Origin of the sequence: Pseudomonas sp. NGC7, assembly GCF_047159675.1 — a bacterium.
In the GTDB taxonomy this organism is placed as follows: Bacteria; Pseudomonadota; Gammaproteobacteria; order Pseudomonadales; family Pseudomonadaceae; genus Aquipseudomonas; species Aquipseudomonas kermanshahensis.
The window spans coordinates 623,783-679,488 of sequence record NZ_BAAFZY010000001.1; the positions used below are offsets into that span (position 1 = coordinate 623,783).

Consider the following 55,706-nt stretch of genomic DNA (forward strand, 5'->3'; position numbering starts at 1 on the left):
CTCAGTGCTGTAAACGCGATATTCGCCGAACTGCGGAATGCATTTAATGGTGAGTTCGATACTGTTACTCCGCATGTTCTTCGCCACACTTGGAATGACCGCTTCTCGGTCCTAATGGACAGAGCGAAGGTATCCGAAGCCGAAGAAGAGCGCATGCGTTCGTTTCTGATGGGGTGGGCACCGACCTCGAAGACCTCGGTAAATTACACCCGTCGGCACGTCCGACTGAAAGCTCAGCAGGTGTCCTTGGCGATGCAAGCTACGCAAGTAGAAGGTATCTCAAGTGATGACTGAAAACCGAGTGATTACATGTAAATCGTCAAGTTATTTGGGCCTGCCAGCCACAGTGAGGACGCTCAGCGGAGCAGTTTTCGACCCAAGTGCCAACCGTTGGACGTTCCATGATGGCCTCCAACCAATCAGTGTGAACTTCGGAAGGTTGAGTGGGTGTGCTACAGATGAGTTAATCGCAGCAGCGAAATTTCCTTTGATTTGGTATGCCGAAAATGCGCAGGCGGTAACAATTGTCAATCTGTTTGATAATTTGAGGCGTTTACTGGAATCGGTATCGGCTGCACAGGGCCAGCCCGTCGGTGTTATCGATGCACCGCTGCTCGCCAGCTTTCGAGCTTCTCTGACATGGGAAACTGAGTGGAGGCTGGGGAGCTTAAGCGCCTTTTTCAAGAAGTGGGACAGTTTGGGCGTTCCGGGCTTGACGAAGGCTGCCATACGTTTGCTGAAAAGCCTTCGCCTCAAAGGGAATCCCAAGGGCACGTCCGTCCTCACGATGGACCCGCTCAAAGGACCGCTTACTGACATCGAGCGCTCAGCCACGCAAGCAGCTCTTAACGATGCCTTTGCCGCCAAGACGATTGAACTAGATGACTTTCTCCTGGCCTGGCTATGTTTGCAGTTGGGGCAAAGGAATATTCAATACGCAATGTTGAAAGTAGGCGATGTCAGGGAAATTGTGAAAGCTGATGGGGCCATCGAGTACGTACTTCGCGTTCCTAGGGTTAAACAGGGGAGGGCGGGGGCACGGCGGGAACATTTCAAGGATCGACTGATCATCCCGAGCATCGGAAAAATGCTTAAAAGATACGCGGACAGTGTCTACGACCGGTTTGGACGTGAGGGCAAGTTCTCCGGCGCACTATCCCAAGTGCCATTGTTTCCGCAAAGGATGCCGACAAAAAAGATCCGTCCAGGATTTCACCATCACACATCGCCTGAAGAGATCGGCAACAGAATCAAATCGGTATTTAAGGCCTTGCGTGTGTATTCGGAGCGGACCGGTGAACCCATCAAAATCACCTCCAAAAGACTGCGACATACGGTGGCTACGTCTGCGGCAAGAGAAGGGCATGGTGAGCTCATCATCGCTGAGTTGCTCGACCACACCGACACTCAGAATGTCGGAATCTACGTGAAATCTACGCCGGAAATCATCGAGCGGATCGATCGTGCCGTGGCGCTTCGAATGGCCCCGCTTGCTCATGCCTTTGCCGGTGTCGTCATTATTAGCGAGTCTGCCGCGATTCGTGGCCATGATCCCACGAGTCGTATTGTGGACCCTCGATTCGGCGAAGCGATGAAACCGATGGGAAACTGTGGTCGCGACGGACCGTGTGGTTTTATGGCTCCTATCGCTTGCTACACCTGTAGAAGCTTCCAGGCTTGGGTAGACGGCCCTCATGACGCATTACTGGAGTACTTGCTGCTTGAGCGCGAGCGTCTGAGCGCAGAGGCTGACGGCCGTATTGCAGCAGTAAATGACCGTACGATTCTTGCCGTTGCGGAGGTGGTTCAGCTCGCACGAGAGAGGCGTGGGGGGATGAAGGATGCCTGATAGCGTAGTGGTATTCACACCCAAGGCAGAGCGCGATGCTGCGGAGAATCTGAGCGAGTTTATTTCAATGGCTCGCTCTCAACTGACCATTTTCGGAGCCGACCTACGTTTTGACGATATGGCATGGGATGTCACGGAGGCGACTCAGCAGAAGGGCCGTGGAAAGGAACGGGTCCGCGTTTGCTTTTCTACTCAAGAGTCAGCAGGCGATAGGCTACCTACTCAGATGTCTGAGCCCTTTGTACTTTTTGCGAAAGCGTACGTCCGATTTATGCAGGGTATACGACCGACCAAGAATCAAGCTTTTCGCGTCACTGCACTGAGGGCGCTTGACGCGGCCTTTAGGGAAAGCGATCACTTAACTCCGGTGATGATAGACGGAGGTACGTTCAATCGTGCCGCACGCATTATCGCTGAACGGCTTAAAGAAACGACAGCCTATCGAGTTGGTACTCAGCTTGAGCTGATTGCAACATTCATCTCCGAACACCGTTTGACGGCAGTTCCTCTCTCCTGGCGTAGTCCTATTAACCGACCGCTCGACGCAGCCCGAGTGGGGCCGGATTTCGACAAGCGCCGCGGCGAAAAAATGCCATCTCAAGCAGCATTGGAAGCGCTTCCCAAGGCGTTTCACTTTGCCACTCAAACCAAAGATATACTGTTTTCGTCTATTGCCGCCATTCTCTGCTCGGCGCCTGATCGCATCAATGAGGTGTTACTGCTTGCCGAGAATTGTGAGGTTCATGAAAAAACGTCAGGCGGTAGAGCCGCTTATGGCTTGCGGTGGAAGCCGGCTAAAGGGGCTGATCCAATGGTTAAATGGATTATCCCCTCAATGGCTCCAGTTGTCGCTGAGGCCATTGCCAGGATTCGACGATTAACGGAAGACGCTCGGCGTATTTCTAGATGGTACGAGTTGAATCCAGAAAAACTTTATCTATCTCAGAATTTGCAGCACCTGAGGAGCGAAGAATTTCTAACAATGGAAGAGGTTCAGCAGGTAATTTTACTGGATAAAGGATCGGCTTCATTTGCGTATGCATGGTGCTCCGCAAATAATGTTTTTCTGATCAAAAAAAGCAATCGTTTATACGCCCGATTTACTGATATCGAAAAGGCCGTAATAGCACAGCTTCCATCAGGTTTCCCACTATTAAATGCAGTGGTAGGGCTCAAATTTTCAGAGGCACTCATCGTAGTGCGGCGAAACGAGTTGCATCCTGAGAGAGGTACATTTGGCTGCGTCATTGAGCCAGTCAGTAGCAATCAGGTCAATACAGCACTCGGAACGAGAAGTGCGCACGGTTTTGAGTCAATATTTGACCGGCTTGGTTTGACAGAGCCCGACGGAAGCCCAATTCGAGTCTCTACCCATCAATTCCGCCACTACCTGAACACCCTTGCTCAGGCGGGGGGGATGAGTCAGCTGGACATTGCGAAGTGGTCGGGCCGGCTAGACATCCGCCAGAACGAGGCGTATGACCATGTGACCGCAGATCAAATGGTGGCGAAGATTCGTGAGTCCATTGGCGATCAAACCCTCATGTTTGGTCCGCTTGCACAGCTGCCAAAAAATATCCCCATCTCAAGAGATGAGTTTGCACGGCTTAAGATTCCGACGGCGCACACGACTGATTTCGGCTTCTGCGTGCATGACTACACGATGACGCCATGTGAACGACATGCGGATTGTATCAATTGCAATGAGCATGTCTGCGTAAAGGGGGACGAAGGTAAGGCTATGAGGGTGAGGCGTCGACTAGAAGAGGCGAAGCAACTGTTGAGTCGTGCTGAGGAGGCAACGGTACAAGGTTATTACGGCGCTGACCGATGGATGGAGCATCACCAGAAGACAGTGCAGCGATTAACCCAGCTCACAGATATTTTTGACAACCCTGCAGTTGCGGTTGGCGCTGTCATCCAATTGGGGGATGTTCCGACTGTGTCCTGGCCAGAAGCAGAGCAAGCCTTAGAGGATCGTGGCGCATCTGATAGAGATTCGACTCCGGATCGCTTGGCGCGGGCGGGCGTTAGCCATATAAAAGGAAATGAACATGGTTAAACGGCGGGCGAAAAATATTGATGACTGCGCGCTTGAAAGAATTGTCGGTGTATTGGACGGATGGGCTGCCAAACTTTCTTGGGATCTGTTCGTTGATGAGATTGAGAATCGACTTGGTGTTCGCTACACGCGTCAGGCGCTCGATAAACACGCTCGGATAAAAATGGCATATCAGTCTACAAAACAGAGGCTTAGCAAGGCGCCCGGTCCTGAGAAGCAAAAAAAACTATCCTCCCAAGAGCTTGGGCCGATTATGGAGCGTCTTGAGCGATTGGCTGCTGAGAACGCTCGACTGAAAGTAGAAAATGAACATATACTTGAGCAGTTTGTGACGTGGGCTTATAACGCCTACTTGAAAGGTTTGACTAAAGAGTATCTGAATACCCCTCTCCCTCTGGTGGATAGGGAGCTGACTAAGAATGCCCTCGGCAAAAAATATGGAGCTCAGGAGTAGCTTAAATTTTCAATGTGCTACTCTGAATGGTTAGCTCCTGAAACAGAGGGCTCGGTATTAGCTCCAAGCTCATGTGTATTGTTAGTCGCTCAGCGATTACACTGGGTTTGTCAACTAGGAGTCGTTAACTATGAAGACTTGTATCGTTTTTGGGGATATGCAATCTGACAGCACCTCCGAACAATATCCCACCGTCATCTTATGTAATGATTGTATCGAGCGGGATGCTCAAGCTGACGAGGATCGCCAAATAGTGTGTCAAGGCGCCTATGATGAGCATTTTGGCGACAGCTGTGCGTGGTGCGGAGCCTCAATTGAAGAGGAGCGGTGCAGGAAAAGCTCTTAGTTTTCCGAAAACTGAGGTGAGGATGCCGTCCGGTCATGCGCTCTCCACTCCAATAGAACTAAAACTGTCTTCTTGAAGTCTACGTGTTGATCGTTTCGAATGAAGAAAACTGACTTAGAAGTCCTGTATTTTTCGTATGGTACCGACCTTCGGCGATGTCACAAGAGATGTCTTGACCAAGTGCGACCTTTACTTTTACGCGTTGCAGAAGGAAACTGCTACGATATTTCTCGTTGGCGCCATGCGCTCCTTCAATAGACTCGTTGACGAGGTCGAGGGCTTCATCGAGCTTGCCTAGCTCAAGTTTCACCTGTGATAGGTTATGAGCCAGCCATATCCGCCCGCTCCCATCTACTATGGACTCTAAAATCGCTTCTGCCTCTACGTAGCGGCCCAGTTTATAAAGCGACTCTCCCCACTTGCGCTTCTGATAGGCATCTGGCGATTTCAGCGTTTCGAAAGCCTCTAGGACTAGATTCAGGTCAACAGCATTGACGTCCGATGCAAGCAGCATGATTTCTGCGTAGCCACCGCGGCTTTGGTCATCGTCCAACATCAGAGGGGTTGGTTCGGGTAATCGCTCCAATACGCTCTTAACCCGTTCTGGGGCATGCCAAGTCAATGCACGTACGAAGCTTGCGACTGAGTGATAGCCTTGCGGTATTCCGATAGCGGCACTGTATAGTGCTTCTTGTAGAAATAGTTCCTCATGTTGCTTGAGGAGTTCGCCTGCCCATGTTTGTCTTGCTCCATTTAGGGCGTCACCCAGTGCCATTAGCAGCGAAGGGGCCACGTTGTTTTTCTCCAGTTTTGCATGGATAATTTCTGAGGCATATCGCCGAGCCGTTTCATAGCCTTGGGGATGCCGACCAAACGATCTCAGTAGTTGGAGTTTGGCTTCGTTTAGCGGGTAACTGGCAACCACCTCCAGGAATAAGCGTTGCGCATCCCTATATCTCCTCAAATTATGAAGAGTTTTCGCATGATGATATTTGATTTCAGCAGCTTGGCGAATATCAAGGCCGACCATTGCAGCTAGGTCGTCATATGCTTCCAAGACTGTTTCAAGCCATGCTCTAGCCGTCGGTTCTCCTTTCGTTTGACGTAGATAGCGTTCTTTTGCTTCGATGGTTTCGAGAACTACTAAAATGTCTACCTCGTTTTGGGATGCGTCTAACTGTTTAAGTCGACTTGCATCCTCGAGCGGATTAGGCAGTAATTCATGTTGAATTTCCGTCCCTTTCCAGACCATAGCTAAAGTGTAAAGGAAGGCTGGGCGCCTATCACCCTTGTTGACATTGCTAGCGATCTTGCCGTTCAGCTGTGATGCGATCAGCTGTAGCGCATGCCCATTCGCTCGGATTTGCTGTAGAATGAACGCTTCGAGTTTGTTATCAATTGCTCGTGCCTTTTCCTCGGTTAGCCAATTTAACGAATTTAGGGCGGTAAAAACGATATCGTGGACACGGATTGATGCTTTGCTCTCTGGCGCAGTCAAACCATGGCGCTCGAACGGTTTCAAACGGAGTGGTCCGATAACATACTTGAAAAATTCACGATCGCAGTGGCTTTGACCTGCCCATTGGAACATGCACAGCTCGTCTTCCAGAACTAGTTTCAGCCGCCCCAGAATACAATCGGCGAGCCTAGCACCGTCATGCTCCAGGTTAGCAACATTAGCGCAATCCCCGGCGAGTTCGTTCCACGGCACCTCTTCGTGGGCGGCAGCATTCAACATAACTAGACTTAGAGGGTGTCCGCCGACGGCGCTCCAGATCGTTTGAAACTCTTCCTCAGATGGAAGGGTGCTGAGGCCTTTGCCAAGCAATTCACGAGCCTGAATCTCCGCCATGGGTGGCATGGGGAATGCTCCTATTGAGGGGTTCTGTCGAGTGATCAGAATTCTAGAACCTGGCCCGCAAAGAGCGGCTAATTGCTCGATCTTCAGGGTTGGACGCGCATCATCTACGACTAAGAAGGTGCGATTCTTCTTCAATAATCCGCTAACATTTCGCTCGGCACCGCCGCGTTTGACCGGGACTGAAGAGAGTCGCTCAATAGTGTCGATATCCCGGCCACTGACCCAGAATCTATATTCGAAGCGATGTGCGTTCCGCAATAGGCATGCAGCGGCAGCTTGTGACTTACCAATACCACCAATACCACTGATCTCGACACAGGCTGATGCTGCTAGCCGTTGATCAAGCGCTGCATCAACTACCTCATTCCTTACATAAATATCGCTCAGTAGAGGAACCTTCAGTGACGCAGGGTGATCGTCTCGGATTTCGGCAAGGACAGGCAGATATTCCGCTAAGTCGTCGATTGCATCATCACAGAGCATCAGCGTGTCAATGATAGCCTCCGCGATAGCGCGGCTGTCCATCAGATGCAGCTGCCGTCCAGCCATGCGGCTCTGTTGCAAAGCTGAATTTACCATTGCTTCGATGACGCCTGTTTCCGCGCGCTGCGAGCTCAGCAGATAGATGTCTTTGGCGAGCGGCGCAAGCAAGAGAGTATGGTCAAGATCGTCCCAGGGCTTTTTCATTACGCCGGAAAAGTAACCTTTCTGTATCGATGCCTCAACCACGATCCGACCATCTACGGAGACAGCGTCCAAAGCGCCCCCAACAGGACTACCGTTGACTGAAGAGCCACGTTGTACCAGTGTGGTGCCACACATCCGCTGAATCAGGAGGACCCCGAAACGCTCGAAAGTGGAACCGGGCGCCAACATGGCTAGCGAATCAATCACACGTTGAATTAGTAGGTTACGGGTTTGCGGATTCATTGCAGGCTCTGGGGGCGCGACGGGATTTACTTGGTCTAAGGGTTGCAGGATCTCACAGTATTCGTTCCACTATGCGCCAGATGTCGCGTGCAACCTCATCCGGTTGCTGGTCAGCGTTGATGATATGACAACGCTTCGGATTTTTGGCTGCCACCTCTGAAAGCCCGTTCCGGATGGACGCGAAATCCCGTGTCGCTTCCGCTGGGTCGTTGACGCCGTCACGACGCTGGTCCCTCCGGGTTCTTGCTACCTCTAGTGGAAGGTCGAGGATGAATGTGAAGTCGGGGAGCGTAGTTCCTACGACAACGTCGGTGACTGAGCGGAACAGCTGATGCAGATCGACATCGGAAACTGCGACTTGATATGCATATGTTGAATCAACGAAGCGATCTGAGATAACCCACTCGCCGTTTTCTAATGCAGGCCGAATGACCTTTTCCACGTGACCATATCGTGCAGCGCTGACCAACAACAATTGCTCAGTTGGAGAGAGCTTTCGATCGGAGTGCGTTAAGATTGCCCGAATCTCGCTACCCAAATGCCCTCCATCAGGTTCTTTTGTCTGTAGCACCGAGTGTCCAAGAGATCTAAGATGTTCAACAAGTCGTTTAACTTGTTCGCTCTTCCCGCTGCCGTCAATGCCCTCGATGCTTAGAAATGGCATGCGCATCCTTTTGGTCTAAAGTCAAGAGAAATTGGTGTTTAATGAAGCGCGCTAATACTGTGGTATTCGTATCCGCTGGCATGTTGTCGCCCAAAAAACGCGACCATATGCTTGCTCGCCGTCAGCTCTATCTTAATTATGGTGCGTTATCGCTGGCAACCACCCTCGATACCATGGGTACTTCGACCCTTCTGGTGCATGGCGAGCATCGTGAACCGGCCGAGGTTCTAAACGCGCTAGTGGAAGAAGGGAGATTTCCGTCCAATTTTCCGATAATGCTATCCATTCCAAGCTTCTACGCCCTTCCTTGGGCTCAGATTTTTTGTAAGTTGGTTCGTCGCTTTGACCCGGGGGCCAAGATTATTGTTGGGGGGCGTTGGGTCGTTGGACCTGATCCTGACTGGTTACATGCAAAGCTACCGGAAGCGAACCTTTTGGTCCCAGGTCTCGCGGAGCCACGAATAGCTAGCCTGCTCACTGACGCACCTGAATTGCGGATCCTTTCCGCTCCGAAACCAGATGTCGCCTTAAATCATACTTTAGTATCGGGCTTTGAGCGCTATCAACCGAGCATTGAAGCGTCGCGTGGATGTGGCATGGGGTGTGCTTTCTGCGAGGAGCGAGATATTCCTCTGGAGAAATTAGGTGCAGTGGAGCACATGGCTAATGCGTTAGTAGCAGTTTCTGGCCAGTATGGAGGGGGTGAGATTCGGCCCTATTTTCAATCATCAATGTTCGTCCCAAATGTGAAGTGGGGTGCTGGCCTTGCGAAGGCTTTCAAGGCTGGCGGCCTAAATATCTCGTGGCGGACAGAAAGCCGCGTTGATGTGCTCACGCCTGAAACGATTGCTTGTCTCGCCGAGGCAGGTATGAAAGTGCTCGATCTCGGACTAGAAACGGCCTCACCAACACAAATCCGGAATATGCGTAAATCGAAGAACCCCGAGCGCTATATTCGCCGAGCATCTATTCTGCTTGAGGCCTGTAGGGACTACGGCATCTCCGCCAAGGTAAATGTCCTGCTCTATCCTGGTGAGACGGCTAAAACGCTTGACGAAACCCGTTCGTTTCTTGACAACCATAAAGATTCGATTGCCGGGGTTTCGGTCGGTCCTGTTGTAGCATATGGGCCACCCATAGCTACGAAAGTTCTCTTGCGTGAATGGTCTGAGCTCGGTGCGAGCGTGGTTGACTCAAACAGTGCACATGAAAGTGGTATATCGACTATTAATCTCAGTCATGATTTTGATGCATGCTCAGCAGAGGCGGCGAGCCTTGAGTTATCCCGGCGTTTTATGGATATGGATGATTACTTTGCATTGAAAAGTTTCTCTTATTACCCTCGTGATTACACGCGTACTGACTTTGATCGCGATGTTGCAGCGAGTGACGTGTCAAAATTACCTTTTCGTGTGGTTGGAAAAAGTCAATGCTAGGCAGAAGCGAGCCAGCAAGGCATGCAGTTTTTTGTTAGTTTCAAGATCTCAGGGGAGCGCTTAAGTTATTGCCGTCGAACTCTTGAGTGCTACTGCTGAGCGGAGCGACCCTTCTGGGATCCGTACGCTCAGTTTGTGTTGTGTCTAGTGAGTAAAAAACGCGATTCCATCCCTGAAGATGTACATCATCGAAATGGCTCTAGGTCGAGTCATGGTGGCTAAGAGTGTGAGGGCCTTTGATGGGCGTCCGCGCTAGAAAGCGACCGTGTACTCAAAGAGCCATTAAGCGAATCTTGCGAAACCATGAATTGCTCCCCACAGCGGTGAGAGTCGTGTGGGTGATATACGAAGCAGCGACTGGGGGATCCTTGTTTAAGCAGTGCCCCGGCTATTGGCTGGCACCATCAGGTAAGGGGGTAGAAACGTTTGGTTCATTTGACGCTTTTATCCAGTTATCTGAGTCGCTCTTAGTCGGGGTGTTATCCACAATTTTAACGTTGAAGATTTGTTCGATAACTTGTCTGGGGCCTTGGTTGAGGCTCCAGGTGAAAATTACGAGTACGCCAAGTAGTAATACAAAAATCACAGAGGCAACTACTCCTTGAGACACTCCAAGCCAGTAGCTGGGTTTATAGCTCCTGATCTCGGACGTTACTTTTTTTTCATAGTACTGCTCAAGTTCTTCGGCCCTGGTTTCCAGCGTAATTGTTAGAAAATCTTGAGCCAGTTTGTCTGCTTGATTGCGGTAAGCCTGCAGTTGGAAGCCTGAGTTGCTTACTTCGTGAAAGTGAGAGAGGTCTGCGTCAGTGGGGTCCCGGCCATGCTTATTTTTGAATCCTTTGATGAATTCAATCTTTTGTCGCTTATAGAGGGAGTAGGCGATTATCCCTAAAATGTCATCTTCATTCTTTACTAATTCAGTGTAGATAAAGTTATAACCGCCTTCTTCCATTTGTCCTAAGCCTTTCTCAAACGTACCGACGCAGCTTCAAAGGCTGACCTGATTTCATCTGTGCTCTGACGAGTGCTGTATATGATATCACCCACCTCTAGCGGCAACGTGCTACGGGAGTCGTCTTTACGCCTGGCGAGTTTCGAGTTAGCCTCGGAAACCAAACGATTCGAGAAAAAAACTTTAAATTTCATGAAGTTATTCCTCCTGAATACTTGACATCTATCATAGCACTAATCGTGCATGCGAGCTACGGCGGCCATTTTTATTGTGTTTCAGATGATAGCGGGCTGCGGGCCGCCGCCAAATGCTCAGCTCGACGGTCTGACCCACAGTTCTAAAAATGCGAGGCCAGTAATGTGGCTTCGCATTTTTGGAGTGCCTTCCTTCATGGCTGTGCACCTGTTGCAGCGCTCAGGCGGCAACCCTCCCTGTATCCGCGAGGACCGTCCAAGCTCGACAGTACCAGCCAGGCCGCTTGCTGGCGAATGACATGCTGATCCAAGAAAATGTAAACAACCCGTACCTCAAATCCTAAGGTGTTTACGGCTTCTTAAAAGCTGGTACGCTCAGGCGTTCTATAGCACTGATCTCAAACGAAATCTGCGCTGTTGACAATTTTTTGTTGGATAGAACCCTTCTGATCAGAGCGGTTAGCGTCGAGCTACAGCGAAAACCCAGGGCAAAATGCTCTGGGTTTTTTTATGCAAGGCGCAAGAGCGCCTGTCCAGAGTTGTGGAGCTGGCTAGACCGGCCCTAGTAAAAAAGCCGCGGCTCCGGCGAGTCCAGCAAGCTGACCAGCTTGGTCAGAGCAAAGCCCAACTCCGCGCGGCTTGGCGTCATCAGTGCGATACGCACGCCGCAGGTGGCAGCGCTGCGCTCCGGAAGGAACTGACTGCCACTCACCACCGTGACGCCGTTGTTGCGCGCCAGGTTGGCAAATTCGTCGCTGGTCCACGGCTCGGGCAGCTCCAGCCAAAGATGGAAACTGTTGGGCTGGCTGCGGACCTTGTACTTACCCAGGATCTCGCGGGCCATGTGCTGGCGCGCGGCCGCTTCGTCCTGCTGCACCTGCACCAGTTGGTCGGCCATGCCGCTGTTGATCAGGTTGCTGGCCAGTTGCGCCATCAACGGCGATGGCATCCAGACGCTGCTGCGCACCATTGATGAGAGCCGCGAGAGGGTCTGCGGAGGGGCATACAGGTAACCGATCCGCAACGCTGGGAGCACGCTTTTGGACAAGCTGGTCAGGTACACCGAGCGCTCCGGGGCATAGGCTGCCAACGGTTTGTAATCAGGGGCCGGTTCAAGGAAGCCATAGATATCGTCATCGACGATGAACAGGTCGAACTCGCGGGCGATTTCGGCGATGGCTTCACGGCGCGCGTGGGGCATGATCGAGTTGGTCGGGTTCTGGTGGGTGGTCACGCACACCAGCAGGGAAGGGCGGTGCTCCAGGCACGCCGCGCGCAAGGCTTCGGGAATTAAACCGTGCTCGTCCATGGCCACGCCGCGCAGGCGGCGCCCCATGCTGTGCGCCAGGGAAATAATGCCTGGGTAGCAGAATGACTCGCACAGGATGACGTCATCGTTCTTGGACAAACTGCTGATGGCCACCAGCAGCCCGTGTTGGGCGCCCGAGGTCAGCACCACCTGCTGCCAGTTCGCTTCGGGTAGCCAGCGTTGAATCCAGGCCGCACCGGCCTGCTTGTGCGTCGCGTGACCACCCTCGGTGACGTAATCGAGCACCTGGGCCAGGTCGGGAGATGCTGCCAGTTCGTTTATTGCCCCGCGCAACCAGTCGGTCATGTGCGCGTCATTGGGTTTGATGATCGAAAGGTCGATCTGGCCACTCTCGCGCTCGGCTGGCGCAGGCATGGGGCGTGCTGCCGAGGCTGGCGCATGTGCCGGGCGTTGCTGTAACACAAAGGTGCCGCGGCCGACCTCGCCCACCACCAGGCCCCGTTTGGCGGCTTCGTCATAGGCGCGCCCAATGGTGCCAGGCGTCACGTTCAATGATTCGGCCAAGTCCTTGAGGGTCGGCAGGCGATCGCCAGCGGTCAGTCGGCCGCTGCCGATGTCCTGTTCGAGGGCGTCGGCGATCATCAGATAGACCGGCTGCGCCAGGTCGCTGTAGTGAGGAACCCACATAGAAATGGCACCAAAGGCTGCAAGAACGCGGAAGCCTAGCACGAAAGGTCTGATAGGAGTAATTGTGTTTTCTTGTAGGCAAATTACATCGATTGAGCTGGCTTTTGCCGGCCAGATGAGCGACTGAAGGTCCTTCAGCTTCGGCAGCGCTCGGCGAACTGCTTCAGGGAATTCAGTGGTTTTTCCAGAAATCTTTTGAAATCAATAAGTTGATTGAATCGATGCAATCGATGTGCTCGCGCTATGCTGAAATAAATTGAGTCGATTCTATTTTTGTAATTACAATGATTGAGTCGATGCAATTTGCGGGGTGCCGCCCAGGCTCCACTTATCTCATCGCACAGCTGTGAACGGCTTCAAAAAAAGACAACGTCTGCCGCCTCTGCCCGGCTAAGCACGACACCGAATGGCCTCAAGCTAGCTCAATGGAATATCACTCGAAATGGAAAGCGCACACCTGCAACAAGGAGCCGAGCCTCAGACTTCACTGGAGATCCGCCTGCCTTGGGTAACCTCAAGTGCCTGGCAAACCTTGCTGAACAATACTCCCCTCGATTTTGAAACCAGCAAAGAGCTCTACCCTCAGCTCAAGGATCAGGCGCAGGAGGTGCTGGGCAACGCACTGTGCCAGCAGATTCGTGGTTTCGTTGAAGACCCGCAACTGACCAGCATGATCGTGCGCAATTGCCCACGCGACCGTGACGTACCTCCTACGCCGTACTCGGGTGTGCTCAGCCCGCGCAGCACGCCGATTGCCTGCCTGGTCAGCCTGACCATGCAGAGCCTGATGGGCATCAACCCGATCGTTTATGAGGGGGAGAACGACGGCCGGCTGTTCCGCCATGTCATTCCGGCACGCACTTCATCCAGCCACAAGAGCTCCCATGGTTCGCGGCTGCGTTTTTCCTACCACGTCGACAACCCCGACCTGCCGCTGTCATCCGAACCACTCGGCACGGCCTCCTGCTGCCCGGAATACCTGTCGTTCTTTGGCATGCGCTGCGACCCGCGCATCAGCACAACGCTGGTCAACCTCGATGCGGTAGTGGCGGCGCTGCCGTCGGCCACCGTGCGTGAGCTTTGCCTGCCTCAGTTCGAAATCCGCCGCCCCGACTCGTTTACCGCCAATCGGCGATGCACCGCCGAGTTGCCCGTGCTGGCGCATGGCAATGCCGGCGAGTGGTTGTGCCGTTTCGACAGCGAGAACACCCACGGCCTGAACCTGCGTGCCGAGCAAGCCCTGGCCAGCTTGCGCGGTGTGCTGGAGACCCGCCGCTTCGACGAGCCACACCTGCTGCTGCCGGGCGACTTCATGATTTTCAAGAATCAGCGTGTGTTGCATGCCCGTGATGGCTTCGAGCCGCAGAACGACGGTGCCGACCGCTGGCTGTTGCGCCTGTTCGCGGTCAACGACCTGAACCGTGTGCATTTTGCCCGTGCGGACCACCTCTACGAAGTGCGCTCCTGATCTTTCTCAACGACTCGATGGAAGTAACGATATGGAACTGTTAGGCGCTTTCTGGGCGGAACACTGGCTGCTGGCGATCCTGATGCTGGGGGCGATCGCGTTCATTGCAGGCTTCGTCGACAGCATTGCCGGTGGCGGCGGGTTGTTCCTGGTCCCTGGGTTTCTGTTAGTGGGCATGCCGCCTCAGGTGGCTCTCGGGCAAGAAAAACTGGTGAGCACACTCGGCACGCTGGCTGCCATCCGCAACTTTCTGGCCAACAGCAAGATGGTTTGGAAGGTGGCGCTGGTCGGGGTGCCGTTCTCGTTGCTCGGTGCTTATCTGGGGGCGCACCTGATCGTGTCGATCTCCCAGGAGACCGTGGGCAAGATCATCCTGGCGCTGATCCCGTTCGGCATCCTGATCTTCCTCACCCCCAAAGACCGACCGGTCGAGGAGCGCGAGCTGTCTGCGCGCACGCTCTACACCGTGGTGCCGTTGACCTGCCTGACCATCGGCTTCTATGACGGCTTCTTCGGACCAGGCACCGGCAGCATGTTCATCATCGCTTTCCATTACCTGCTGCGCATGGACCTGGTCTCCAGCTCGGCCAACTCCAAGACCTTCAACTTCGCCTCCAACATCGGCGCGCTGGTGGCGTTCATCATGGCCGGCAAGGTTGTGTACCTGCTGGCCCTGCCACTGGTGGCCTGCAACATTCTCGGCAACCACATGGGCAGTGGCCTGGCCTTGCGTAAAGGCAACGACGTGGTGCGCAAAGTGTTGGTGTTCTCGATGCTGTGCCTGTTCACCAGCCTGGGCGTGAAGTACCTGGTTTGACCTACCTACTCGGAGATAACTGATGAAAACCGCATTCGTAACCGGCGCCTCCTCGGGGTTTGGCCGAGCCATCTGCCGTACGTTGATTGCCAAGGGCTACCGCGTGATCGGTGGCGCCCGGCGCATGGACAAACTGCAGGCGCTGGAGGGTGAGCTGGGGGTCAATTTCATCCCCTTGGCGTTGGATGTCACCGACCCTGCGTCGCTTGAAACGGCTGTCGAGCAGATTCGTGATGCCTCGCTGCAAATCGATCTGTTGGTCAACAACGCCGGGCTGGCGCTGGGGGTCGATCGCGCCCAGGCCAGCAGCGCCGAGAACTGGCAGCGGATGATCGATACAAACATCACCGGGCTGGCCATGGTCACCCACAAGATCCTGCCGCAGATGGTGGAAGCAGACAGCGGGATGATCATCAACATCGGCTCGATTGCCGGCACCTATCCCTATCCAGGCGGCAACGTGTATGGCGCCAGCAAGGCATTCGTGCGCCAGTTCAGCCTCAACCTGCGTGCCGACCTGGCCGGTACCCGCGTGCGGGTGAGCAATATCGAGCCGGGCCTGTGCTCGGGCACCGACTTTTCGGTGGTGCGCCTGAAGGGCGACCTGGACGCGGTGGAGGCGCTGTACCGCGACGTGGAAGCCATCCTGCCGGAGGACATCGCGGCTACGGTGGCGTGGATCGCCGAGCAGCCCGCGCATGTGAATATCAACACCCTCGAAATCATGCCGGTGGCGCAGAGCAGTGCGGCGCTGAATGTGGTGCGAAATCTGCCCAGGCCGTTGGGCGCTGCTTGATAGAGGGGCGCGCAGGGCGTTCGCCACAAAGGCTTCAGCGCCTATGAGATCGAGCGCCGCCCGCGCGGCGCATCGCGAGCAACGCTCGCTCCTACGTTTGTTCCGGGCCAATCACGCCTGTGCCAGCGCACGCGACCTCCTTGTTTGTATGACTCAATATTGAAGTGGGCGCCAAGGGGCCGCGCGCCAATGCCTCAGGAATAATTGGCCCGAAACAAACGTAGGAGCGAGCGTTGCTCGCGATGCGCCGCGCGGGCGGCGCTCGATCTCACAGGCGCTGAAGCCGTTGTGGCGTGACCCCTGTCATAGCACCTTCCCGATTCTTGACTAGTCTTACCTATCGGCGGCCATCAAAAACCCGCCACCGTGACTACCAAGAGGCGCCGGCCATGTTCCGCGCGTCCACCACCTGATCAGGAGTGCACGATGGACCTCAACCGTCGGCAGTTCTTCAAGGTCGCCGCTGTCGGCCTTGGAGGCTCGAGCCTGGCGGCGTTGGGCATGGCCCCGACGCCTGCCTTCGCCGAGCAGGTGCGTCACTTCAAGCTGGCGCACACCAAAGAGACCCGCAACACCTGCCCCTACTGCTCGGTCGGCTGCGGCCTGATCATGTACAGCCAGGGTGATGCGGGCAAGAACGTCAAACAGAACATCATCCATATCGAAGGCGACGCCGACCACCCGGTCAACCGCGGCACCCTGTGCCCAAAAGGCGCGGGCCTTCTGGACTTTATCCACAGCCCAAGCCGGCTGCAGTACCCCGAGGTGCGCAAGCCGGGCAGCAAGGAGTGGGTGCGGGTGGAGTGGGACGAGGCGCTCGACCGCGTCGCCGACCTGATGAAGCAGGACCGCGATGCCAACTTCATCGAGAAGAACGCCCAGGGGCAAACCGTCAACCGCTGGCTTACCACCGGTTTTCTCGCCGCCTCCGCCGCCTCCAGCGAGGCCGGCTACCTGACCCACAAGGTTGTTCGTGCAACAGGCATGCTGGGGTTCGATAACCAAGCACGTGTCTGACATGGCCCGACGGTGGCAAGTCTTGCCCCGACGTACGGCCGTGGTGCCATGACCAACCACTGGTCCGATATCGCCAACGCGAATCTGGTCCTGGTGATGGGGGGCAACGCAGCAGAAGCGCATCCGTGCGGCTTCAAGTGGGTGACCGAAGCCAAGGCGCACAACAAGGCGCGGCTGATCGTGGTCGACCCGCGGTTTACCCGTACCGCCTCGGTGGCGGACTACTACGCGCCCATCCGCACCGGCAGCGACATCGCCTTCATGGGCGGGCTGATCAATTACCTGCTGAGCACCGACAAGATCCAGCACGAATACGTGCGCAACTACACCGACGTGTCGTTCATCGTCAAAGAAGGCTATGGCTTCGAGGACGGGCTGTTCAGCGGCTACGACGCGGCCAAGCGCGTGTACGCCGACAAGTCCGGTTGGGGCTACGAGCTGGGTGAGGACGGCTTTGCCAATGTTGACCCGACCTTGCAGCACCCGCGTTGCGTGTTCCAGCTGATGAAGCAGCACTACAGCCGCTACACCCCGGAGCTGGCCAGCATGACCTGTGGCATGCCGCAGGACGCCATGATGAAAATCTGGGAAGAGATCGCCACCTGCTCGGTACCGGGCAAGACCATGACGATTCTCTACGCACTGGGCTGGACCCAGCACTCTATTGGCGCCCAGATCATCCGCAGTGCGGCGATGGTGCAGCTGTTGCTGGGTAACGTCGGCATGCCGGGTGGTGGGGTCAACGCCTTGCGTGGGCACTCCAATATCCAAGGCCTGACCGACCTCGGCCTGCTGTCCAACTCGCTGCCGGGTTACCTGACCCTGGCCGGTGATGCCGAGCAAGACTACGCCGCGTTCATCGACAAGCGTGCCTCCAAGCCGCTGCGCCCTGGGCAGCTGTCCTACTGGCAGAATTACGGCAAGTTCCATGTCAGCCTGATGAAGGCCTGGTATGGCGCCAATGCCACGGCGGAAAACAACTGGGGCTACGACTGGCTACCCAAGCTCGATGTGCCGGCCTACGACGTGCTGCGCATGTTCGAGATGATGGGCCAGGGCAAGGTCAACGGCTACATCTGCCAAGGCTTCAACCCGATTGCCGCGCTGCCGGACAAGAACCGTGTCACCGCCGCGCTAGGCAAGCTCAAGTGGCTGGTGATCATGGACCCGCTGGCCACCGAAACCTCGGAGTTTTGGCGCAATGCCGGGCCGTTCAACGACGTCGACACGGCCAATATCCAGACCGAAGTGATCCGCCTGCCCACCACTTGTTTTGCCGAGGAGGACGGCTCGCTGGTCAACAGCAGCCGCTGGCTGCAATGGCACTGGAAAGGTGCCGACGGCCCGGGCCAGACCCGCACCGACGTGCACATCATGAGCGAGCTGTTCTTGCGCCTGCGCCAACGCTACCAGGCCGAGGGCGGCGCTTACCCCGATGCGCTGATGAACATCAGCTGGCCGTACAAGGTCCCTGAAGAGCCGTCCCCGGAGGAGCTGGCCAAGGAAATGAACGGCTGGGCGGTAACCGACGTCACCGACCCGACCGGCGCGGTGCTCAAGGGTGGGCAACAGTTGTCGGGCTTCGGCCAGCTCAAGGACGACGGCAGTACCGCTTCGGGTTGCTGGATTTTCGCCGGCTGCTGGACCGAGCAAGGCAACCAGATGGCACGCCGCGACAACAGCGACCCGTACGGCATGCACCAGGTGCAGAACTGGGCCTGGGCCTGGCCGGCCAACCGCCGCATCCTCTACAACCGTGCCTCCAGCGACCCGCAAGGCAAGCCATGGGACCCAGAGAAAAAACGCCTGGTGTGGTGGAACGGCAAAGCCTGGACCGGTACCGATGTGCCCGACTTCAAGGTCGACTCGCCACCGGAAGCCGGGATGAACCCGTTCATCATGAACCCCGAGGGCGTGGCGCGGTTCTTTGCCATCGACAAGATGGCCGAAGGCCCGTTCCCCGAGCACTACGAGCCGTTCGAAACGCCGATCGGCATCAACCCACTGCACCCGCAGAACAAGAAGGCCACCAGCAACCCGGCCGGGCGCATCTTCGATTCAGTGTGGGACAGCCTCGGCACCCATGATGAATTCCCTTACGCGGCGACCACCTACCGGCTGACCGAGCACTTCCACTTCTGGAGCAAGCATTGCCGGCTCAACGCGATCGCCCAGCCCGAGCAGTTCGTCGAGATCGGCGAGGTGCTGGCGAACGAGAAGGGCATCAAGGCAGGTGACCGGGTGCGGGTGTCGAGCAAGCGCGGGCATATCGACGCGGTGGCGGTGGTGACCAAGCGGATTCGCCCGCTGCAGGTCAACAACCAGACCGTGCACCAGATCGGCATCCCGTTGCACTGGGGCTTCACCGGGGCAACCCGGCACGGCTACCTGACCAACACCCTGGTGCCGTTCCTGGGTGATGGCAACACCCAGACGCCGGAGTCCAAGTCGTTCCTCGTCAAAGTGGAGAAACTCTGATGGCCAGCCAAGACATCATCGCCCGCTCGGCCACCACCACCGTACCGCCTTCGGTACGCCAGCAGGAGGAAGTCGCCAAGCTGATCGACACCACCAAGTGCATCGGCTGCAAGGCCTGCCAGGTGGCCTGTTCGGAGTGGAACGAGCTGCGTGACGAGGTTGGCCACAACCACGGCACCTACGACAACCCCCAGGACCTCACGGCCGAGACCTGGACCCTGATGCGCTTCACCGAGCACGAGCGCGACGACGGCAACCTGGAGTGGCTGATCCGCAAGGATGGCTGCATGCACTGCGCCGACCCCGGTTGCCTGAAAGCCTGCCCGAGCCCGGGGGCGATCATCAAGCACGCCAACGGTATCGTCGATTTCAACCAGGACCACTGCATCGGTTGCGGCTACTGCATCACCGGCTGCCCGTTCAACATCCCGCGCATATCGCAGAAGGACCACAAGGCGTACAAGTGCACGCTGTGTTCCGACCGGGTGAGCGTGGGGCTGGAGCCGGCCTGCGTGAAAACCTGCCCGACCGGGGCGATCGTTTTCGGCAGCAAGGACGAGATGAAGGTGCATGCCGCCGAGCGCATCGTCGACCTCAAGTCACGTGGCTACGACAACGCCGGGCTGTACGACCCGGACGGCGTCGGCGGCACCCACGTGATGTACGTGTTGCACCATGCCGACACGCCCCGGCTGTACGCCGGCCTGCCGGACCAGCCTGTGATCAGCCCGCTGGTAGGCTTGTGGAAGGGCTTCACCAAGCCGCTGGCGCTGCTGGCCATGGGCGCGGCGGTGCTGGCTGGGTTCTTCCACTATGTGCGGGTTGGCCCGCAGCGGGTCGAAGAGGACGAGCACCCCACGCCGCCTGATGACAGCGTGCACCAGGTGGACCCTGCGGTGCATGTGTACGATCCGAAGCAGCCCGGTGGGCAAGGGGAGCAACGGCCATGAACCACAACAAGCCTATCCTGCGTTACAACGCCAACGAGCGGACCAACCACTGGATTGTCGCCATTCTGTTTTTCATGGCCGGGCTGTCTGGGCTGGCGCTGTTCCATCCGGCACTGTTCTGGCTAAGCCACTTGTTCGGCGGTGGGCCGTGGACACGCATCCTGCACCCGTTCATGGGCGTGGCCATGTTCGTGTTCTTCCTCGGCCTGGTGGTGCGTTTCTGGCGCGCCAACTTCATCACCGCCAACGACCGCCTGTGGCTGCGCCGCATCGACCGGGTGATGGTCAACCGTGAAGACGGCGTGCCGCCCATTGGCAAGTACAACGCCGGGCAGAAGCTGCTGTTCTGGACGCTGCTGCTGTGCATGCTGGTGCTGTTGCTGAGCGGTGTGGTCATCTGGCGCGCGTACTTCAGCCATTTCTTCGATATCGGCTCCATTCGCCTGGCTACCTTGCTGCATGCGCTGGCGGGTTTTGTGCTCATCCTTAGCATCATTGTGCACATCTACGCCGGTATCTGGATCAAGGGCTCCATTGGCGCCATGCTGCATGGCTGGGTCAGCCGCGCCTGGGCCCGCAAACATCATGAGCTGTGGTACCGCGAGGTGACCGGCGACAAGCCCCCGGGTGATCACGGACGTAAAGAAGGATGAGTACATGAGTACGATACTCGTACCCGGGCAGATCGAGGCCTCGGCGGTGGCGCCACCCTTTTTGCACCTGCCACCCAAGGGCTTGTTCGCCCTGCGCGCCGAGCGGCTGGAGCTACTCGCTGAAGATAATGCCCTTGGCGATTACCTGTGGCTGATCGCGCGGCTGTGCCACATCCAGCAGTGGCTTGTGGATAACCCACCTGGTGCTTTGCCTGTGGCCGAAGATCGCCAGCGCCTGTGCATAAGTCATGGGCTGCCGCCGCTGGCAGCCGACAGCCTGGTGCGCGAAGGGCCGTGGCTGGTCTGGCTGCAGGCGTTGCTCGATCAGTTCGGTGAAGTGGCCACGGGGCCGTTGGCTGAAGCGCTGCAGGCGCTGCGCAAAAGTGACGACGGCCAGCGCAAGGGCTGGGGCATCGCGTTGCTGGCAGGGCAGTTCGATGCCGTGCCGGCCGCGTTTGTGCCGTTTCTGGGCGCGGCGCTGCAAGCCGCCTGGTCCTATTGGCTGCTGGCGCTGCCGGCTTGCGAGCTCAAGCCGGCCGGCAGCTTGGCCCAATGCCCGGCCTGCGGGTCGCCAGCGTTGGCCGGTGTGGTGCGTAACCGTGGCAAGCATAACGGCCTGCGTTACCTGGCCTGCTCGTTGTGTGCCTGCGAGTGGCATGTGGTGCGGGTCAAGTGCGTGTACTGCGAGTCGAGCAAGGACCTGCGCTATACCAGCTTGGAGGATGATCGCCATGCGCCGGGCAAGGCGCCGTTGCAGGCTGAGTGTTGCCCGGGGTGCAACACCTACCTGAAGCAGCATTATCTGGAGAACGATGCCGCTGCCGAGCCGCTGGCCGATGACCTGGCCAGCCTGGCGCTGGATATCCGGCTGGATGAGGAAGGGTTTCATCGCCTGGCGCCAAACCTGCTGCTGGCGCCGGGTGGCGGGTGAGTGTCTACACTGCAAGATCGAGTCGCGCCCTTCGCGGGGCAAGCCCGCTCCCACAGGTACTTCGCTGTATTCGGAACCAGCAAGTTCTCAGTGGGAGCGGGCTTGCCCCGCGAAAGGGCCAGAACAGACAACGGATCATCTGAAGGTAGTACCTGATGTCTTCAAGCCTCGCCAACGACACCCCACGCCTGCCTTCCATCGACACCCTCCTGCGACATCCGGCCTGCCTCCCGTTGATCGACCGCCACGGCCGCGACGCTGTCCTCGCCACCCTGCGCCTACTGCTCGACGACCTGCGCGAGCCCGCCCATCTGGGCCAACTCAACACCGCCGAGTTGGCCGCAGAGGTACTGCTCGGTCGCACTGGCGAGCGCCTGGCTACCCAGCAACGCAGCCAGGTCCGCCGGGTGTTCAACCTCACCGGCACCGTGCTGCACACCAACCTCGGCCGCGCTCTGTTGCCGGAAGAGGCCATCGACGCCATGCAGACCGCCGCCCGTTACCCGCTCAACCTGGAGTTCGACCTGGCCACCGGCAAGCGCGGCGACCGTGACGACCTGATCGAAGGCCTGATCCGCGAATTGACCGGTGCCGAAGCCGTTACCGTGGTCAACAACAATGCCGCAGCGGTGCTGCTGGCGCTGAACAGCCTGGGGGCGCGCAAGGAGGGCATCATCTCCCGAGGCGAGCTGATCGAGATCGGCGGGGCCTTTCGTATCCCCGACATCATGGCCCGTGCAGGCGTACGGCTGCACGAGATCGGGACCACCAACCGCACCCATCCGCGCGACTACGAGGCCGCCATCGGCCCGCGCACCGGCCTGCTGATGCGCGTGCACTGCAGCAACTACAGCATCCAGGGCTTCACGACCCAGGTGCCTACCGCCGAGCTGGCGCGCATTGCCCATCAACATGAACTGCCGCTGCTCGAAGACCTGGGCAGCGGCAGTTTGCTTGACCTTACCCGCTGGGGCCTGCCCGCCGAACCGACCGTCCGCCAGGCACTGGCAGATGGCGCCGATATCGTCACCTTCAGCGGCGACAAGCTGCTTGGCGGGCCACAAGCCGGGATCATCGTCGGGCGCAAGGACCTGATCGCCAAGATCAAGAAGAACCCCCTCAAACGTGCGCTGCGCGTCGACAAGATCACCCTCGCCGCCCTTGAAGCGGTGCTGGCGCTGTACCGCAACCCGGACCGGCTGGCCGAGCGTTTGCCCAGCCTGCGCCTGCTGACCCGCAGCCAGGCCGAGATCCAGGCCCAGGCCGAGCGCCTGGCGCCCGAACTCAATGCCCGCCTCGATGGGCAATGGGCGGTCAGTGTGGAGCCGGCACTGGGCATGATCGGCAGCGGCAGCCAGCCGGTGGCGCGCCTGCCCAGCGCCGCGCTGTGCCTGCGCCCGCAGGTGTCGAAGAAGCTGCGCGGGCGCAGCCTGCATGTGCTGGAGCGCGCCTTGCGCGAGTTACCGATACCGGTGCTGGGGCGTATCGACGACGATGCGCTGTGGCTCGACCTGCGCCAGTTGGACGATGAAGCCCAGTGGCTGGCGCAGCTGCCTGCCCTGCAACTGGGGCCGGTGCAGTGATCGTCGGTACCGCTGGCCATATCGACCACGGCAAGACGGCGCTGCTGCAGGCCTTGACCGGGCAGGCTGGCGACCACCGTCAGGAAGAACGCGAGCGCGGCATGACCATCGACCTCGGCTATCGCTATGCCGCACTGGCCGAAGGTGCGCCACTGACCGGTTTCATCGATGTGCCGGGCCATGAGCGCTTTATCCACAACATGCTGGCAGGGGCGCACGGCATCGACCTGGTGTTGCTGGTGGTGGCTGCGGACGACGGCATCATGCCGCAAACCCGCGAGCACCTGGCGATCATCGAGTTGCTGGGCATTCCTCAGGCGTTAGTGGCGGTCAGCAAATGCGACCGGGTAGCGCCGGCGCGCGTAGCAGAAGTGCACGCGCAGATCGTCGCGCTGCTGGCGCCGGGGCCGTATGCAGGGGCCTCGCAGTTTGCACTGTCGAGCATCACAGGCGAGGGTGTGGAGGCATTGCGCCAGGCACTGCTGCAGGCGCAAGGGCGCGTGCGGCAGCGCAGTGTGCGCGGCGGTTTTCGCCTGGCCATCGACCGCGCCTTCGCGGTGTCTGGTGCCGGTGTGGTGGTCACCGGCACGGCATTGGCCGGCCAGGTCAGTGCGGGTGACACCCTGTTGTTGGGCAAGGCTGGCAAACCCGTGCGGGTGCGCGGCCTGCATGCCCAGAGCCAGGCGGCGCTGATGGCCGAAGCGGGCCAGCGGGTGGCGCTGAACATCGCTGCCGAGCGGTTGGCCGTCGAACAGGTACACCGGGGTGACTGGCTGGTGCCCGAATGGCTGCACGCACCCAGCGTTCGGGTCGATATCGAGCTGACGTTGCTGGCGGGGGAAACCCGCCCGTTCGAGCACTTCAGCGCTGTGCACGTCCACCTCGGCACTCAGGATGTGACCGCCCGCGTGGCGCTGCTCGAAGGTGAGGCACTGCTGGCCGGCCAGCGCATGTTTGCCCAGTTGCTACTCAACGCGCCGCTGCAGGCCGTGCATGGCGACCGGCTGGTGCTGCGCGACCAGCGCGCCCAGCGCACGCTGGGAGGCGGGTGGGTGCTTGACCCGTTTGCGCCCAGTCGGCAGCGTCGCAGCGAGGTGCGGCTGCGCCAGTTGCAGGTGCTGCGTGATGCCGAGGGCCTGGAGCAAGCGTTATCCGCCTTGCTGGATGCCGCGCCGGCAGGGCTCGACCCGCAGCGGCTGGAGCGGCAGTTCAACCGCCTGCGTGCGAGCTGGCAGTTGCCCGCGAATGTTCTGGTGATTGCCACGCGCCAGGGGCCGTTGCTATTTGCCCGTGCGACGTGGGATGCGTTGAAGCAGCAGGTGCTGGAGCGGCTGGCACTGTTTCATCAGCAGGAGCCCGACCAACTCGGCCCGGACCGCGACCGTTTACGGCGCTTTGTTGCCTTGCCGCTGGAGCGTCCGGCGTTTGTCAGCCTGCTGGATGAATTGCTTGATAAGGGGCAGATTGCCAGCAGCGGCCCGTGGTTGCACCTGCCCGATCACAAGGTGCAATTGAGTGAGGCCGATAACGCGCTATGGGCGCGGTTGGAGCCCCGCTTGCTGGAAGGGCAGTACGACCCGCCGTGGGTGCGGACGCTGGCCAGTGAATTGGGCTGCGCCGAAACGGATGTGCGCTTGCTGATGCGCAAGCTGGCCAGGCTGGGCCTGGTGCACCAGGTGGTGCGGGACCTGTTCTACCCGGCAGCGACGGTACAGCGGATGGCCGCGCTGCTGCTTGGCCAGGTGAGTGAAGCGCCGGTGGTGCAGGTGGCTGCGTTTCGCGATATGTTGGGCATCGGTCGCAAGCGCAGTGTGCAGATTCTTGAGTATTTCGACCGCATCGGCCTGACCCGCCGGGTGGCCGACCAGCGTTACATCCGCGCCGACAGCGCCCTGGCCCAGCAGCAGGCCAGGCACTGAGTTCAAGGAAGGCAATCGCGCCCGGTGGCGCGGCCGGGCTTCAAACCCGGTTGGGGACGGCAGCCGTTCCCGGGCAGGTTCGACTCCCGCTGCCTTCCGCCATTAACTTCTCCCTTTAGGGCCTCTTCGCGGGTAAACCCGCTCCCACAGGGGCTTTACAGTTCTTGAGACGTGCGCAGTACCTGTGGGAGCGGGCTTGCCCGCGAAGAGGCCCGAAAGCATGACGCTTAAGCCCGCTCTCCACACAGGTCCAGCGCAAACCACTGCTCAGCAGCTTCTGCACCCAACCCAGCCCCCAGCAGCGCAAACAGTTTGCCCAACGCTGCCTCACGGGTCATGCCGCCGCCACTGACCAGGCCAGCGCCACGCAGGCGGTTACCCGCCGCATAGGTATCGAACACCACCGACCCTTCCGGGCATTGGCTGATCGCAACCAGCACCACACCCCGCTGACGCGCCGCTTGCAGTACGTCTAGCAATGCCTGGTCACCCGAGGGCCCTGTGCCGCTGCCGTAGCACTCCAGCAGCAAACCTTGCACGCCGCTGTCGAGCACTGCCCGCAGATGCCCGGCCTGCAAGCCAGGGAACACCGGCATCACCGCCAGGTTGACCGGCTGGCGCGGGTGCTGGTAGCCAAGCTCGGCGGGCAGGGTGGTGGCACGCTCACCGTCGCGATGGCGCGGCAGCGCGGCAAAGGCATCGAAGGCCTCGCTGCGCAGTTTCGAGGCCCGGCAGCCGTGCAGCAACTGCCCGTGGAAGTACAGCTGCACGCCGTTTTCCAGGCCTTGTTCGAACTGGCGCAGGGCGCCGCACAGGTTGTCCCAGGCATCGCTGCGCGGTGCACCGGCCGGCAACATCGAGCCGGTCAACAGCACCGGCACCGGCAAGCCAAGCAGCAGGAACGACAACGCTGCGGCGCTGTGAGCCAGGGTGTCGGTGCCATGCAGGACCAGCACCGCATCATGGCCGGCAACGTCCACCGCCTCGACGATGGCATCGCGCATGGCCAGCCAGTTGTGCTGCTGCATGTTGGCGCTGTCGAGCAGCGGGTTCATTTCCTGCAGTGTCCAGTGCAGTTGGGGTGCATCGGCCATCTGGGCGAAATGCTCGCGCATCCGCGCCTCGAAACCACCCGCTGGCGCCAGGCCTTCAGGGGTTTCGAGCATGCCGATGGTGCCCCCGGTGTAGAGGACGAGAAGATTCTTTACTGCGCGCATGGAGATCATCCGAGGCGGTAAGCGGAGAAAGAAAAGCCGCCCGCAGGTGGGGCGGCTGGGCAGGGCAGGATATCAGCGCTGAAGCTGGGCTTGGCCCACGGCTTTGTCAGCGGCTGTTTCGGCCTGCGTATTGGCAGGCCAGGCATTGCGGTCCAGGTCCAGGTCGGCAAACTTGGCCGAATCGAACACTGGCTGCTTGATGCCAGCCTTGCGCTGATCATCGTAGTCGCGCATCACCCGCAGGCCGACCTTGAACAGCAGGGCCAGGGCGACCAGGTTGACGAAGGCCAGGCAGGTCATGGTGATGTCGGCGAAGGCGAACACGGTCGACAGGTCCTGCATCGAACCCCACACCACCAGCGCCAGCACCAGGCCGCGGAACAGCATCAGCACGGCACGGTTGCGTGTCAGGAACTGCAGGCTGTTTTCGCCCAAATAGTAGTTGTAGAGGATGCAGGTGAAGACGAACAGCGACAGCGCGACGCTGACGAACAGGCGCCCCCAGTCACCGACCACGGCGGCCAGCGAGTTTTGGGTCAGGACGATGCCATCACCTTCGAAGCCTGGGGTGTAGAAGCCCGACAGCAGGATCAGCAGCGCGGTGCAGGTGCAGATCACGAAGGTGTCGAGGAATACGCTGAACGCCTGGACCACGCCTTGCGCGCCCGGGTGCTTCACGGCCGCCACGGCAGCGACGTTGGGCGCACTGCCCAGGCCCGCTTCGTTGGCGAATACGCCACGCTTCACGCCCATGACGATGGCACTGCCCAGCAGGCCGCCGAACGCGGGGTCGAGGCCGAAGGCGCTCTTGAAGATGGTTTCCAGCATGGCAGGCACGTGCTCGATCTGGGTGCCGATCACGTAGAGCGTCACGCCGATGTAGGCCAGCGTCTTGACCGGTACCAACAGGTCAGACACGGCGGCGATGCGCTTGATGCCACCGAGGAAGGTGATGGCCAGCAGCACGGCCAGGACGATACCGGTGTGCTTAGGGTCGAAGGCAAAGGCGTTCTGCAGCGAGTGGGTCACGGTGTACGACTGCAGGCCAATGAAGGCGAAGCCGTAGGTGACCAGCAGCAGGATCGAGAACACGATGGCCATGTTCTTGCGCTTCAGGCCGTGCTGGATGTAGTAAGCCGGGCCACCACGGTACAGGCCGTCACCGTCTGCGCGTTTGTAGACCTGGGCCAGCGTGCATTCGAAGAAGCTGCTGGACATGCCCACCAGCGCGGTGACCCACATCCAGAAGACCGCGCCTGGGCCGCCCAGGGTCACGGCAATGCCAACACCGGCGATGTTACCGGCGCCAACGCGGCCGGCGAGGCTCAGCATCAGGGCCTGGAAGGAGCTCAGCTGGCCTGCCTGGCCACGCAGCGATTCCTTGAACACACCGAACATGTGGGCAAAATGGCGGAACTGGACGAACCGCGAGCGGATGGTGAAGTAACCGCCGAGACCGACGATCAACACGATGAGGAGTTTCCCTGAAAGGAAATCGTTGAGTACTTCGAGCATTAAAATGACCTCGATTCTTATTCTTCGTGTGGAATGACCAGCGGACGGCAGGCGCACCGCTATCGTTGGGGCGCATGTTTGGCTATGACAAGAGTGGTTACAATTTCGCGGGTTGCTCTGACTTGATGCGACTTGATGCTACACTTGCGCCATTCGCGTCACCTGGATTCTGAACATGAGCGATCATTTCGCTACCAACCTCAAACTGGCCTGCAGCCACTACCGCTCTATCTCGGAAGTTTGCCGACAGCTGTCGATCAACCGTGCGCAGTTCAACAAGTACCTCAGCGGCCAGAGCCGTCCGACGGCTTTCAACCTCAAACGCATCGGCGATTTCTTCGGTGTCGAGGATTACGAGCTGAACCAGCCGCCCGAGCAGTTCGCTCGGCTGATCGGCGCCCGTGTGTCGGCGGTGGCTGAACAGCCAAGCGACCCGATCAGCGAGTTGTTCCGCCCCTTGCACGAGCACGCGGGCAACCTGTCGCGCTACTGCGGCTATTACTTCGAGTACTCCAACTGCATGTCGGTACCGGGGTCGATCCTGCTATCGCTGGTGCACCTGCGCGAAGAGCGCGGCCGCTTCCTGTTCGAGCGCCAGGAGCGTCAGGAGCGCAGCAGTGCCACCGACCTGCATGCCGAGGTGCGTTGCCGCTACTTGGGCGCGGCGTTCCAGTTGCAGGACCGGATGTTCCTGATCGACTACGAGTCGCTGACCCTTAACGAGATGAGCCAGACCATCCTCATCCCCAGCTTCAAGAGCCGCATCACCCGCCTGAACGGCCTGAAGACCGGCGTTTCCAGCGGCGACCGACGCAACCCGGCCTGCACCCGAGTGGTGTGGGAGTACCTGGGCGAAGAGATCAACCGCATCAATGCCTATCGCCAGGTCAAGCTGTACCGGCCGGATGACCCGCGTATCGATGATGACGTGCGCGAGCGGTTGAGTGTGGGGCCGTTGAGTAATGGGCTATTCGAAATCGAGTGAGGGGTAACGCGTCACACATCGTCGAGGATGAACGTTTGCACCGCGTCCGCAACCTGATCCGCGATTGCCGGGGTACTGCGCAGGTGGGCGGCGATGCCATGGTCGCAGTCCGTAAGAAACAGGCATTGGAAACGCTCCAGTGAAACTGACTGCATCAGCGCGTGAGTGACTTCTTCAGGAATTGGGCTGTAGCGCTCGGTGCCGGCAACCCACAGGTTGCCTGCACTGGTGCCAGGCCCTTTGCCGAATCGCTGTGAGTTGAGCCCGTCATACTCGCCAATCACCATCAGTACTCTGCCCCGAAACCGACTGAGGAAGGCGTAGCTGTCGCAGTCCAGAAAACCGTAGGGCCTGCTGATGGCTGCTGTAAAGGTCGGGCCGAATGGCGCCTGTTGAGCGAGGTCTGGATAAACAGCTGGGCAGATCAATACAAGCCTGTTCACTTGCGGTAACTGCGCTGCGAGTTTCAGCGTAATTGCAGCCCCTAGGCTATGGCCTATCAGCGTCCGGCAGTCATTAGCGATATGTCGGAAAAAACGTCGCGCCTCTTCGAGATTGGTCGCTAGTGAAGGCAAATCTGCACCTGGCTCGCTGGCGAGACTGTGCCCTGACAGGTTTCCAGTTAGCGATCCGATACCTGCGGCTTGCAGGCGATAGAGCAGCGGGTTGAGCCGAGTGAAGTCCGAGCGCGCGCCCCCGATGACAAACACCGGGGGTGATTGCTCAAGATCAGGCACCAGCAATCGGGCTTGCTGTTGGTAGTTTCCGAACACTTCTTCGATGACTACTTCTTTGCCAGGTGCGGGTTCGTTGAACTGCCATTTCAATCGGTGATTGTGTCCGTTTGTACGTGCATGCTGCCCTCTTTTAAAGAGCCGATGATTGGTATTACGCAACGCAGATTAGGCTAGTTGCTGTTTTTGCCGTGTGCGCTGGCTCATGGCTTTTTTGAAGCCTATGAGATCGAGCGCCGCCCGGGCGGCGCTCGATTTGCGCACCACCTCAAAACCCAAGGCAAGCACCTGTCGGCAAAACGTGGCTGCAATTGGGCCATCCAAGCGGGTGGTGGCGAAAATTTGAAATCAACACTGCCGATGGTATTCACTAGGCCCTGGGTTGGACTTCCCCGCCCGGAAACCGCAAAATGACCCCTTTCCCTCAATCAACCTCTCCGGATCTGCTGACTCTATGCGTATGCGCCTAATGCTGTTGGGTGGTGGCAATGCCCTCGGGCAAGCGCTGATTCGTCTCGGGGCTGAAGAGGACATTGCATTCCTGGCACCGCGCCCGCCGGAGAACGGCTGGGACCCGGCCAGCCTCACTCAGCTGCTCGACGATCACCGCCCCAATGCCTTGGTCAACCTGGCCTATTACTTCGACTGGTTCCAGGCCGAGTCGGTCAGTGAACAACGCCTGGCTCAGCAAGAGCGGGCGGTGGAGCGGCTGGCAGAGTTGTGCCAGCACCACCAGATCACCTTGGTGCAGCCTTCGAGCTACCGGGTTTTCGACGGGTCGCGGGCCACGGCCTACAGCGAGAAAGACGAGCCGGTGCCGCTCGGCCTGCGTGGCCAGGCCCTGTGGCGCATCGAGCAGAGCGTGCGGGCGGCGTGCCCGCAACATGTGCTGCTGCGCTTTGGCTGGCTGCTCGATGAAAGCGTCGACGGTGCACTGGGCCGTTTCCTGACCCGGGCCGAACAACCCCAGGAATTGCTGCTGGCAGATGACCGCCGCGGCAACCCGACGCCGGTCGATGACGCTGCCCGGGTGATCCTGTCGGTGCTCAAGCAGCTCGATTGCAGCGCGCCGCTGTGGGGCACCTACCATTACGCCGGCAACGAAGCGACCACGCCACTGGCGCTGGGGCAGGCGATTTTGACCGAGGCTGGCCAGTACCGTCAGCTGGCGGTGCAGGCGCCCACGCCACAGGCCCATGCCGCGCGGCCGGACGCCAGCGAAGAGCCCCAGCACGCCGTGCTGGCCTGCAAGAAAATCCTTCACACCTTCGGTATCAAGCCCCGCGCCTGGCGCGCCGGCCTGCCGCCCCTACTGGACCGTTTCTACCGCCATGGCTGATGCCCCCATCCTGATCACCGGCGGTGCCGGCTTCATCGGCTCTCACCTGTGCGATGCGCTGTTGGCCAAAGGTTACGCCGTACGCATTCTCGACGACCTGTCCACTGGCAAGCGGGATAACCTGCAGATTACCCACCCACGGTTGGAACTGATCGAAGGCGATGTCGCCGATGCTGGGCTGGTCAGCCGTGCGGCCGCTGGTTGCGCTGCGGTGGTGCACCTGGCGGCCGTGGCGTCGGTGCAGGCTTCGGTCGAGGATCCGGTAAAGACTCACCAGAGCAATTTCATCGGCACCCTGAATGTCTGCGAAGCCATGCGCCTGCACGGTGTGCGTCGGGTGCTGTTCGCCTCCAGTGCTGCGGTGTATGGCAACAACGGCGAAGGCGAGTCGATTGCTGAAGAAACACCGAAAGCGCCGTTGACCCCTTACGCTGTGGATAAGCTGGCCAGTGAGCAGTACCTGGATTTCTACCGCCGCCAGCATGGTCTGGAGCCGGTGGTGTTCCGCTTCTTCAATATCTTCGGCCCGCGGCAGGACCCTTCCTCGCCGTATTCGGGTGTGATCAGCATCTTCAGCGAGCGTGCCACCCAAGGGCTGCCGATCACGGTGTTCGGGGATGGTGAGCAGACCCGGGATTTCCTTTATGTAGGGGACCTGGTGCAGGTGATGATCCAGGCGCTGGAGCAGCAGCAGGTCGAGGAGGGCGCGGTGAACATCGGCCTGAACCAGGCGACTTCGCTCAACCAGCTGTTGACGGCCCTGGAAAAGGTAATCGGCAGCTTGCCAGCGATCAGCTATGGCCCAGCCCGCTCGGGCGACATTCGCCATTCGCGGGCAGATAACCAGCGCTTGCTGACGCGCTTCGATTTCCCGGCGCCAACGCCATTGGTCGACGGCTTGTCCCGCTTGCTCGGCAAGGCCTGACCGCAGGCTCGGCAACGCACGCCGTCCTGTAGGAGCAGCCTTGCGCTGCGAAGAGGCCGGTGGCAGCAGTGAAGATCTACTGTGTTGCCACCGGCCTCTTCGCAGCACAAGGCTGCTCCTACAGGCGTCTTGGCTTGCCAGCCACGTGGCGCCGGGCTCAACCGTGCCGCACCACCGTGCGCTGGCAATCATCAGGCCCCAACACCCGCCCATCCCGAGCGCGCACTTGCAGGGTCTCGAGCGTTTCCCCTGTGGCGCGGTCCAGCAATGCCGATCGCGTTTCTCCCGCCTCGAACAAGAACTGCTCCCCCCACTGGCGCAAGGCGATCACCAGCGGAAACACCGAACGCCCTTTTTCGGTCAGCACATACTCTTTGTAGGCACTGCCATCCGATGCCGGCTGCAACGCCAACAGCCCACTCTCCACCAGTAACTTGAGCCTTGAGGCCAGGATGTTCTTGGCCAGCCCGAGGTTCTTCTGAAACTCACTGAAGCGGCGCAAGCCATCGAAGGCGTCGCGCAGGATCATCAGCGCCCAGCGATCACCCAGTACTTCAAGGGCCCGGGCTACCGGGCATTGTCCGTTCGTTTCGTCGAGCATCGTGCGGCTTCTCAAGGGTTCTGGTTGCAGATTAAAACCACATTTGCTAGAAATCCACATGTGGTTTTAATTTGAAACCAGATTGAAGGGATACGCCATGCACACCCCGAACGCTACACAACCCCGCCTGACCCGCGCGATGACCCTGTTACTGGCCCTCACCTGCGGTATTGCAGTGGCCACGGTGTACATCGCCCAGCCCTTGCTCGAGTCCATGGCACGGGACTTGGGGGTAGGGCAGCAGCGTATAGGCTGGGTGGTCGGCGCCACCCAGGCCGGTTATGCGCTGGGCTTGCTACTGATCGTGCCGCTAGGCGACCTGATCGACCGCAAGCGCCTGATCGTCGGCCAGTTGTGGGTCTCGGCCCTGGCCCTGATGGCGGTAGGCATGGCCTGGGACTGGGCGGTGCTGCTGATGGCGCTGGCGCTGGTCGGGTTGATGGCCGTCATGGTGCAGGTGATGGTGGCGCATGCCGCCACCCTGGCCACCCCCGCACAGCAGGGGCAGGCGGTGGGCACGGTCACCAGCGGGGTGGTGCTGGGCATTCTGCTGGCGCGGCTGGTGTCTGGCTTAGTCGCCGACATGGCGGGCTGGCGTGTCGTCTATTTTGCCGCAGCCGGGGTGCTGATGCTGATGGCCTGCCTGCTCTGGCGCGGCATGCCGGGTGCCCGGCCGGCGGCGCAGCGCCTCGGTTACCTGGCATTGACGGGCTCGCTGTGGGCGTTGTTCAAGGAAGACCCTGCCCTGCGCCGACGCGGGTTATACGGCCTGTTGATCTTTGCCGCCTTCAGCGTGCTGTGGAGCGCGATGGTGCTGCCGCTGAGTGCTTCGCCCTTGGCGCTCAGCCATACCCAGATCGGCCTCATTGGCCTGGCCGGCGTGGCGGGCGCGGTTGCTGCTTCCCGGGCCGGTCGGTTGGCCGATCAAGGCCGCGGCGAGCGCACCACCGGGTTCGCCCTGGCGGTACTGACGGTGTCGTGGCTGCCGACGGCGTTCGTCGAGCATTCGCTGCTGGCGTTTCTAGTGGGGGTGGTGTTGCTCGACTTTGCGGTGCAGGCTGTGCATGTCACCAATCAGAGCCTGTTGCTGGCCGGGCGCAGCGCACAGGCGAGCCGCCTGATTGGCGCCTACATGTGCTGCTATTCACTGGGTAGCGGGTTGGGCGCGGTGCTGGCGACCTGGGTCTATGCCCGATGGGGGTGGGCGGCGGTGTGCGGGCTGGGGGCGGGGATCAGTGCGACAGCCTTGGGTTGCTGGCTGGGGGCAAGAACAGGGAGCGCGGCAATGGCCGCCCTCCCTGCCAGGGATCAGAACTTGTAGCCAAGGCCAACCATGTAAACCCACGGGTCGACGTCGACGTCGACCTTGGTCTTGCTGTAGCCCAGCGCGGTCGGGCCGTTGACGCTGGCCTTGGTGTCGATGTCGACGTACCAGACCGAGGCGTTGACCAGCAGGTTGTCGGTGAGCATGTAGTCCATGCCCAACTGGCCAGCGATACCGACCGAATCCTGCAGCTTCAGGTTGCTGAAGCCTTGTTCTTTACGCGCGCTGCTCAGGTCTTCGTCGAAGAACAGGGTGTAGTTGATGCCCACGCCGGCATACGGCTGGAAGCGGGAGTTCGGCTCCATCGGGTAGTACTGCAGCGACAGGGTCGGTGGCAGTTGCTTGATGTCGGCCAGCTTGCCGTCCAGGCCGCCGCCCAGGCCCTTGACGCCCACGGTGTGCTTGAACGGGGTGGCCGCCAGCAGCTCCAGGCCGATGTGGTCGGTGAGCATGTAGGCGAAGGTCAGGCCCAGCTGGGTGTCGCTGTCCAGGGTCGCCTTGGTGCCCGACACCTTGTTGCCGTCGAACTTGAGGTCGCCGCTGCTTTCGTTCGGTGCGGTAGTGATGGCACCGGCGCGCAGGATCATATCGCCTGCCTGGTAGGCGTGGGCGGCAGGGGCGGCGAGCGCAAGGGCCACAAGCGAGGCGCCGAGCAAGGACTTGTTCATGGAAGCTCCCAGAGGACATTAGTAATTGAGTAGTCCAATGGTACGGATGCGTCTAAACCGAAAGTTTGACCCAGCTCAAAGAAGCGTCGGAACGAATTCGAAACAGTTCTCACTTCAGCTCATAAGCGTATATTTTCTCGGCTTCCATCTGGTATCCGGCGTCGGCCAGTTCGCTGCTGGAGGCGCTCACCTGCATCTTTCCCTCGATCCAGTAGGGCTGATACAGGTCTTCGACGCGCACGCCCATCTCGCTGAAGATGTGCACGATCTGGTTCGAGGGTGGTGGCGGCACGTGGATGCAAGCGCCGTAGTAGGGCACCAAGAGGAACTCGGTGGTGCGGCCTTCTTCGCTGACCTCCAGCGGCACGATGTAGCCCGGCAGCTTGATCTGCTGGCCATCCAGGCTTTTCACCACCGGGGCATCCGGCGCCTGCTGGCGGGCGGCGGGCGCCGATTCGGCGGCCAGAGCGTCGCTCAGCTGTGACAGGTCGTGCAGCGGAGCCAGTTGCGGCGGGATGACAGGGGCGCCTTCCGGGATCAATGCAGGCCAATCGAGTTCGCGGGGTTCGGCCGCCCAGGTGGGGGCGGCGAGTACTACCAGTGATAACAGAAGCGCGCGGAGCATGGCGTTTTCTCAGAGGTGGATCGACAAGCCATCGGCCAGCGACTGCCGATAGGCTCGCCAGGCCGGCACGCTGCCCATCAGCAGTGCAGCTCCGAGGATAATAGCCAGCAGCGTCCATTCATGGGCACTCGGCAGGGCCAGCGGCAGGAACAACCCATAGTTGGCCTGCACATAGCCCTGCGCCAGGGCGATGCCGGTGTACAGCAAGCCTAGCCCGGCGACGATCCCCACCACGGCCAGCGACAGCGCCTCCAGCACCAGCAACCCGGCGATATGCCAAGGCCGGGCACCGACCGAGCGCAAGATCGCCATCTCCCGACGGCGCTCGTTGAGGCTGGTGAGAATCGCCGTCAGCATGCCGATCAACCCGGTCAGCACCACGAACAGCGAAACCACGAACAGCGCCTGCTCGGCGGTGCCCATCAGGCTCCAGAGCTCCTGCAGGGCCACCCCGGGCAAGATCGCCAGCAAGGGTTCGTTGCGGTACTCGTTGATTTCCCGTTGCAGGCTGAAGGTAGCGATCTTGCTGTTCAAACCAAGCATGAACGCGGTGATGGCGGCAGGTTGCAGGTCCATGGTACGTGCCTGGTCGGCACTGATGCGCCCGGCACCGCGCGCGGGCACCCCGTTGTGCCAATCGATATGGATCGCCTCCATGCCGCCCAGGCTGATATGCAGGGTGCGGTCGACCGGGGTGCCCGTACGCTTGAGCACGCCGACCACGGTGAACGGCTTGTCGTCATGCTTGACCAGGCTGATCGCCGCGACGCCATGCGCCAGTACCAGCTTGTCGCCCAGTGTGTAATGCAAGGCGTCGGCCACTTCGGCGCCGAGCACCACTTCGAACGGGTCGTCGGCGAAGGCGCGGCCCTGGCTCAGTTCCAGGTGCTGCCTGCGGCCATATTGGTAGTGGCTGAAGTAGTCGCCAGTGGTGCCCATCACGCGATAGCCGCGGTGCGAGTCGCCCAGCGAAATAGGGATCGCCCACTTCACCCGTGGGTCCTGGGCGTAATGCTGGTAGCTGTCCCAGCGGATGTTGTTGGTGGCGTTGCCAATACGAAACACCGAATACAGCAGCAGGTTCACCGAGCCCGAGCGGGCGCCGACGATCAGGTCGGTACCGCTGATGGTGCTGGCGAAGCTGGCGCGGGCTTCGGTGCGCACGCGCTCTACGGCCAGCAGCAGGCACACCGACAAGGCAATGGCGAACGCGGTGAGGAAGGCGGTGAAACGGCGGTTGGCCAGGCTGGCCAGGGCAAGACGAAGCAGGTACATCAGGCCTCCCGGGGCTTGGCGGCGCGGTTGAGCTCGGCCAGGGAAAGGTGACGGTCGAACAGCGGTGCCAGGCTCTGGTCATGGCTGACGAACAACAGGCTGGCGCCGGCTGCACGGCACTCGTCGAACAACAGGCGGATGAAGGCTTCGCGGGTGTCGGCATCGAGGGCCGAGGTCGGTTCGTCGGCGATCACCAATTCCGGCTGGCCGATCAGTGCTCGCGCAGCGGCCACCCGTTGTTGCTGGCCGATCGACAGGCTGTCGGCGCGCCGGGCAAGCAGGGCGGGGTCGCCCAGGCCCAGGTGGGCGAGCAGCGTGGCGGCGGCCTGGTCGACACTGCCATGGCGCTGGGCCGCGCGCGTGGCGCGGCTGCGCGAAAAGCGGCAAGGCAGCTCGACGTTCTCGCGCACCGATAGAAACGGCAGCAAGTTGAACTGCTGGAAGATGTAACCCGTGTGGTCGACCCGGAAGCGATCGCGCGCGCCTTGGCCGAGGCCACTGAGGTCGTGGCCGAGCAGGCGAATGCGGCCCTGGCCAGGCAGGTTCACGCCGCCCAGCAGGCCCAGCAGCGTGGTCTTGCCGCTGCCGCTGGGGCCTTTGAGAAACAACGCCTCGCCGGCCTCCAGCTGGAAGGCGGGAATATCCAGCAGGGCCGGTTGGCCAGGCCAGGCAAAGACCAGGTCATGCAGTTCGATCAGCGGCTGGCCCATTCAGAACGCGACCGCGGCCTTGGCGGGTGTCGCTTCAACGCCTTTTTGACCTTTAGGGCCGATCAGTTGCACGTTGATCTTCTGGGTAGCCGGGAAGGCCTTGAACAGCGGGGCAAGGTCGATCTGGGTGAGGCTGTCCGGGTTGGCACAGGTCAGTTGGTAATGCGCACCAATATCGCTGTGCTCATGGCCGTGCTCATGCTCGTCGCCATCGTCGTCGGCTTTCGGGGCATCGTCGAACAGCGGGCTTTCCAGCTCCTGTGCATCGTCCTTGCACCCAGCGGCTGCTGCCAGGCCGAACAGCTGCAAGGGTTGCTCGAGCTGCTGGCGCACGGCGGCGACCTTGGCTTTGTCGGCATCGCTATTGGCAGCGTGCTCGAAACCGACCAGGTTCATCGCCGGGCTGTCCAGTTCCAGCTCCAGGGTGTTGCCATCGAGCACGGCGTTGAGCTTGGCCACGCCATGCTCATGGGCGCCGAGGGTGCCATGGGCGTGATCATGGTCATGGTCATCGTGGGCATGGGCCATGGCGAGGGGCAGCAGAGCGAAGGGCAGGGCGAGCAGCAGGCGACGCATGGAAGACTCCAGGAGCAGGCTGGGAATGATTTGGTAATGTTATAACAACTTTTCTGCCTGCCGCCAGCCTGTGTGGCGCAGGTTTCATGTTGCTGTAGCATGGCTGCATTGACCTGCGTTCAAGGAAAGCATCGTGAGAATTCGTGGACAAATTGGTGACTGGCCCGTGGACCTGACTGTCGAGCTGGAGCCGGCCGAGTGGGCGCAGTTGGGGCGGCACCTTGAGGTGCCGGTTACCGCCGAAGCGGCGGCCGCCTCGCCAGCAGCGCCGCGGCAAGATGATGGGCAGTGGGCCGCAGCACGCGACGTGCTGCGCCAGGCTGGGCAGATGAATGGGCCCGCGTTGCTGGACCGCCTGGAAGGGCTGGCGGGGAGTACCGCGGCGGGCAAGCGACTGCTGGTGCGGTTGCGGCACAGCAGCGAGGTGAAGGTGGAAAGTGGCGCGGATGCGCCGGTGTATCACTGGGTCGGCTGACAAGGTCACACGCGTTCGGGGTAGGAGCAGCCTTGTGCTGCGAAGAGGCCGGTGAAAGCAGCGCAGATAGACTGTGCTTTCACCGGCCTCTTCGCAGCTCAAGGCTGCTCCTACAAGGGCGTGCCTGCCTCAGAACAGGGCTGAAGACAGCTTGCGGCGGTAGACGCTCACCAGCGGATGATCACCGCCCAGCAGTTCGAACACCTGCAACATCGCCTTCTGCGGCAACCCGTTCTCGTAGCCGCGGTTGCGCTTGAACAGCTTCAACAAACCCTCCAGCGCCGCCTCGTACTGCTGGCGGGCCAGTTGCTGAATGCTCAACTGGTAGGCCGCTTCATCGTCCTCTGGGTTCTGCGCGAGGCGGCTCTTCAGGTCGGCGACTTCCGGCAGGCTGGCAGCCTGGCGCAGGAAGGTCAGCTGTGCCTTGGCACCGGCCAGGGCTGCCTTGTGCTCGTCGGTCTTGACCGCGTCCAGCACCACCTGGGCCTCGCCCAGCTCGCCCCGCTCAGCCAGGCAACGGGCGTACAGGATCAGCGCCTCGGCATTGCTGTTGTCTTCACCCAGCAGCGCCTGGAGCAGTGCTTCGGCCTCGGCGAAGCGGCTTTCGGCGAACAGCGCCTTGGCCTGCTCCAGCGGCGATGCGGCGGGCGGGGCCGGCATCTGCACGTGCGGTTCGAGCAGCGCGCGGATTGCCGACTCCGGCTGCGCCCCGGCAAAACCGTCGACCGGCTGGCCGTCTTTGAACAGCACCACGGTCGGCAGGCTGCGAATGCCGAACTGGGCGACCACCTGCTGCTCTACGTCGCAGTTGATCTTGGCCAGCAGCAGCTCGCCCTGATAACCCTCGGCGATTTTCGCCAGCAGTGGCATCAGCGCCTTGCAGGGCGCGCACCACTCAGCCCAGAAGTCCACCAGGACCGGTTTGTGGAAGGAGTTTTCGATGACCAATTGCTGGAAGGTGGCATCGGTGGCGTCGAAAATGTACGGCGTGTCTTGGCTCATCGCGACTCTCGCAAACTCGTGAATGGCACCACTATAAAGGCTCGCGGCTGGCGTGGTACAGGCTGACCCGGCGGAATTCGTGGGGCTCGGCCAGGTCCGGCAGGGTCAGCGCGTCGAGCACGCCCAATTGTTGGTACAGCGGGTGGCTGAAGTCGCGAACCCGCGAGTCGGCCACCAGCGCCTGGCGACCGCGGCCGAGGAAGGCATCGAGCAGTGGCAGGTTGGCGCGGTCATACAGCACATCGGCGACCAGAATCAGGTCGAAGCGGTCGTCCTCGGCGAAAAAATCGTTGCTGTAGCCGAGCTCCACCCCGTTCAACGCGGCGTTGGCGCGGCAGGCGTCAAGGGCCAGTGGGTCGAGGTCGCACGCCACCACTTCAAGGGCGCCTGCGCGGGCTGCGGCAATGCCGGCGATGCCGCTGCCCGCGCCAAAATCGAGCACACGCTTGCCCGCCACCCATGCCGGGTGTGCGGCCAGGTAGCGGGCCATGGCCAGGCCGCTGGCCCAGCAGAAGCTCCAGTACGGAGGTTCTTCGAGAATGCGCCGGGTTTCTTCGCTGCTGAAGGCGCGGTCCATGTTCTGGTCGTCGATCAGCCACAGTTTCAATTCGCAGTCAGGCAGGTCGCTGACCACCAGGCGCGCTTCGCCGATCAGGCCACTGAGGGCCTGTTGCAGTGCCAGTGGCGCCACTTACGGTGCCTTCTCGAAACGCAGCGGGCCGGTGGCCTGGGTTTGCGGCTGGGCGATGCGCACAGGGGGCAGGTGCATGATCAACTGCCCGGAGCTGCTGGCGCGGCCGCGCAGTTCGACGCGGGCACCGGCCGGGAAGGCTTCGGGGTTGAAGCGCAACTGATAAGGCAGCGCCTGCCCGGTGCCAGTCAGGTTGCTGCTGGCCAGCAGGCGTTGCGGGCGGTCGCGTTCGTCGATCACCAGCAGGGCCAGCTCCACGTCGGCACCGGCCGGGATTTCCAGCAAAGTACCGCTCAGCTCGCGCTGGTAGGCGGGCAGCGGGCCAAGCGGTTGGGCCTTCTTGGCCACTTTGGCTGGCGCAGGCGCCTGGCCTTGATCGGGCTTGGGCTGGTCGCTACCGCAAGCGGCAAGCAGGGCGGCGCAGCACAGCACGACGAGCGCTCGATAGTGCATTGGGGCTTCCTTCACGGGCAGATTTCCCTGGATGTTAACCCCTTTGGCTTGTCTTGCCAGTGGGATGCGCTACCATGGCCCTCCCTTTTTTTGTTGCCTGCCACCATGCACTGTCCCTTTTGCGGTGCCAACGACACCAAGGTCATCGACTCTCGTCTTGTCGCCGAGGGCGAGCAAGTGCGCCGCCGCCGTGAGTGCGTTGCCTGCGGCGAGCGTTTCACTACCTTCGAAACCGCCGAACTGGTGCTGCCCCGGCTGATCAAGCAGGACGGCACGCGCCAGCCTTTCGACGAAGACAAGTTGCGTGCAGGCATGCAGCGGGCGCTGGAAAAACGCCCGGTCAGCGTCGAGCGCCTGGAAGCGGCGCTGGCGCATATCAAGAGCCGCCTGCGTGCCACCGGCGAGCGCGAGGTCAAGTCACTGGTGGTGGGTGAAATGGTGATGGCCGAGCTGCGCAAGCTCGACGAGGTGGCCTATATCCGCTTCGCCTCGGTCTATCGACGCTTCCAGGACCTCGACGAATTCCGCGAAGAAATCGACCGTCTGGCCCGTGAGCCAGCTAAAGAGTGAGCATGCCCAGCCAGACCGCGATCCTCGATGCCCACTACATGGCCCGCGCCCTGGAGCTGGCCCGCAAGGGTATTTACAGCACCCACCCCAACCCGCGTGTGGGGTGCGTGATCGTGCGCGATGGCGAGGTGGTCGGCGAAGGCTGGCACGTGCGCGCTGGCGAGCCCCATGCCGAGGTGCATGCCCTGCGCCAGGCCGGTGAACGCGCCCGCGGCGCTTGCGCCTATGTCACCCTCGAACCGTGCAGCCACCATGGCCGCACGCCGCCGTGCGCCGAAGCGCTGGTCAAGGCTGGCGTGGCCCGCGTGGTGGCCGCGATGCAAGACCCCAACCCGCAAGTGGCGGGGCAGGGGCTGCGGCGCCTGGCAGAGGCCGGTATCGAGGTCAGCAGCGGAGTGCTTGAAGCTGAGGCCCGCGCGCTCAACCCAGGTTTTCTCAAGCGCATGGAGCATGGCCTGCCGTTTGTCAGGGCCAAGCTGGCCATGAGCCTGGACGGCCGCACGGCCATGGCCAGCGGCGAAAGCCAGTGGATTACCGGCCCTGCCGCCCGCGCTGCGGTTCAGCGGCTGCGCGCGCGCTCCAGTGTGGTGCTCACCAGCGCCGCCAGCGTGCTGGCCGACAATGCGCGTATGACGGTACGGGGCGCAGAGCTGGGCCTGGACGACGAAACCCTCGCCCTGGCCTTGAGCCGCACGCCGTTGCGCGTGCTGATCGATGGCCGCCTGCGCCTGCCGCTGGATGCGCCGTTCTTCCAGGCCGGCCCGGCCCTGGTGGTGACGGCCGCCGCTGAAGCGCCTCGTTACGCCGAGGCAGGCCATGAGCTGTTGAGCCTGCCAGGCACCGATGGCCAGGTCGATCTGCCCGCGTTGATGCGTGTGCTGGCCGCGCGTGACGTCAACGAGATTCTGCTGGAAGCCGGCGCAGGCCTGGCTGGCGCGTTCGCCCGGCAAGGCCTGATCGACGAATACCAGTTGTTCGTCGCCGGCACCTTCCTGGGTTCCCAGGCCCGCCCGCTGCTGGACTGGCCCCTGGCGAAGATGAGCGAAGCACCGCGACTGAAAATTACCGAAATGCGCGCAGTGGGCGATGACTGGCGGGTCACGGCCATCCCCCTGCCGGCGCCCGGCGTATAATGCCTGGCTTGCCCTGCGCAACCCGTTCTTGAGGAAGACCCCATGTTCACCGGCATCATCGAATCCATCGGCACCATTCGCAGCATGACCCCCAAGGGCGGCGACGTGCGCGTCTACGTCGAGACCGGCAAGCTCGACCTGGGTGACATCAAGCTTGGCGACAGCATCGCCGTCAACGGCGTGTGCCTGACCGCCGTCGAACTGCCGGGCAATGGGTTCTGGGCCGACGTCAGCGTCGAGACCCTCAAGCGCACCGCCTTCATCGACCTCAAGAGCGGCAGCAAGGTCAACCTGGAAAAAGCCCTGACCCCCACCACCCGCCTGGGCGGTCACCTGGTCAGCGGCCACGTCGACGGCGTCGGCGAAATCATCTCGCGCAGCGATAACGCCCGCGCCATCCAGTTCCGCGTGCGTGCACCCAAGGAGCTGGCCAAGTACATCGCCCACAAGGGTTCGATCACCGTCGACGGCACCAGCCTGACGGTCAATGAGGTCAATGGCGCCGAATTCGAGCTGACCATTGTCCCGCACACCCTGTCCGAAACCATCATGGCCGACTACCGCGCAGGTCGTCGGGTCAACCTTGAGGTCGACCTGCTGGCCCGTTACCTGGAGCGTCTGCTGCTGGGTGACAAGGCGGCCGAACCGAGCAAGGGCAGTGGCATTACCGAAAGCTTCCTGGCCGCCAACGGCTTCTTGAAATCCTGATTGAGAAGGGGGTGCCGAGTGGCGCTCAACAGCATCGAAGAACTGGTCGAAGACATCCGCCAGGGCAAAATGGTCATCCTCATGGATGACGAAGACCGCGAAAACGAAGGCGACATCATCATGGCAGCCGAGTGCTGCCTGCCTGAGCACATCAATTTCATGGCCAAGCACGCCCGCGGCCTGATCTGCATGCCGATGACCCGTGAGCGCTGCGAAACGCTGAAGCTGCCGCTGATGGCGCCGCGCAACGGGTCCGGCTTCGGCACCAAGTTCACCGTGTCGATCGAAGCCGCCGAAGGCGTCACCACCGGTATTTCCGCTGCCGACCGCGCGCGTACCGTGCAAGCGGCCGCGGCCAAGGACGCCAAGGCCGAAGACATCGTCAGCCCGGGCCACATCTTCCCGCTGATGGCCCAGCCCGGCGGCACCCTGGCCCGTGCCGGCCACACCGAAGCCGCCTGCGACCTGGCGCGCATGGCAGGCTTCGAGCCCAGCGGCGTGATCTGCGAAGTGATGAACGATGACGGCACTATGTCGCGCCGTGCCGAGCTTGAAGTGTTCGCCGCCGAGCATGGCCTGAAGATCGGCACCATCGCCGACCTGATCCACTACCGCATGATCCACGAACGTACCGTGCAGCGCGTTTCCGAGCAGCCGGTCGAAAGCGAATTGGGCGAGTTCAACCTGGTCACCTACCGCGACGCGGTGGAAGGCGACGTGCACATGGCCCTGACCCTGGGCAAAATCTGCGCTGAAGAGCCGACCCTGGTACGCGTGCACAACATGGACCCGCTGCGCGACCTGCTGCTGGTCAAGCAGCCGGGCCGCTGGAGCCTGCGCGCGGCCATGGCTGCCGTGGCCGAGGCCGGCAGCGGCGTGGTGCTGCTGCTGGGCCACCCGCTGGACGGCGACGTGCTGCTGGCGCACATTCGCGAAAGCGCGGGCGATGAACCGACCAAGGCACCGACCACCTACAGCACCGTCGGCGCCGGTTCGCAGATCCTGCGCGACCTCGGTGTGCGCAAGATGCGCCTGATGAGTTCGCCGATGAAGTTCAATGCGATATCCGGATTCGATCTGGAAGTTGTAGAATACGTGCCCTCCGAGTGACTTGAGACGGCGCGCGCGCCCTCACGCTCGAGTCCAAACCCTCCCGAGGCCGCCAGCGAGCGGCCTCGCTCTTGAAGATGAGAACATCGGAATGACCCTGAAGACCATCGAAGGTACCTTCATCGCCCCCAAAGGTCGCTATGCTTTGGTGGTTGGCCGCTTCAACAGCTTCGTCGTCGAAAGCCTGGTAAGCGGTGCCGTTGATGCCCTGGTACGCCACGGTGTCAGCGAAAGCGACATCACCATCATCCGTGCCCCGGGCGCGTTCGAAATCCCGCTGGTGGCACAGAAGGTCGCCCAGCAAGGCGCGTACGACGCGATCATCGCCCTGGGCGCCGTGATCCGCGGTGGTACCCCGCACTTCGAATACGTGGCGGGCGAATGCACCAAGGGCCTGGCCCAGGTGTCCATGGAGTTCGGTGTTCCGGTGGCCTTCGGCGTTCTGACCGTCGACTCCATCGAGCAGGCCATCGAGCGTTCCGGCACCAAAGCCGGCAACAAAGGTGCTGAAGCTGCCCTGTCCGCTCTGGAAATGGTCAGTCTGCTGGCGCAGTTGGAGGCCAAGTGATTAGCGACGAAAGCGATCGTTTCAACCCGCGCGATCCAAAACCTGCGGATGCCGGCAAGCCCTCGAAGAGCGCCAAGCGCCGCGAAGCCCGCAAGCTCGCGACTCAGGCGCTGTACCAGTGGCACATGGCGCGTCAGTCGGTGAACGAGATCGAAGCGCAGTTCCGGGTCGATAACGATTTCACCGATGTCGATGGCGCCTACTTCCGCGAAATCCTGCATGGGGTTCCGACCAAGAAGGACGAGATCGACGCGGCCCTGAAGCCTTGCCTGGCGCTCGCGTTGGAAGAGCTCGACCCGGTTGAACTGGCTGTGCTGCGGTTGTCCACCTGGGAACTGATGATGCGCGCCGATGTGCCGTACCGTGTTGTGATCAACGAAGGTGTCGAGCTGGCCAAGGTCTTCGGTGCCACCGACGGCCACAAGTTCGTCAACGGCGTGCTGGACAAGCTCGCCCCTTCGCTGCGCGAAGCGGAAGTCAAGGCGAACAAGCGCTGATCCCGGCGCTGGCGGACCATGGGTGAGTTCGAGCTGATCAGCCATTTCTTTGCCGCCGCGCCCTGTGCGCAAGGCGGTGAAGGCGTGGCCCTGGGCATCGGTGATGACTGCGCGCTGCTGGATGTGCCTGTTGGCGAGCAACTGGCGGTGTCCACCGACACCCTGGTGGCCGGCGTGCATTTCCCCGCGGTCTGCGACCCTCTGCTGCTCGGCCAGCGCTCGCTGGCCGTGGCGGCCAGTGACCTGGCGGCGATGGGCGCTACCCCCATCGGCTTCACCCTTGCCCTGACCCTGCCCGAGGTCAGCGCCGACTGGCTGCAAGCCTATGCTGACGGCCTCGATCGTATGGCCCGGCAGTGCCAGTTGAGTCTGATTGGCGGTGATACGACCCGTGGCCCCTTGAGCATCACCCTGACCGTGTTCGGCCGCGTGCCGGCCGGGCAGGCGTTGCGCCGTGGCGGTGCGCGCCCGGGTGACCTGCTGTGTGTGGGCGGTGAACTGGGCAACGCTGCGGGCGCCTTGCCGCTGGTCCTGGGCGAGCGCCAGGCCGATGCTGCCCTTGCCCAGCCGTTGCTCGACCACTACTGGTCGCCCTCGCCGCAATTCACCTTGGGGCAACTGTTGCGCGGGCGTGCTACGGCCGCACTGGATATTTCCGACGGCCTGCTGGCCGACTGCGGGCATATCGCCAAGGCGTCCCGCGTGGCGCTCGAGGTGAACCTGGACCAGGTGCCGGTGTCATCCGCTTTGCAGGGCTTCCTCGGTCATGAGGCTGCCGTGCAGGCTGCCTTGACCGGGGGTGACGACTATGTGCTGGCGTTCACCTTGCCGCCGGCTCAGCTTTCATCCCTGCAGGCCCAAGGCCTGGCGACGTTCCATGTCATCGGGCGAGTGCTCGAAGGCCAGGGCGTCAGCCTGCGTGACGGGCAGGGCCAGGACATCACCCCGCGGCAACGCGGCTATCAACATTTTAGGGAGACACCGTGACCGATCACCCCAATCAGGTGCCTGCGGAGTTCGTTCCGCCCTCGGTCTGGCGCAACCCCTGGCACTTCATCGCCTTCGGCTTCGGTTCCGGCACTTTGCCCAAGGCGCCGGGCACCTGGGGTTCGCTGGTGGCCATCCCCTTCATTCCGCTGTGGCAGATGCTGCCGGATTGGGGCTACTGGTTGCTGCTGGGCATTACCATGCTGTTTGGCTTCTGGCTGTGCGGCAAGGTCGCCAATGACTTGCGCGTTCACGATCATGAAGGCATTGTTTGGGACGAGATGGTCGGCATGTGGATCACCCTCTGGCTGGTGCCAGAAGGCTGGCAATGGTTGCTGGCCGGGTTCCTGATGTTCCGTTTCTTCGACATCCTCAAGCCGTGGCCGATTCGCTGGATCGACCGCCATGTGCATGGCGGGGTCGGGATCATGCTCGACGATATCCTGGCCGGCGTGTTCGCCTGGCTGGGCATGCAAGTTCTGGTGTGGGCGGTTGCCTGAGGCAGGGAGCGCGTGAATGGCCATAAGGACTGTGCTGTTGGCAATGCTGCTGGGTTGTGCTCCCTGGGTGGGGGCGGCCGAAAGTGTGCCGAAGCAGGTCCATCTGGTCAGCGAAGAGTGGCTCGACTACACCAACGCCAACGGTACCGGGGTTGCCTGGGATGTGCTGCGCAAGGTGTTCGAGCCGGCCGGGGTCAAGGTCGTTACGCAGAGCGCGCCCTACAGCCGTGCAGTGGGGCTGGTAAAGCGGGGCGAAGCTGATGCCTGGGTAGGCTCCTACAAGGGCGAGAGCAAGGATAATCTCTACCCGCGCTGGCACTTCGATATGGACCACATCTATGCCTTGGGACTTGCCAGCAAGCCGGTACCTACGCCGAGTACGGTTGGCCAGTATCGCCTGGCTTGGGTGCGTGGCTACGACTACGCCAGCTACTTGCCCAATGCCCATGACTACCGCGAAATTCAACGCCGTGAAGGCATTCTGCCGATGCTCGAACACGACCGTGTGGACTTCTACATCGATGCGCTGACCGAGGTCGACTACGTGCTTGGCCAGGCGTCGGAGCCTGCACGCTTTCGTAAAAGCCACGTCGCCGAACTGCCGTTGTACCTGGCGTTCGCCAATAACGGTGAGGCCAAGGCACTGCGGGAACTGTTCGACAAGCGTATGGCCGAGCTGGTGCGCAGCGGTGAATTGAAGCCGATTTTCGAACACTGGAAGCAGCCGTATCCCTTCACTGCCGACAGCAAGCCGCTGTAGGAGCAGCCTTGTGCTGCGAAGAGGCCGGTGACAAGCGCAACGATCGGTGGTACTCCAGCGGGCCTCTTCGCAGCACAAGGCTGCTCCTACAGGGGGTGCGGAAAAATAAGCATCGAACTTTTCGATCTTAAACCGCGGTATTCAGCCAGCGCACTGGCGCCGACCTGCTGATACAATCGCCCCACGAGAAATTTACTACTTATTTCAGGAGCACAACGTGCCCGTCGTCTTTGTTGCCGCCTCTAAACTCCCGACCCCGTTCGCGACTTTCACCATGCACGGCTTCCTCGAAGAAGCCACCGGCCGTGAGCACGTGGTGCTCAGCCTGGGTGATATCGCTGACGGTGAACCGGTGTTGGGGCGCCTGCACTCCGAGTGCCTGACCGGCGATGCCCTGTTCAGCCAGCGCTGCGACTGCGGTTCGCAACTGGAAGCCGCCCTGCAGGCCATCGCACGTGAAGGCCGTGGTGTGCTGTTGTACCTGCGTCAGGAAGGCCGTGGCATCGGCCTGTTGAACAAGATCCGCGCCTACGAGCTGCAGGACGGTGGTGCCGACACCGTCGAAGCCAACGAGCGCCTGGGCTTTGCTGCCGACCAGCGTGACTACGCCATCTGCCTGCCGATGCTCGAACACTTGGGGGTGAAATCCCTGCGCCTGATGACCAACAACCCGCGCAAGGTCAAGGCACTGACCGACATGAACATCGTCGTCGCCGAACGCGTGCCGCTGCACACCGGCCATAACCCGCACAACCGCTACTACCTGGCGACCAAAGCCGGCAAGCTCGGCCACATGCTGGGCAACGAACACCAGGGCGAGGTGCCTCAGGCGTGACCCGCGCCGAGGTAAAGCGGCGCCTGGCACTGGCCTGGTGGCAATACCTGGCGATGGGCCTGGTGCCGCTGCCAGTGATGGCCTGGGCGTTTGGTGGCGGTGATGCATTGATCCCGGTGCTGGCCATGCCACTGTTCATCGCGGGTGCAGCGACCATGTTCCTTAGCCTGCCGCGCTTCGGTGCCTACAAGCGCGCGCTGATCGCGACCTCCAAGGTGCTCGGCAGCACGGAAGAGCCGGCAGCCTGGATCACCCTGGCGCGGGTGCGGCGCATGGCCATGCTGTATGCCTGCTTCCCCGCCTGGGTTGCCGCGCTGTCGGTGCTGGTGGGGCTGGAGGCCGTACCGCAAATCCTTTTGGCGCTGTCCACCGTGGTGGTGCTTTACCTGTACCGCATCCCACGTCAGCTGGGCTGATGCGCAGCCTTCTCTGGCTACTGGCGCTGTGCGCCTGTAGCGCCAGCGCCGGCGAGCCGCTACGGGTGGTGAGCCTGGCACCTTCGATGACCGAAATTATGCTTGAGCTGCACGCCGATGACCTGTTGGTCGGCGTGCTCGACGGTGGTGATCGCCCGCCAGCATTGCGTGAGGTGCCTTCGGTCGGCCGCCAAGGCCAACTGAACATGGAGCGTCTGCTCAGCTTGCAGCCTGACTTGTTGCTGCTCTGGCCCGGCAGTGTGGCGCCAGCACAGCGTGATCAGCTCAAGCGCCTGGGCATCGCCACCTTCAGCGCCGAACCCCACGATATCGACCAGTTGATCGATCAAATCGAGGCCATCGCCCAGCGCGTCGGCCGCGAAGGGCAGGGCCAGCAATACGCCCAGGCCCTGCGTGACAGGCTGCGGCACCTACGCCAGCAGTATCGCCGTGAGCAGCCGCTGCGCGTCTTCTACCAAGTCTGGGATCAGCCCTTGTACACCCTGGGTGGCAGGCAGGTGGTCAGCGACGCGCTGGCCGTGTGCGGCGCGCGTAATGTGTTCGCCGACCTCAACCAGCCAGCCCCTCAGGTGAGCGTGGAGTCTGTACTGCTGCAAGACCCGCAGGTGATTCTGGCGGGCGATCAGGCGCAGTTGGACAGCTGGAGGGCCTGGCCACGCCTGCGTGCAGTGGCCGATAAGCGCTTGCTGGTCGTGCCCGACAAAGGGCTGGAACGGCCCAGTGGGCAGATGATCGAGGCCACCGCCCGCTTGTGCGCGTTGCTCGAAGCTAAAGCGCCGGCGTCCAGGTGACGCTGAACAGCACGGTGCGGCCTTCTTCGCGGTAGCTGTGGCTGGCGCCTTCATAGCTGTACAGGGCGCGGCTGTGGGTGTGGTCCAGCAGGTTGTCCAGCTTCGCTTCGAGTTTCAGTTCATCCGTTGCCGCCCAGCTCCCGCGCAGGCCGAGCAGGCCAAAGCCGGCGAGCCGGTTGCGGTTGGCTTCGTCATCGTAGCTGGCGCTGACGGCTTGCCAGCTTCCGCCCACGCTGAACCGCCCAAATGCGCGGTCCAGGTCGAGGCTAACGGTACGGCGAGCGCGGCGGGCGAGGGTATGGCCACTGTCGCGGTCGCGCGGGTCGATCAGCGCCAGGCCGAGCTGGCTGTGCCATGCGCCCCATTGCTGGTCGAGGGACAGCTCTACGCCGTTGATGCGCGCCGAGGCGACGTTGCGCGGGATCGCGTCCTGGCCAAAGATGATCGCGTCGCGCAGCTCGGTGCGGTACAGCGACGTCTCCAGGCGGCTGTCCGAGGTGAGCTGGCTGCGCCATTGCAGTTCGTAGCTTTTGGAGTGCTCTGGGCTCAGGTCTGGGTTGCTGAATTCTGGGTAATACAGGTCGTTGAACGTCGGGGCTCTGAAGCCTTCTCTGTAGGACAGCAGCACATCGTTGGACGCGTTCACGGGTACGGTAAGGCTACCGCTCCAGGTGGTCTGGCCCCCGAACTGCTGGTTCTGGTCGCGGCGCACGCCCAGCTCGGTGGAAAACCGCTCTCCCCGGTACCGATGTTGAACGAAGGCCGCCCGGTTCCAGCGGCTGTCTTCGGTGAAGTCAGTGCTGCCGTGCACGCGGTCTTCGTACCAATCCCCGCCGATCAGCAGCGTGTGCTGGTCGTTCAAGGCCAGGTCGTTTTGCCAGGTGAGTTGATCACGATAGGTGTTGAACACGAAGCGCTCGTCGCTAAGCTTGTCGCGCTTGTCGTCACGGTTTTCGCTGTGGGCAAGGTCCAGGCGCGAATGCCAGCTGTCGTTGAGCTGGGCATCGAAGTAGGTGCCCAGGCTGCTGACGCTGAAATCGGTGTAGGGCTTTTGCCCGAAGCTCTCGAAGGTGACCGGGTTGAAGCCACCAAACGGGTTGTCGTATTCACTGCGCCCATGGCTGTCGAGCAGGTTGAGGCCGGCCTCGAAGCGTTCGCCGAAGGTGTGGCTGAGGCTCAGGTTGAATGACCTGTTGCGGTACGCATCGTGATCCCCATCGCTGGCAAAGGACGGGCCGGTGGCGTCGATGCCGGCAGTTTCGTCCAGGCTGGCGCCCAGGTTGAAGCGGGTGGCGCCGTTGCCACCGGCCAGGCCCAGGCTGCGTTGGAAGGTCTGGTTGCTGCCGGCGGCCAGGCGCAGGCGCGGTTGCAGGCCAGGGCCGCTGCTGCGCCGGGTGAAGATCTGAATCACGCCGCCAATGGCATCGCTGCCGTAGATCGCCGAGCGGGAGCCGCGCAGTACTTCGACACGCTCGATCTGGTCGACGTCGAGAAATTGCAGGCCGCTGTCGCCGGAGGTGGCGTTGGCGATGCGCACGCCATCGACCAGTACCAGGCTTTGCGCTGCCTTGGTGCCGCGGATGAAGATACCGGGCAGGCTGCCGCGCCCCCCCGTGGGAGCGACTTGCACGCCGGGGACGCGGGCCAGCAGGTCGGTGACGCTGGTGGGTTGCAGGCGGTCGATGTCGGTGCGGGTGAAGACGGTGTTGGCGGCGCTGGTGGCGGTGCGCGACTCGACTTGGCGGTTGGCGCTGATCAGCACATCGGGGAGTTTCAGGGCGTCGTCGCGTTCAGCGGCAAGAAGCGGCAGCGGTAGGCACAGGAGGGTGGCGGTGAAGCTCGGGATTTTCATGGGCATTACCATGTTGCGAGGGCTGCGCCCTCGATCGCGACACAAGGCCGCTCCTACAGGGCCAGCGCAATCCTGTAGGAGCGGCCTTGTGTCGCGAAAGGGCCGCAAAGCGGCCCCAAAGGTTACAAGCCGAGCTTGGCCATACGCGCTGTAACCGAAGCCTCGATGCCAGCAGCATCCAGCCCGCACTCAGCCAGCATCTGCGCAGGCTTGGCATGCTCGACATAAATGTCCGGCAAGCCCAAGTGCAGCAGTGGCTTGACCAGGGCCTGGCTAGCCAGGAACTCACCCACAGCAGCCCCTGCGCCGCCCATGATGGCGTTTTCTTCGATAGTCACCAGCAGCTCATGGCTGCCCGCCAATTCGAGTACCAGTGCCTCGTCCAGTGGCTTGACGAAGCGCATGTCGACCACCGTGGCGTTGATCTGCTCGGCAACTTGCAAGGCTTCGGTCAGTTGCACACCAAATACCAGCAGGGCGACTTTTTCACCTTGGCGCCGGATAACGCCCTTGCCGATTTCCAGGGGCGTAAGGTCACCACTGATCGGTGCGTTGGGGCCGGTGCCGCGCGGGTAGCGCACTGCCGCCGGGCCGTTGTATAGGTGGCCGGTGGTGAGCATCTTGCGCAGTTCGTTCTCGTCGCTCGGTGTCATCACCAGCATGCCGGGGATGCAGCGCAGGTACGACAAGTCGTAGCTGCCGGCGTGGGTCGGGCCGTCTTCACCCACCAGGCCGGCGCGGTCGATGGCGAACAGCACATCGAGGTTCTGTACCGCTACGTCGTGGATCAGCTGGTCATAGGCGCGCTGCAGGAACGTCGAATAGATCGCTACCACCGGCTTGCTGCCTTCGCAGGCCATGCCCGCGGCGAGGGTGACCGCGTGCTGCTCGGCAATCGCCACGTCGAAGTAGCGCTCCGGGTAGCGTTCGCTGAACTCGACCAGGTCGGAGCCTTCCTTCATCGCCGGGGTAATGCCAACCAGGCGATTGTCGCTGGCTGCCATGTCGCACAGCCACTGGCCGAACACGGCGGAGTACTTGGGCCCGCTGGGTTTTTTCGGCGCGGCGGGCTTGTCGGCGGGCTCGAGCTTGGTGATGGCGTGGTAGCCGATCGGGTCGACCTCGGCCGGGGCGAAGCCTTTGCCCTTCTTGGTCACCACGTGCAGGAACTGCGGGCCCTTGAGGTCACGCATGTTGCGCAGGGTGGCGATCATGGTCGGCAGGTCGTGGCCGTCGATCGGGCCGATGTAGTTCCAGCCCAGCTCTTCGAACAGGGTGCCGGGGACCAGCATGCCTTTGGCATATTCCTCGGTGCGACGGGCGATTTCCCACGCGCCTGGCAGGCGCGAAAGCACCTTCTTGCTGCCCTCGCGCATGCTCGCGTAGGTGCGGCTGGAGAGAATCTTGGCCAGGTAATTGGACAGGCCGCCGACATTACGCGAAATCGACATGTCGTTGTCGTTGAGGATCACCAACATGTCGGCGTTGACTTCCTGGGCGTGGTTCAACGCCTCGAAGGCCATACCGGCGGTCAGGGCACCGTCGCCGATCACCGCGATCGACTTGCGTGCGCTGTTCTGCAGGCGGGCGGCGATGGCCATGCCCAGCGCTGCACTGATCGAGGTGCTGGAGTGGCCGACGCCAAAGGTGTCGTACTCGCTCTCGCTACGGCGCGGGAAGGCGGCGATGCCGTCCTTCTGGCGCAGGCTGAGCATGCGCTGGCGGCGGCCGGTGAGGATCTTGTGCGGGTAGGCCTGGTGGCCGACGTCCCACACCAGCCGGTCGTCCGGGGTGTCGAAGACGTAGTGCAGGGCGATCGTCAGCTCGATCACGCCCAGGCCGGCGCCAAAATGCCCACCGGTCTGTCCCACGGTGTAGAGCAGTTCCTGGCGCAACTCGTCGGCCAGGGTCTCCAGGTCGGCTTCGGCCAGCCGGCGCAGGCCGGCAGGCGTGTCAGCGCGGTCGAGCAACGGCGTGACCGGGCGTTCGCGGGGGATCTCTTGAAACGTCGTGGGCATCAGGCGAGTCGTTATAGGTGTGAAGACGCGGCAGTTTACCCCATTGTGGGAAAAGTGCCCATTGAGAGGGGGTAGCACGGGGCTGCTTTGCAGCCCATCGCCGGCAAGCCAGCTCCCACACGTTCACCGTTTTGCTGTGGGAGCCGGCTTGCCGGCGATGGGCCGCCTGGCGGCCCCGTTGAATCAGTTGCGGCGTTCGACGATGTAGCGCGCCAGCGCCCGCAGCGGCTCGGCAGTTTCACCAAACCCTTGCAATGCGGCCAGCGCCTGGTCGCGCAGTTCGATTGCATAGGCCTTGGCGGCCTCCAGGCCAAGCAGGGCCGGGTAGGTCGGTTTGTCTCGGGCGATGTCGGCACCCTGGCGTTTGCCAAGGGTGGCGGTGTCACTTTCTACGTCGAGGATGTCGTCCTGCACCTGAAACGCCAGGCCAATGGCCTGAGCGTAGGTCTGCAAGGCATCCAGTTGCGCCGGCTCGGCGCGGGCGCTGGCCAGGGCGCCCAGGCGCACGCTGGCTTCGATCAGCGCGCCGGTCTTGTGCCGGTGCATGAATTCCAGCGCCTGCTGGTCCAGCTTGATGCCCACCGAGCCCAGGTCGATGGCCTGGCCACCCACCATGCCCGCCGGGCCGGCAGCCTTGGCCAGGGCCTGGACCATGGCCAGGCGAAGGGCGTCGGACTGTGGGCTCAGGCGTGGGTCGAGCAGGGCGCTGAAGGCCAGGCTCTGCAGACCGTCACCGGCGAGGATGGCGCAGGCTTCGTCGAAGGCTTTGTGGGTGGTCGGTTGGCCGCGACGCAGGTCGTCGTCGTCCATCGCCGGCAGGTCGTCATGCACCAGCGAATACGCGTGGATCAGTTCGACCGCGCACGCTGCACCGTTGGCCTGTTCGGCTGGTGCACCCAGGGCTTCGCAGGCCGCGTAGGCGAGCAGCGGGCGTACACGCTTGCCGCCGTTCATTACGCTGTAGCGCATGGCGGCGTAGAGGCGCTCGAGTTCTTTGGTAGGCGCTTGAAACAGCGGTTCTAGGGCGGCGTCGACGCGGGCCTGGCAGTTGGCCTGGTAGGTGCTGATCATGCTTCTGGCTCCGCGTCGAAGGGCTGGGCTGCCAGCTCACCGTCGCGTTCCAGAAGGATTTGCACTTTCTGCTCAGCCTGGGCCAGTGCGCCCTGGCAATCGCGGGTCAGGGCGATGCCTTGCTCGAAGGCGGCCAGCGAATCTTCCAGCGACAACTCGCCGTTCTCCAGGCGCTCGACCAGGGCTTGCAGGTCTGCGAGGGATTGCTCGAAATCGAGGGAGGCTTTTTTGCGGGCCATGGCGACTGTCTCGGTGGCGTTCTGAACGGCGCGACACTAGCAGAGCGGGGCAGGGGGAGCAAACTTGTGTGGGGGAGTGCATCGGGTTCGGGCCAATCACGCCTGTGATAAAGGTGGTCACGCGCGTTTGCCGCAGGAATGATTGGCCCGAAAAAATGTAGGAGCAGCCTTGTGCTGCGAAGCGCCGCGCGGGCGGCGCTCGATGTGCGCGCCGCCATCTTCCTTAAGCCAAGCGTCTGAAAGCCATCAAGCCGTAGCCGCTTCGCGCTCCACCATCGCCTCGCGGTACCGCGCCAACTCTTCAATGGTCAGCACCGGCAAATTGTACTGCCGCGCATACACCGCCACCTGCTCCCCACGCGCCATGCTGCCGTCGGGGTTCATCAACTCGCACAGCACCGCTGCCGGCCGCAGCCCGGCCAGGCGCGCCAGGTCGACCGAACCTTCGGTATGGCCACGGCGGGTCAGCACACCACCATTGCGCGCGCGCAGCGGGAACACATGCCCAGGGCTGACGATATGCCGTTGCTCGGCGGTCGAGCTGAGCGCCGCAGCGATGGTGGTGACACGGTCTTGCGCCGAAACGCCGGTGGTGATGCCGTCCGCCGCCTCGATGGTGACGGTGAACCCGGTGCCATGGCGCGCCTGATTGTTCTGCACCATCGGCGCCAGTTGCAGGGCGTCCACGGTCGCTTCGTCCAGGCACAGGCAAACGATGCCGCTGCAGTCACGAATCATCATGGCCATAGTTTGCAACGAGATGTTTTCGGCGGCGGCAATGATGTCCGCTTCGTCCTCGCGGTCATCGTCGTCCAGCAGCAGTACGGGGCGCCCGGCCTGGAAGGCAGCGATGGCGGCAGAAATGTTGGGGTATTGCTTTTGCAGCATAGGGGACATGAAACGCTCCTCGTAAATGATCGATGAACGTCTCGGGGCGAACAAAACGCGCGCGCAGGGGCGCCCGAATGGCCCCTGCCTGACGCCTTCTTTCATCCGGACTATGACCGTCGGCTCTGGAGTCTCACCAGATCTGCTGACCCCCGGCATGGCCGGGGCGCTCGCGGGCTCATCTTTCGATTTACCGCCGGTGGGGACTTACACCCCGCCCTGAAGACCCGGCAAGCATACCCCACAGAGCCACCCTGCTGGCAACCCGCCTGGCTAAGACCTTAGGCGAGCATCGGCGGTATCATGGCAG

General features: G+C 61.4%; 52 protein-coding genes, 1 tRNA gene and 1 riboswitch (1 of these 54 cut by a window edge). Of the genes, 32 read left to right on the top strand and 21 right to left on the bottom strand.

The window, feature by feature from the left end:
* The 4 genes in view from ACMCNM_RS02860 to ACMCNM_RS02875 are tightly spaced (each overlapping or abutting the next) and all read left to right on the top strand, a layout consistent with a single transcriptional unit that may run on beyond the window.
* Positions 1 to 294 carry the final stretch of a tyrosine-type recombinase/integrase gene (locus tag ACMCNM_RS02860; protein WP_412763897.1) on the top strand. 993 nt of this gene lie to the left of the window's left edge, so only the last 294 of its 1,287 coding nucleotides appear in the window; the start codon falls outside the window, past its left edge; it ends in the stop codon at positions 292 to 294.
* Positions 287 to 1,849, top strand: a complete 1,563-nt coding sequence (locus tag ACMCNM_RS02865) for a site-specific integrase (RefSeq protein WP_412763898.1) — start codon at positions 287 to 289, stop codon at positions 1,847 to 1,849. The genes ACMCNM_RS02860 and ACMCNM_RS02865 overlap by 8 nt, the downstream gene beginning before the upstream one ends.
* Positions 1,842 to 3,911, top strand: a complete 2,070-nt coding sequence (locus ACMCNM_RS02870) for an integrase (RefSeq protein WP_412763899.1) — start codon at positions 1,842 to 1,844, stop codon at positions 3,909 to 3,911. Before ACMCNM_RS02865 ends, ACMCNM_RS02870 begins: the two co-directional genes overlap by 8 nt.
* Entirely contained in the window at positions 3,904 to 4,365 is a 462-nt protein-coding gene (locus ACMCNM_RS02875; RefSeq protein ID WP_412763900.1) for a hypothetical protein, read from the top strand. The genes ACMCNM_RS02870 and ACMCNM_RS02875 overlap by 8 nt, the downstream gene beginning before the upstream one ends.
* A gap of 425 nt (positions 4,366 to 4,790) precedes the next feature.
* Here ACMCNM_RS02875 and ACMCNM_RS02880 read toward each other — a convergent pair whose 3' ends face one another.
* Together ACMCNM_RS02880 and tmk are read right to left on the bottom strand one after the other, a co-directional pair.
* Positions 4,791 to 7,502, bottom strand: a complete 2,712-nt coding sequence (locus ACMCNM_RS02880) for a tetratricopeptide repeat protein (RefSeq protein ID WP_412763901.1) — start codon at positions 7,500 to 7,502, stop codon at positions 4,791 to 4,793.
* 52 nt (positions 7,503 to 7,554) lie between these two features.
* Positions 7,555 to 8,166 (bottom strand): dTMP kinase, encoded by a 612-nt coding sequence (gene tmk / locus ACMCNM_RS02885; RefSeq protein ID WP_412763902.1) that lies wholly within the window; start codon positions 8,164 to 8,166, stop codon positions 7,555 to 7,557.
* Between tmk and ACMCNM_RS02890 the strand changes: the two genes are divergently transcribed.
* A complete protein-coding gene (locus ACMCNM_RS02890; protein WP_412763903.1) occupies positions 8,160 to 9,602 on the top strand; it encodes a B12-binding domain-containing radical SAM protein in 1,443 nt (480 codons plus the stop codon). The two genes, tmk and ACMCNM_RS02890, sit on opposite strands and share 7 nt — an antisense overlap.
* Before the next feature lie 388 nt (positions 9,603 to 9,990).
* Here the strand turns inward: ACMCNM_RS02890 and ACMCNM_RS02895 are convergent, their stop codons facing one another.
* Positions 9,991 to 10,554 carry a hypothetical protein gene (locus ACMCNM_RS02895; RefSeq protein WP_412763904.1) on the bottom strand — a complete coding sequence of 188 codons (564 nt, stop codon included), beginning with the start codon at positions 10,552 to 10,554 and terminating at the stop codon, positions 9,991 to 9,993.
* A gap of 756 nt (positions 10,555 to 11,310) precedes the next feature.
* Positions 11,311 to 12,705 carry a PLP-dependent aminotransferase family protein gene (locus ACMCNM_RS02900; protein WP_412763905.1) on the bottom strand — a complete coding sequence of 465 codons (1,395 nt, stop codon included), beginning with the start codon at positions 12,703 to 12,705 and terminating at the stop codon, positions 11,311 to 11,313.
* Between the two features lie 442 nt (positions 12,706 to 13,147).
* Here ACMCNM_RS02900 and ACMCNM_RS02905 point away from each other — a divergent pair, with 442 nt between their 5' ends.
* The 10 genes from ACMCNM_RS02905 to ACMCNM_RS02950 all read left to right on the top strand — a co-directional run bounded on the left by ACMCNM_RS02905 (position 13,148) and on the right by ACMCNM_RS02950 (position 25,419).
* Complete coding sequence (locus ACMCNM_RS02905) at positions 13,148 to 14,173, top strand: TauD/TfdA family dioxygenase (protein ID WP_099452747.1); 1,026 nt, start codon at positions 13,148 to 13,150, stop codon at positions 14,171 to 14,173.
* A 31-nt stretch (positions 14,174 to 14,204) separates the two neighbouring features.
* The gene (locus ACMCNM_RS02910; protein WP_412763906.1) at positions 14,205 to 14,990 is read left to right on the top strand and encodes a sulfite exporter TauE/SafE family protein; all 786 of its coding nucleotides are present in this window, start codon (positions 14,205 to 14,207) and stop codon (positions 14,988 to 14,990) included.
* Between the two features lie 22 nt (positions 14,991 to 15,012).
* A complete protein-coding gene (locus tag ACMCNM_RS02915) occupies positions 15,013 to 15,786 on the top strand; it encodes an SDR family NAD(P)-dependent oxidoreductase (RefSeq protein ID WP_027594882.1) in 774 nt (257 codons plus the stop codon).
* A gap of 426 nt (positions 15,787 to 16,212) precedes the next feature.
* On the top strand, positions 16,213 to 19,281 hold the full coding sequence (gene fdnG / locus ACMCNM_RS02920) for a formate dehydrogenase-N subunit alpha (RefSeq protein WP_155951438.1): 3,069 nt from the start codon (positions 16,213 to 16,215) through the stop codon (positions 19,279 to 19,281).
* A complete protein-coding gene (fdxH, locus tag ACMCNM_RS02925; RefSeq protein WP_027594885.1) occupies positions 19,281 to 20,231 on the top strand; it encodes a formate dehydrogenase subunit beta in 951 nt (316 codons plus the stop codon). The genes fdnG and fdxH overlap by 1 nt, the downstream gene beginning before the upstream one ends.
* Entirely contained in the window at positions 20,228 to 20,884 is a 657-nt protein-coding gene (locus ACMCNM_RS02930; RefSeq protein WP_099428202.1) for a formate dehydrogenase subunit gamma, read from the top strand. Before fdxH ends, ACMCNM_RS02930 begins: the two co-directional genes overlap by 4 nt.
* Before the next feature lie 4 nt (positions 20,885 to 20,888).
* Positions 20,889 to 21,815 (top strand): formate dehydrogenase accessory protein FdhE, encoded by a 927-nt coding sequence (gene fdhE / locus ACMCNM_RS02935; protein ID WP_412763907.1) that lies wholly within the window; start codon positions 20,889 to 20,891, stop codon positions 21,813 to 21,815.
* Positions 21,816 to 21,970: 155 nt separating this feature from the next.
* Complete coding sequence (gene selA / locus ACMCNM_RS02940; RefSeq protein ID WP_412763908.1) at positions 21,971 to 23,398, top strand: L-seryl-tRNA(Sec) selenium transferase; 1,428 nt, start codon at positions 21,971 to 21,973, stop codon at positions 23,396 to 23,398.
* Positions 23,395 to 25,317, top strand: a complete 1,923-nt coding sequence (selB, locus tag ACMCNM_RS02945; RefSeq protein ID WP_412763909.1) for a selenocysteine-specific translation elongation factor — start codon at positions 23,395 to 23,397, stop codon at positions 25,315 to 25,317. The genes selA and selB overlap by 4 nt, the downstream gene beginning before the upstream one ends.
* Before the next feature lie 6 nt (positions 25,318 to 25,323).
* Positions 25,324 to 25,419, top strand: a tRNA-Sec gene (locus ACMCNM_RS02950).
* Positions 25,420 to 25,544: 125 nt separating this feature from the next.
* Here the strand turns inward: ACMCNM_RS02950 and ACMCNM_RS02955 are convergent.
* Complete coding sequence (locus tag ACMCNM_RS02955) at positions 25,545 to 26,534, bottom strand: asparaginase (protein WP_412763910.1); 990 nt, start codon at positions 26,532 to 26,534, stop codon at positions 25,545 to 25,547.
* A 72-nt stretch (positions 26,535 to 26,606) separates the two neighbouring features.
* Positions 26,607 to 28,049, bottom strand: coding sequence for an alanine/glycine:cation symporter family protein (locus ACMCNM_RS02960; protein ID WP_027594891.1), 1,443 nt, complete (start codon positions 28,047 to 28,049; stop codon positions 26,607 to 26,609).
* A 175-nt stretch (positions 28,050 to 28,224) separates the two neighbouring features.
* Between ACMCNM_RS02960 and ACMCNM_RS02965 the strand changes: the two genes are divergently transcribed.
* Entirely contained in the window at positions 28,225 to 29,034 is an 810-nt protein-coding gene (locus tag ACMCNM_RS02965) for a helix-turn-helix domain-containing protein (RefSeq protein WP_027594892.1), read from the top strand.
* Between the two features lie 11 nt (positions 29,035 to 29,045).
* Here the strand turns inward: ACMCNM_RS02965 and ACMCNM_RS02970 are convergent, their stop codons facing one another.
* On the bottom strand, positions 29,046 to 29,861 hold the full coding sequence (locus ACMCNM_RS02970) for an alpha/beta hydrolase (RefSeq protein WP_412763911.1): 816 nt from the start codon (positions 29,859 to 29,861) through the stop codon (positions 29,046 to 29,048).
* 361 nt (positions 29,862 to 30,222) lie between these two features.
* Here ACMCNM_RS02970 and ACMCNM_RS02975 point away from each other — a divergent pair, with 361 nt between their 5' ends.
* Both ACMCNM_RS02975 and ACMCNM_RS02980 read left to right on the top strand, forming a co-directional pair.
* On the top strand, positions 30,223 to 31,107 hold the full coding sequence (locus ACMCNM_RS02975; RefSeq protein ID WP_033694227.1) for a sugar nucleotide-binding protein: 885 nt from the start codon (positions 30,223 to 30,225) through the stop codon (positions 31,105 to 31,107).
* Positions 31,100 to 32,032 carry an NAD-dependent epimerase/dehydratase family protein gene (locus ACMCNM_RS02980; protein ID WP_412763912.1) on the top strand — a complete coding sequence of 311 codons (933 nt, stop codon included), beginning with the start codon at positions 31,100 to 31,102 and terminating at the stop codon, positions 32,030 to 32,032. Before ACMCNM_RS02975 ends, ACMCNM_RS02980 begins: the two co-directional genes overlap by 8 nt.
* A 157-nt stretch (positions 32,033 to 32,189) precedes the next feature.
* Here ACMCNM_RS02980 and ACMCNM_RS02985 read toward each other — a convergent pair whose 3' ends face one another.
* Positions 32,190 to 32,633 (bottom strand): winged helix-turn-helix transcriptional regulator, encoded by a 444-nt coding sequence (locus tag ACMCNM_RS02985; RefSeq protein WP_085274023.1) that lies wholly within the window; start codon positions 32,631 to 32,633, stop codon positions 32,190 to 32,192.
* A gap of 97 nt (positions 32,634 to 32,730) precedes the next feature.
* Here ACMCNM_RS02985 and ACMCNM_RS02990 point away from each other — a divergent pair, with 97 nt between their 5' ends.
* Positions 32,731 to 33,954, top strand: a complete 1,224-nt coding sequence (locus tag ACMCNM_RS02990) for an MFS transporter (RefSeq protein WP_412763913.1) — start codon at positions 32,731 to 32,733, stop codon at positions 33,952 to 33,954.
* Here the strand turns inward: ACMCNM_RS02990 and ACMCNM_RS02995 are convergent.
* From ACMCNM_RS02995 to ACMCNM_RS03015, 5 genes are all read right to left on the bottom strand, one after another.
* A complete protein-coding gene (locus ACMCNM_RS02995) occupies positions 33,942 to 34,625 on the bottom strand; it encodes an OmpW/AlkL family protein (RefSeq protein WP_010951793.1) in 684 nt (227 codons plus the stop codon). The two genes, ACMCNM_RS02990 and ACMCNM_RS02995, sit on opposite strands and share 13 nt — an antisense overlap.
* 109 nt (positions 34,626 to 34,734) lie before the next feature.
* Entirely contained in the window at positions 34,735 to 35,250 is a 516-nt protein-coding gene (locus tag ACMCNM_RS03000; RefSeq protein ID WP_099452760.1) for a DUF3299 domain-containing protein, read from the bottom strand.
* Between the two features lie 9 nt (positions 35,251 to 35,259).
* Positions 35,260 to 36,525: an ABC transporter permease gene (locus ACMCNM_RS03005; protein WP_085274020.1), complete on the bottom strand. Its 1,266-nt coding sequence runs from the start codon at positions 36,523 to 36,525 to the stop codon at positions 35,260 to 35,262.
* Positions 36,525 to 37,235: an ATP-binding cassette domain-containing protein gene (locus tag ACMCNM_RS03010; protein ID WP_099452761.1), complete on the bottom strand. Its 711-nt coding sequence runs from the start codon at positions 37,233 to 37,235 to the stop codon at positions 36,525 to 36,527. The genes ACMCNM_RS03005 and ACMCNM_RS03010 overlap by 1 nt, the downstream gene beginning before the upstream one ends.
* Positions 37,236 to 37,811 carry a DUF2796 domain-containing protein gene (locus tag ACMCNM_RS03015; RefSeq protein WP_412763914.1) on the bottom strand — a complete coding sequence of 192 codons (576 nt, stop codon included), beginning with the start codon at positions 37,809 to 37,811 and terminating at the stop codon, positions 37,236 to 37,238. It lies immediately after the preceding gene.
* 133 nt (positions 37,812 to 37,944) lie between these two features.
* Between ACMCNM_RS03015 and ACMCNM_RS03020 the strand changes: the two genes are divergently transcribed.
* Positions 37,945 to 38,286, top strand: coding sequence for a hypothetical protein (locus tag ACMCNM_RS03020; protein ID WP_099428213.1), 342 nt, complete (start codon positions 37,945 to 37,947; stop codon positions 38,284 to 38,286).
* Between the two features lie 129 nt (positions 38,287 to 38,415).
* Here ACMCNM_RS03020 and trxA read toward each other — a convergent pair whose 3' ends face one another.
* Genes trxA through ACMCNM_RS03035 form a run of 3 tightly spaced genes read right to left on the bottom strand, consistent with a single transcriptional unit; the run spans position 38,416 to position 40,432 of the window.
* Positions 38,416 to 39,288 carry a thioredoxin gene (trxA, locus tag ACMCNM_RS03025; protein ID WP_186682159.1) on the bottom strand — a complete coding sequence of 291 codons (873 nt, stop codon included), beginning with the start codon at positions 39,286 to 39,288 and terminating at the stop codon, positions 38,416 to 38,418.
* Positions 39,289 to 39,319: 31 nt separating this feature from the next.
* A complete protein-coding gene (locus ACMCNM_RS03030; protein ID WP_085274018.1) occupies positions 39,320 to 39,979 on the bottom strand; it encodes a class I SAM-dependent methyltransferase in 660 nt (219 codons plus the stop codon).
* A complete protein-coding gene (locus tag ACMCNM_RS03035) occupies positions 39,980 to 40,432 on the bottom strand; it encodes a YbaY family lipoprotein (protein WP_027594905.1) in 453 nt (150 codons plus the stop codon).
* Positions 40,433 to 40,537: 105 nt separating this feature from the next.
* Here ACMCNM_RS03035 and nrdR point away from each other — a divergent pair, with 105 nt between their 5' ends.
* The 12 genes from nrdR to ACMCNM_RS03095 all read left to right on the top strand — a co-directional run bounded on the left by nrdR (position 40,538) and on the right by ACMCNM_RS03095 (position 49,328).
* Positions 40,538 to 41,002, top strand: coding sequence for a transcriptional regulator NrdR (nrdR, locus tag ACMCNM_RS03040; RefSeq protein WP_009685710.1), 465 nt, complete (start codon positions 40,538 to 40,540; stop codon positions 41,000 to 41,002).
* Between the two features lie 2 nt (positions 41,003 to 41,004).
* The gene (gene ribD / locus ACMCNM_RS03045; protein WP_412763915.1) at positions 41,005 to 42,135 is read left to right on the top strand and encodes a bifunctional diaminohydroxyphosphoribosylaminopyrimidine deaminase/5-amino-6-(5-phosphoribosylamino)uracil reductase RibD; all 1,131 of its coding nucleotides are present in this window, start codon (positions 41,005 to 41,007) and stop codon (positions 42,133 to 42,135) included.
* Positions 42,136 to 42,177: 42 nt separating this feature from the next.
* On the top strand, positions 42,178 to 42,843 hold the full coding sequence (locus ACMCNM_RS03050) for a riboflavin synthase (RefSeq protein ID WP_412763916.1): 666 nt from the start codon (positions 42,178 to 42,180) through the stop codon (positions 42,841 to 42,843).
* Between the two features lie 18 nt (positions 42,844 to 42,861).
* Positions 42,862 to 43,953 (top strand): bifunctional 3,4-dihydroxy-2-butanone-4-phosphate synthase/GTP cyclohydrolase II, encoded by a 1,092-nt coding sequence (ribBA, locus tag ACMCNM_RS03055; protein WP_412763917.1) that lies wholly within the window; start codon positions 42,862 to 42,864, stop codon positions 43,951 to 43,953.
* Between the two features lie 91 nt (positions 43,954 to 44,044).
* Positions 44,045 to 44,521 carry a 6,7-dimethyl-8-ribityllumazine synthase gene (gene ribE, locus ACMCNM_RS03060; protein ID WP_003255395.1) on the top strand — a complete coding sequence of 159 codons (477 nt, stop codon included), beginning with the start codon at positions 44,045 to 44,047 and terminating at the stop codon, positions 44,519 to 44,521.
* On the top strand, positions 44,518 to 45,018 hold the full coding sequence (gene nusB / locus ACMCNM_RS03065; protein ID WP_099428217.1) for a transcription antitermination factor NusB: 501 nt from the start codon (positions 44,518 to 44,520) through the stop codon (positions 45,016 to 45,018). Before ribE ends, nusB begins: the two co-directional genes overlap by 4 nt.
* An 18-nt stretch (positions 45,019 to 45,036) precedes the next feature.
* Positions 45,037 to 46,005: a thiamine-phosphate kinase gene (gene thiL, locus ACMCNM_RS03070; RefSeq protein WP_412763918.1), complete on the top strand. Its 969-nt coding sequence runs from the start codon at positions 45,037 to 45,039 to the stop codon at positions 46,003 to 46,005.
* Positions 46,002 to 46,505, top strand: a complete 504-nt coding sequence (locus ACMCNM_RS03075; RefSeq protein WP_027594910.1) for a phosphatidylglycerophosphatase A — start codon at positions 46,002 to 46,004, stop codon at positions 46,503 to 46,505. Before thiL ends, ACMCNM_RS03075 begins: the two co-directional genes overlap by 4 nt.
* A 16-nt stretch (positions 46,506 to 46,521) precedes the next feature.
* Entirely contained in the window at positions 46,522 to 47,265 is a 744-nt protein-coding gene (locus ACMCNM_RS03080; RefSeq protein ID WP_412763919.1) for a substrate-binding periplasmic protein, read from the top strand.
* Positions 47,266 to 47,482: 217 nt separating this feature from the next.
* Positions 47,483 to 48,100, top strand: coding sequence for a GTP cyclohydrolase II (gene ribA / locus ACMCNM_RS03085; protein WP_027594912.1), 618 nt, complete (start codon positions 47,483 to 47,485; stop codon positions 48,098 to 48,100).
* On the top strand, positions 48,097 to 48,516 hold the full coding sequence (locus ACMCNM_RS03090; protein ID WP_275748759.1) for an MFS transporter: 420 nt from the start codon (positions 48,097 to 48,099) through the stop codon (positions 48,514 to 48,516). The genes ribA and ACMCNM_RS03090 overlap by 4 nt, the downstream gene beginning before the upstream one ends.
* A complete protein-coding gene (locus ACMCNM_RS03095; protein ID WP_412763920.1) occupies positions 48,516 to 49,328 on the top strand; it encodes a cobalamin-binding protein in 813 nt (270 codons plus the stop codon). The genes ACMCNM_RS03090 and ACMCNM_RS03095 overlap by 1 nt, the downstream gene beginning before the upstream one ends.
* On the opposite strand, the gene ACMCNM_RS03100 is transcribed toward ACMCNM_RS03095, so the two are convergent.
* The 5 genes from ACMCNM_RS03100 to ribB form a co-directional block, all read right to left on the bottom strand.
* Positions 49,306 to 51,180, bottom strand: a complete 1,875-nt coding sequence (locus ACMCNM_RS03100; protein WP_412763921.1) for a TonB-dependent receptor domain-containing protein — start codon at positions 51,178 to 51,180, stop codon at positions 49,306 to 49,308. The two genes, ACMCNM_RS03095 and ACMCNM_RS03100, sit on opposite strands and share 23 nt — an antisense overlap.
* A 122-nt stretch (positions 51,181 to 51,302) precedes the next feature.
* Positions 51,303 to 53,198: a 1-deoxy-D-xylulose-5-phosphate synthase gene (gene dxs, locus ACMCNM_RS03105; protein WP_027594916.1), complete on the bottom strand. Its 1,896-nt coding sequence runs from the start codon at positions 53,196 to 53,198 to the stop codon at positions 51,303 to 51,305.
* A gap of 183 nt (positions 53,199 to 53,381) precedes the next feature.
* Positions 53,382 to 54,269, bottom strand: coding sequence for a (2E,6E)-farnesyl diphosphate synthase (gene ispA, locus ACMCNM_RS03110; protein ID WP_027594917.1), 888 nt, complete (start codon positions 54,267 to 54,269; stop codon positions 53,382 to 53,384).
* Positions 54,266 to 54,508 (bottom strand): exodeoxyribonuclease VII small subunit, encoded by a 243-nt coding sequence (locus ACMCNM_RS03115; protein ID WP_027594918.1) that lies wholly within the window; start codon positions 54,506 to 54,508, stop codon positions 54,266 to 54,268. Before ACMCNM_RS03115 ends, ispA begins: the two co-directional genes overlap by 4 nt.
* A 246-nt stretch (positions 54,509 to 54,754) precedes the next feature.
* Positions 54,755 to 55,405: a 3,4-dihydroxy-2-butanone-4-phosphate synthase gene (gene ribB, locus ACMCNM_RS03120; protein WP_186703991.1), complete on the bottom strand. Its 651-nt coding sequence runs from the start codon at positions 55,403 to 55,405 to the stop codon at positions 54,755 to 54,757.
* A gap of 80 nt (positions 55,406 to 55,485) precedes the next feature.
* Positions 55,486 to 55,627, bottom strand: a riboswitch (FMN riboswitch).
* Between the last annotated feature and the right edge of the window lie 79 nt (positions 55,628 to 55,706).

Excerpts from the sequence above, each read along its gene's own strand:
- ACMCNM_RS03080 (WP_412763919.1), top strand. The coding sequence starts at position 46,522 with ATGGCCATAAGGACTGTGCTGTTGGCAATGCTGCTGGGTTGTGCTCCC.
- ACMCNM_RS02960 (WP_027594891.1), bottom strand. The coding sequence starts at position 28,049 with ATGCTCGAAGTACTCAACGATTTCCTTTCAGGGAAACTCCTCATCGTG.
- ACMCNM_RS02930 (WP_099428202.1), top strand. The coding sequence starts at position 20,228 with ATGAACCACAACAAGCCTATCCTGCGTTACAACGCCAACGAGCGGACC.
- ACMCNM_RS02980 (WP_412763912.1), top strand. The coding sequence starts at position 31,100 with ATGGCTGATGCCCCCATCCTGATCACCGGCGGTGCCGGCTTCATCGGC.
- ACMCNM_RS02895 (WP_412763904.1), bottom strand. The coding sequence starts at position 10,554 with ATGGAAGAAGGCGGTTATAACTTTATCTACACTGAATTAGTAAAGAAT.
- ACMCNM_RS02955 (WP_412763910.1), bottom strand. The coding sequence starts at position 26,534 with ATGCGCGCAGTAAAGAATCTTCTCGTCCTCTACACCGGGGGCACCATC.
- ACMCNM_RS03035 (WP_027594905.1), bottom strand. The coding sequence starts at position 40,432 with ATGCACTATCGAGCGCTCGTCGTGCTGTGCTGCGCCGCCCTGCTTGCC.
- ACMCNM_RS03115 (WP_027594918.1), bottom strand. The coding sequence starts at position 54,508 with ATGGCCCGCAAAAAAGCCTCCCTCGATTTCGAGCAATCCCTCGCAGAC.
- ACMCNM_RS03005 (WP_085274020.1), bottom strand. The coding sequence starts at position 36,525 with ATGTACCTGCTTCGTCTTGCCCTGGCCAGCCTGGCCAACCGCCGTTTC.
- ribB (WP_186703991.1), bottom strand. The coding sequence starts at position 55,405 with ATGTCCCCTATGCTGCAAAAGCAATACCCCAACATTTCTGCCGCCATC.
- ribE (WP_003255395.1), top strand. The coding sequence starts at position 44,045 with ATGACCCTGAAGACCATCGAAGGTACCTTCATCGCCCCCAAAGGTCGC.
- ACMCNM_RS02995 (WP_010951793.1), bottom strand. The coding sequence starts at position 34,625 with ATGAACAAGTCCTTGCTCGGCGCCTCGCTTGTGGCCCTTGCGCTCGCC.
- thiL (WP_412763918.1), top strand. The coding sequence starts at position 45,037 with ATGGGTGAGTTCGAGCTGATCAGCCATTTCTTTGCCGCCGCGCCCTGT.
- selA (WP_412763908.1), top strand. The coding sequence starts at position 21,971 with ATGTCTTCAAGCCTCGCCAACGACACCCCACGCCTGCCTTCCATCGAC.
- ACMCNM_RS02890 (WP_412763903.1), top strand. The coding sequence starts at position 8,160 with ATGGCATGCGCATCCTTTTGGTCTAAAGTCAAGAGAAATTGGTGTTTA.
- ACMCNM_RS02870 (WP_412763899.1), top strand. The coding sequence starts at position 1,842 with ATGCCTGATAGCGTAGTGGTATTCACACCCAAGGCAGAGCGCGATGCT.
- ACMCNM_RS02875 (WP_412763900.1), top strand. The coding sequence starts at position 3,904 with ATGGTTAAACGGCGGGCGAAAAATATTGATGACTGCGCGCTTGAAAGA.
- ACMCNM_RS03095 (WP_412763920.1), top strand. The coding sequence starts at position 48,516 with ATGCGCAGCCTTCTCTGGCTACTGGCGCTGTGCGCCTGTAGCGCCAGC.
- ACMCNM_RS03000 (WP_099452760.1), bottom strand. The coding sequence starts at position 35,250 with ATGCTCCGCGCGCTTCTGTTATCACTGGTAGTACTCGCCGCCCCCACC.
- ACMCNM_RS02900 (WP_412763905.1), bottom strand. The coding sequence starts at position 12,705 with ATGTGGGTTCCTCACTACAGCGACCTGGCGCAGCCGGTCTATCTGATG.
- ribD (WP_412763915.1), top strand. The coding sequence starts at position 41,005 with ATGCCCAGCCAGACCGCGATCCTCGATGCCCACTACATGGCCCGCGCC.
- ACMCNM_RS02990 (WP_412763913.1), top strand. The coding sequence starts at position 32,731 with ATGCACACCCCGAACGCTACACAACCCCGCCTGACCCGCGCGATGACC.
- ACMCNM_RS03010 (WP_099452761.1), bottom strand. The coding sequence starts at position 37,235 with ATGGGCCAGCCGCTGATCGAACTGCATGACCTGGTCTTTGCCTGGCCT.
- ACMCNM_RS03100 (WP_412763921.1), bottom strand. The coding sequence starts at position 51,180 with ATGAAAATCCCGAGCTTCACCGCCACCCTCCTGTGCCTACCGCTGCCG.
- ACMCNM_RS02965 (WP_027594892.1), top strand. The coding sequence starts at position 28,225 with ATGAGCGATCATTTCGCTACCAACCTCAAACTGGCCTGCAGCCACTAC.
- dxs (WP_027594916.1), bottom strand. The coding sequence starts at position 53,198 with ATGCCCACGACGTTTCAAGAGATCCCCCGCGAACGCCCGGTCACGCCG.
- ACMCNM_RS02985 (WP_085274023.1), bottom strand. The coding sequence starts at position 32,633 with ATGCTCGACGAAACGAACGGACAATGCCCGGTAGCCCGGGCCCTTGAA.
- ACMCNM_RS03050 (WP_412763916.1), top strand. The coding sequence starts at position 42,178 with ATGTTCACCGGCATCATCGAATCCATCGGCACCATTCGCAGCATGACC.
- ACMCNM_RS02915 (WP_027594882.1), top strand. The coding sequence starts at position 15,013 with ATGAAAACCGCATTCGTAACCGGCGCCTCCTCGGGGTTTGGCCGAGCC.
- ACMCNM_RS03015 (WP_412763914.1), bottom strand. The coding sequence starts at position 37,811 with ATGCGTCGCCTGCTGCTCGCCCTGCCCTTCGCTCTGCTGCCCCTCGCC.
- fdhE (WP_412763907.1), top strand. The coding sequence starts at position 20,889 with ATGAGTACGATACTCGTACCCGGGCAGATCGAGGCCTCGGCGGTGGCG.
- tmk (WP_412763902.1), bottom strand. The coding sequence starts at position 8,166 with ATGCCATTTCTAAGCATCGAGGGCATTGACGGCAGCGGGAAGAGCGAA.
- ACMCNM_RS02880 (WP_412763901.1), bottom strand. The coding sequence starts at position 7,502 with ATGAATCCGCAAACCCGTAACCTACTAATTCAACGTGTGATTGATTCG.
- ACMCNM_RS02905 (WP_099452747.1), top strand. The coding sequence starts at position 13,148 with ATGGAAAGCGCACACCTGCAACAAGGAGCCGAGCCTCAGACTTCACTG.
- fdxH (WP_027594885.1), top strand. The coding sequence starts at position 19,281 with ATGGCCAGCCAAGACATCATCGCCCGCTCGGCCACCACCACCGTACCG.
- ACMCNM_RS02865 (WP_412763898.1), top strand. The coding sequence starts at position 287 with ATGACTGAAAACCGAGTGATTACATGTAAATCGTCAAGTTATTTGGGC.
- ispA (WP_027594917.1), bottom strand. The coding sequence starts at position 54,269 with ATGATCAGCACCTACCAGGCCAACTGCCAGGCCCGCGTCGACGCCGCC.
- nrdR (WP_009685710.1), top strand. The coding sequence starts at position 40,538 with ATGCACTGTCCCTTTTGCGGTGCCAACGACACCAAGGTCATCGACTCT.
- ACMCNM_RS02910 (WP_412763906.1), top strand. The coding sequence starts at position 14,205 with ATGGAACTGTTAGGCGCTTTCTGGGCGGAACACTGGCTGCTGGCGATC.
- trxA (WP_186682159.1), bottom strand. The coding sequence starts at position 39,288 with ATGAGCCAAGACACGCCGTACATTTTCGACGCCACCGATGCCACCTTC.
- ACMCNM_RS02975 (WP_033694227.1), top strand. The coding sequence starts at position 30,223 with ATGCGTATGCGCCTAATGCTGTTGGGTGGTGGCAATGCCCTCGGGCAA.